At 53.2% G+C, this 57671-nt stretch carries 34 protein-coding genes, 1 tRNA gene and 4 pseudogenes (1 of these 39 running past the window's edge); 24 read left to right on the forward strand and 15 right to left on the reverse strand.

Features of this window, described 5'->3' with window-relative positions:
* Nucleotides 1-148 precede the first annotated feature (148 nt).
* Complete coding sequence (locus OGW13_RS10045) at nucleotides 149-1129, reverse strand: IS5-like element ISEc68 family transposase (protein ID WP_000082736.1); 981 nt, start codon at nucleotides 1127-1129, stop codon at nucleotides 149-151.
* A gap of 68 nt (nucleotides 1130-1197) precedes the next feature.
* Between OGW13_RS10045 and OGW13_RS10050 the strand changes: the two are divergent.
* The 3 genes and pseudogenes from OGW13_RS10050 to OGW13_RS10060 form a co-directional block, all read left to right on the forward strand.
* Nucleotides 1198-2484: pseudogene (locus tag OGW13_RS10050) on the forward strand (ShlB/FhaC/HecB family hemolysin secretion/activation protein); the annotation flags it as partial.
* Nucleotides 2485-2738: 254 nt separating this feature from the next.
* Nucleotides 2739-3992 (forward strand): O-antigen ligase family protein, encoded by a 1254-nt coding sequence (locus OGW13_RS10055; protein WP_287116030.1) that lies wholly within the window; start codon nucleotides 2739-2741, stop codon nucleotides 3990-3992.
* Between the two features lie 174 nt (nucleotides 3993-4166).
* Nucleotides 4167-4304: a hypothetical protein gene (locus OGW13_RS10060; RefSeq protein ID WP_287116031.1), complete on the forward strand. Its 138-nt coding sequence runs from the start codon at nucleotides 4167-4169 to the stop codon at nucleotides 4302-4304.
* A gap of 638 nt (nucleotides 4305-4942) precedes the next feature.
* Here OGW13_RS10060 and OGW13_RS10065 read toward each other — a convergent pair.
* Nucleotides 4943-5976: pseudogene (locus tag OGW13_RS10065) on the reverse strand (IS481 family transposase).
* Nucleotides 5977-6372: 396 nt separating this feature from the next.
* Here OGW13_RS10065 and OGW13_RS10070 point away from each other — a divergent pair.
* Nucleotides 6373-6981 (forward strand): helix-turn-helix domain-containing protein, encoded by a 609-nt coding sequence (locus OGW13_RS10070; protein WP_051642354.1) that lies wholly within the window; start codon nucleotides 6373-6375, stop codon nucleotides 6979-6981.
* Between the two features lie 66 nt (nucleotides 6982-7047).
* Nucleotides 7048-8295, forward strand: coding sequence for a mechanosensitive ion channel family protein (locus tag OGW13_RS10075; RefSeq protein ID WP_043001497.1), 1248 nt, complete (start codon nucleotides 7048-7050; stop codon nucleotides 8293-8295).
* Nucleotides 8296-8339: 44 nt separating this feature from the next.
* On the opposite strand, the gene pheP is transcribed toward OGW13_RS10075, so the two are convergent.
* From pheP to OGW13_RS10090, 3 genes are all read right to left on the reverse strand, one after another.
* Entirely contained in the window at nucleotides 8340-9731 is a 1392-nt protein-coding gene (gene pheP / locus OGW13_RS10080) for a phenylalanine transporter (RefSeq protein ID WP_043001498.1), read from the reverse strand.
* A 116-nt stretch (nucleotides 9732-9847) separates the two neighbouring features.
* Nucleotides 9848-12031, reverse strand: a complete 2184-nt coding sequence (locus tag OGW13_RS10085; RefSeq protein ID WP_287116034.1) for a TonB-dependent receptor — start codon at nucleotides 12029-12031, stop codon at nucleotides 9848-9850.
* A gap of 63 nt (nucleotides 12032-12094) precedes the next feature.
* A complete protein-coding gene (locus OGW13_RS10090) occupies nucleotides 12095-13180 on the reverse strand; it encodes a YncE family protein (RefSeq protein WP_287116035.1) in 1086 nt (361 codons plus the stop codon).
* 296 nt (nucleotides 13181-13476) lie between these two features.
* Here OGW13_RS10090 and OGW13_RS10095 point away from each other — a divergent pair, with 296 nt between their 5' ends.
* From OGW13_RS10095 to OGW13_RS10105, 3 genes are all read left to right on the forward strand, one after another.
* Nucleotides 13477-14652, forward strand: a complete 1176-nt coding sequence (locus tag OGW13_RS10095) for a J domain-containing protein (protein WP_287116036.1) — start codon at nucleotides 13477-13479, stop codon at nucleotides 14650-14652.
* Between the two features lie 552 nt (nucleotides 14653-15204).
* Nucleotides 15205-15777, forward strand: a complete 573-nt coding sequence (locus tag OGW13_RS10100; protein WP_287116037.1) for a LuxR C-terminal-related transcriptional regulator — start codon at nucleotides 15205-15207, stop codon at nucleotides 15775-15777.
* 195 nt (nucleotides 15778-15972) lie between these two features.
* On the forward strand, nucleotides 15973-25287 hold the full coding sequence (locus OGW13_RS10105) for an autotransporter outer membrane beta-barrel domain-containing protein (RefSeq protein ID WP_287116038.1): 9315 nt from the start codon (nucleotides 15973-15975) through the stop codon (nucleotides 25285-25287).
* A 108-nt stretch (nucleotides 25288-25395) separates the two neighbouring features.
* Here OGW13_RS10105 and OGW13_RS10110 read toward each other — a convergent pair whose 3' ends face one another.
* The 6 genes from OGW13_RS10110 to OGW13_RS10135 form a co-directional block, all read right to left on the reverse strand.
* Nucleotides 25396-25983, reverse strand: coding sequence for a helix-turn-helix transcriptional regulator (locus tag OGW13_RS10110; protein WP_044269019.1), 588 nt, complete (start codon nucleotides 25981-25983; stop codon nucleotides 25396-25398).
* A gap of 15 nt (nucleotides 25984-25998) precedes the next feature.
* Nucleotides 25999-26694, reverse strand: coding sequence for a flagellar brake protein (locus OGW13_RS10115; RefSeq protein WP_287116040.1), 696 nt, complete (start codon nucleotides 26692-26694; stop codon nucleotides 25999-26001).
* 535 nt (nucleotides 26695-27229) lie between these two features.
* On the reverse strand, nucleotides 27230-30376 hold the full coding sequence (locus tag OGW13_RS10120; RefSeq protein ID WP_287116041.1) for a CusA/CzcA family heavy metal efflux RND transporter: 3147 nt from the start codon (nucleotides 30374-30376) through the stop codon (nucleotides 27230-27232).
* Nucleotides 30377-30387: 11 nt separating this feature from the next.
* Nucleotides 30388-31650, reverse strand: coding sequence for an efflux RND transporter periplasmic adaptor subunit (locus tag OGW13_RS10125; protein ID WP_287116042.1), 1263 nt, complete (start codon nucleotides 31648-31650; stop codon nucleotides 30388-30390).
* Between the two features lie 32 nt (nucleotides 31651-31682).
* Nucleotides 31683-32027: a cation efflux system protein CusF gene (gene cusF, locus OGW13_RS10130; RefSeq protein ID WP_044256696.1), complete on the reverse strand. Its 345-nt coding sequence runs from the start codon at nucleotides 32025-32027 to the stop codon at nucleotides 31683-31685.
* A 26-nt stretch (nucleotides 32028-32053) separates the two neighbouring features.
* A complete protein-coding gene (locus tag OGW13_RS10135; protein ID WP_222167843.1) occupies nucleotides 32054-33436 on the reverse strand; it encodes an efflux transporter outer membrane subunit in 1383 nt (460 codons plus the stop codon).
* 170 nt (nucleotides 33437-33606) lie between these two features.
* On the opposite strand from OGW13_RS10135, the gene cusR reads away from it, so the two are divergent.
* Together cusR and OGW13_RS10145 are read left to right on the forward strand one after the other, a co-directional pair.
* Nucleotides 33607-34290: a copper response regulator transcription factor CusR gene (gene cusR, locus OGW13_RS10140; RefSeq protein WP_044256698.1), complete on the forward strand. Its 684-nt coding sequence runs from the start codon at nucleotides 33607-33609 to the stop codon at nucleotides 34288-34290.
* The gene (locus tag OGW13_RS10145) at nucleotides 34280-35719 is read left to right on the forward strand and encodes a Cu(+)/Ag(+) sensor histidine kinase (protein ID WP_181628225.1); all 1440 of its coding nucleotides are present in this window, start codon (nucleotides 34280-34282) and stop codon (nucleotides 35717-35719) included. The genes cusR and OGW13_RS10145 overlap by 11 nt, the downstream gene beginning before the upstream one ends.
* Nucleotides 35720-35954: 235 nt before the next feature.
* Here OGW13_RS10145 and OGW13_RS25855 read toward each other — a convergent pair.
* Nucleotides 35955-36110 (reverse strand): annotated as a pseudogene (locus OGW13_RS25855) (DUF4942 domain-containing protein); the annotation flags it as partial.
* Between the two features lie 16 nt (nucleotides 36111-36126).
* Here OGW13_RS25855 and OGW13_RS10150 point away from each other — a divergent pair.
* From OGW13_RS10150 to hha, 4 genes and pseudogenes are all read left to right on the forward strand, one after another.
* Entirely contained in the window at nucleotides 36127-36474 is a 348-nt protein-coding gene (locus tag OGW13_RS10150; RefSeq protein ID WP_261331041.1) for an HAD family hydrolase, read from the forward strand.
* Nucleotides 36475-37871: 1397 nt separating this feature from the next.
* Nucleotides 37872-38003: pseudogene (locus OGW13_RS25710) on the forward strand (ESPR domain-containing protein); the annotation flags it as partial.
* 1557 nt (nucleotides 38004-39560) lie between these two features.
* Nucleotides 39561-45794, forward strand: coding sequence for an autotransporter outer membrane beta-barrel domain-containing protein (locus tag OGW13_RS10155; RefSeq protein ID WP_287116044.1), 6234 nt, complete (start codon nucleotides 39561-39563; stop codon nucleotides 45792-45794).
* A gap of 101 nt (nucleotides 45795-45895) precedes the next feature.
* Nucleotides 45896-46105 (forward strand): hemolysin expression modulator Hha, encoded by a 210-nt coding sequence (gene hha / locus OGW13_RS10160; RefSeq protein ID WP_043001997.1) that lies wholly within the window; start codon nucleotides 45896-45898, stop codon nucleotides 46103-46105.
* A gap of 157 nt (nucleotides 46106-46262) precedes the next feature.
* On the opposite strand, the gene OGW13_RS10165 is transcribed toward hha, so the two are convergent.
* A tRNA-Arg gene (locus OGW13_RS10165) sits at nucleotides 46263-46339 on the reverse strand.
* Between the two features lie 242 nt (nucleotides 46340-46581).
* On the opposite strand from OGW13_RS10165, the gene folD reads away from it, so the two are divergent.
* From folD to OGW13_RS10190, 5 genes are all read left to right on the forward strand, one after another.
* Nucleotides 46582-47448, forward strand: a complete 867-nt coding sequence (folD, locus tag OGW13_RS10170; protein ID WP_043001513.1) for a bifunctional methylenetetrahydrofolate dehydrogenase/methenyltetrahydrofolate cyclohydrolase FolD — start codon at nucleotides 46582-46584, stop codon at nucleotides 47446-47448.
* 1 nt (nucleotide 47449) lies between these two features.
* A complete protein-coding gene (ybcJ, locus tag OGW13_RS10175) occupies nucleotides 47450-47662 on the forward strand; it encodes a ribosome-associated protein YbcJ (RefSeq protein WP_156594802.1) in 213 nt (70 codons plus the stop codon).
* Between the two features lie 250 nt (nucleotides 47663-47912).
* The gene (locus OGW13_RS10180) at nucleotides 47913-49412 is read left to right on the forward strand and encodes a PTS transporter subunit EIIC (protein WP_043001515.1); all 1500 of its coding nucleotides are present in this window, start codon (nucleotides 47913-47915) and stop codon (nucleotides 49410-49412) included.
* 84 nt (nucleotides 49413-49496) lie between these two features.
* Complete coding sequence (malI, locus tag OGW13_RS10185; RefSeq protein ID WP_043001516.1) at nucleotides 49497-50513, forward strand: Mal regulon transcriptional regulator MalI; 1017 nt, start codon at nucleotides 49497-49499, stop codon at nucleotides 50511-50513.
* A gap of 72 nt (nucleotides 50514-50585) precedes the next feature.
* The gene (locus OGW13_RS10190) at nucleotides 50586-51110 is read left to right on the forward strand and encodes a metal-dependent hydrolase (RefSeq protein WP_090048804.1); all 525 of its coding nucleotides are present in this window, start codon (nucleotides 50586-50588) and stop codon (nucleotides 51108-51110) included.
* A 90-nt stretch (nucleotides 51111-51200) separates the two neighbouring features.
* On the opposite strand, the gene cysS is transcribed toward OGW13_RS10190, so the two are convergent.
* Nucleotides 51201-52586, reverse strand: coding sequence for a cysteine--tRNA ligase (gene cysS / locus OGW13_RS10195; protein WP_043001518.1), 1386 nt, complete (start codon nucleotides 52584-52586; stop codon nucleotides 51201-51203).
* Nucleotides 52587-52760: 174 nt separating this feature from the next.
* On the opposite strand from cysS, the gene ppiB reads away from it, so the two are divergent.
* The 5 genes from ppiB (at nucleotide 52761) to mnmH (ending at nucleotide 57076) form a co-directional block, all read left to right on the forward strand.
* Nucleotides 52761-53255: a peptidylprolyl isomerase B gene (ppiB, locus tag OGW13_RS10200; RefSeq protein WP_042324369.1), complete on the forward strand. Its 495-nt coding sequence runs from the start codon at nucleotides 52761-52763 to the stop codon at nucleotides 53253-53255.
* 2 nt (nucleotides 53256-53257) lie between these two features.
* Nucleotides 53258-53980 (forward strand): UDP-2,3-diacylglucosamine diphosphatase, encoded by a 723-nt coding sequence (gene lpxH / locus OGW13_RS10205; RefSeq protein ID WP_200050242.1) that lies wholly within the window; start codon nucleotides 53258-53260, stop codon nucleotides 53978-53980.
* Nucleotides 53981-54335: 355 nt separating this feature from the next.
* Nucleotides 54336-54845, forward strand: coding sequence for a 5-(carboxyamino)imidazole ribonucleotide mutase (gene purE, locus OGW13_RS10210; RefSeq protein WP_043001520.1), 510 nt, complete (start codon nucleotides 54336-54338; stop codon nucleotides 54843-54845).
* Complete coding sequence (gene purK, locus OGW13_RS10215; RefSeq protein ID WP_044265287.1) at nucleotides 54842-55909, forward strand: 5-(carboxyamino)imidazole ribonucleotide synthase; 1068 nt, start codon at nucleotides 54842-54844, stop codon at nucleotides 55907-55909. Before purE ends, purK begins: the two co-directional genes overlap by 4 nt.
* Nucleotides 55910-56005: 96 nt before the next feature.
* Entirely contained in the window at nucleotides 56006-57076 is a 1071-nt protein-coding gene (mnmH, locus tag OGW13_RS10220) for a tRNA 2-selenouridine(34) synthase MnmH (RefSeq protein ID WP_044265285.1), read from the forward strand.
* Nucleotides 57077-57142: 66 nt separating this feature from the next.
* On the opposite strand, the gene OGW13_RS10225 is transcribed toward mnmH, so the two are convergent.
* Nucleotides 57143-57671: the 3' end of a porin gene (locus tag OGW13_RS10225; RefSeq protein ID WP_043001523.1), read on the reverse strand. It continues 605 nt past the right edge of the window; the window shows 529 of its 1134 coding nt (coding positions 606-1134); the start codon falls outside the window, past its right edge; it ends in the stop codon at nucleotides 57143-57145.

Consider the following 57671-nt stretch of genomic DNA (forward strand, 5'->3'; position numbering starts at 1 on the left):
GGAAGTTGCGATTAAGTGGTCCGCAGCTCCCGATATGACGCCCCAAACCGTCCTTTATCGACGTCCTGTGGCTCAATTTTCCAATTTTCAGCCCAAAATCGTCTCTTCGTGGCTGATTTTGGCCCTGTTTCAGGCTAATTTCCTCATTTCAGGTAGATCTCGCCTGTGCCCGTATCAATTGGTCAACTCGAACCAGGTTCGCCAGGGTGAATAACATCGCCAGTTGACTGTCATTTTTAGCCAGCCCCTTGTACCTGGCTTTGACGAAACCAAACTGACATTTTACTATCCGAAATGGATGCTCAACCTTCGCTCGGATACTCGCTTTCAGGTATTCGTAACGGATGGCCAGCTTGTTCTTGCGCGGGTGTTGCTTCAATGCATTCACTTTGCCGGGACGCTTGGCGATAAGCCAGTCTGCGCTGACATCGCTGAGCTCATCGCGCTTTTCGGCCCCCTGATAACCAGCATCGGCTGAGATAAATTCTTCATCGCCATGCAGTAACTTGCCAACCTGATTGAGGTCGTGCTCGTTAGCCGCCGTGGTCACCAGACTGTGGGTCAGGCCACTTTTGGCGTCCACGCCAATGTGCGCTTTCATGCCGAAGTACCACTGGTTACCTTTCTTGGTCTGGTGCATGTCTTCATCACGGCTGTTGTGTTTGTTTTTGGTAGAGCTGGGGGCTTGAATGATGGTGGCATCCACCAAGGTGCCCTGGGTCATTAGAACGCCACACTCTGCTAGCCAGTGATTAACGGTACTGAAGATTTTGCGGGCCAGTTCATGCTGCTCCAGCAAATGCCGGAAATTCATGATGGTAGTGCGGTCTGGAATGGCTTTATCCAGTGACAGGCGAGCAAATTGGCGCATGGAGGCGATTTCATAGAGGGCATCTTCCATGGCCTCATCGCTCAGGTTGTACCATTGCTGCATGCAGTGAATACGCAGCATGGTTTCCAGCGGATAGGGCCTGCGACCATTACCGGCCTTGGGATACACAGGCTCGATAACGCCAAGTAATTTGTCCCAGGGAAGCAAGTCATCCATTCTGCCAAGGAAAACTTCTTTGCGGGTCTGGCGGCGTTTACTGGAAAACTCACTGTCGGCAAAAGTCAGTTGCTGGCTCATCCGGTTACTCATTCTGGGTTCAGGTTACAACACGATGATCTCACATCTCGGACTTATTCGCACCTTCCTTAGTTCCAGACCAAAATTTAAAAGAGGGAACATTAACCCTGCGAATTTTGCCCGGTCGTATCAGTGAATGGCTGTTACAAAATCAGGAAGGCCGCACCGTTCATCGCTGGAATAACTTCCCGGAAGCTGAAGGCGACGTTCTTGATTTACGCGGTCTGGAACAGGGACTGGAAAATTTGCAGCGTATTCCCGGATCGCAGGCAAGTATTCATCTTGTTCCCGGTGAACATCCTGGCGATACTCGCGTAGAAGTCAGTCGCAGCCAGAATAAAGCATGGCGTCTGGGGACGTGGATGGATGACGCCGGAAGTAAAAAAACGGGGCGTTATGAAGGCGGTCTGGCCTTTTACCTTAATAACCCCACAACGCTGAATGACATTTTTTATGTTGCTTATGGCGGCGGTTTTAAAAATGAGTATGGACGTCGCAACGACAACACTTCCGCCTTCTACTCCGTCCCGTGGGGCTACTGGCTGCTTGAACTCTATGGCAGTAAATATCGCACGGTTCAGACAATCCATAGCGGTGATTACCACTATCAGTACAGCAGCAGTGAAAAATTACTGACTGCAGAAATCAAACGCGTTATCTACCGCAGCGCCAGCCAAAAAACAACGCTGGGTTTTAAAGGCATTAAACGTGATTCACACTATGACCTCAACGATGTTGAAGTGGAAGTACAGCGCCGGGACACCAGCAGCTGGCAACTCAACCTGGAACATTTAGCTTATCTGCCCTTTGGGCAACTCACCTCCCGACTGGGCTATCAACATGCCGCGCACTGGTTTGGCGAACAAGCCGATGCCGAAGAAATGGTAGGTAGTGCCGATCCCCTGGCACGCATTATTACCCTGAGCGTCGACGGCACATTTCCGTTTAAGGCAGGCGATCTGTCGATGAGCTATGAGCCGCATTTCATGCAGCAAACGTCACCGGATAAACTGACGCAGCCGGATAAATTTACTATCGGTAACCGCTGGACGGTACGTGGCTTCGACGGTGAATCCTCCATTTATGCTGATAAGGGTTGGTATCTGCGTAACGACATTAACCTGAATCTCCCCAGGTGGGGAATGCAGCCCTATCTTGGCTTTGATTACGGGGAAGTCAGCGGTTCGAAAAATGATTACTGGAGCGGCACACGCATCGCCGGTGCGGTTGCGGGTGTGCGAGGTGTTAAAGGCAACGTTGGCTATGATCTTTTCGCCGGCGTTCCGGTGATGAAACCTGATGATATGCAGACCAGTCCGTTTACACTTGGTTTTTCAGTGCAATGGCAATATTAAATCGATGCCTGAATGGATCAGTCTTAGAATGGACAGGACTTAAATAGCGCCATCTTGAGTGGGTAAATACAACATCGATTTACCCACTCAAGAATATTATGCCCGCCCGAATGCTCGCGTTTTGCAAATCTGGGGAAACCTTCACGTCTTCCCGCCTTGTGCCGCTTTTTTTATACTTCCTGCTCAGTTTTTACTGGTTAGTGCTGATACATATTCCCTGGCCAAACAGCGTCGATTACGGCATGAATTTACCGATGAACCTGCTATCGTGGGCTGCGATTTTGCTTCAGGCGCTGATCGTCCGGCTGTCGCTGCAAGCGGATAAAATACGTCTGACACCCACGTTTTTATGCCTGCTATTCAGTGCGATAGCATTTACGTTACCCGTCTTCTGGTCGCCTGATCAGGGACTCGCCATCGCTCTTCCTCGACTAACAGGGATCTGGGGAGGCGTGTTTACCTATCTCACCTTACTTCAGTACCCACCGCGGGAAAAAGAAATTGTTGCTCTGAGCTATATGATCGCTGCGGCAGCTTGCATTGAAACCGTTTATTCTCTGATGGGTTTCTGGTGCCCACAATGGCTTCCCTTCCCGCTTAACGCACTGGCTGAAAATTATTCCGGTGGCGCACCGGGTATTTTTCAACAGCGTAATGTCACCGCCACATTTCTGGCGACAGGTTTATCTCTTCTGCTGGTGTTGATGGCGGACAGGCAGCGAACGCTTAAATCGTTTCGTGCGGAAACTGCGCGGAGGTTCGCAATCTGTTTTGCAATTATCCTCATCTCTGCGACGCTAGTATTATGTCGTTCCCGAATTGGCTGGCTGGGCGGTCTGTGTGGAATTGCCTGCGCGTCGCTTCTTTTCTGTCAACAATGTTGGCGAGATAGAACCACGGCTTGCCAACGCCTTGCGATTATTTTCTTACCGTTCATCGGTGGTCTGTTGGGTTCGGTTTTGCTCCAGGGTTCCGTATTAAATTCGTTGGCTCATGAAGGGTCAAATCAACAACGACTCCTGACGCTGGAATACACCGTGCGCCTTATCATGACGCATCCCTGGAGAGGGATTGGTTTAGGCATGTTTGAATCGGTGTATCAAAATTTTATGGCCGATCTTCCTTTCGCGAATCCTGGCCGGGAAATGATGCAGCATCCACATAATGAGACGTTATTTATTCAGGCGGAAGGCGGAATTGTCGCCTTCCTGGGCGGGCTGATTCTTTTATGGGGTTGGATTATTTTATTTCTCCGCCCAAAAAGCTTGTGGCAGTGGGTGACACTGTTAACCACCCTACCGATTTTGTTACACACTCAGGTCGAGTTTCCTCTTTATTACTCCGTTGCGCACTTTTTTCTCATCCTGCTACTGATGAGTGCAACTGAAAGCCGTAAATCCACGTTCACCTTGCCGGTAAAATATCTGCGTCCAGCCCTGGCCGCGACCGCACTGTACGGTATTGTGCTGTCAATGCAGCTCTTTCGCGCCAGTGTGACACTGGGATAATTCGAAACGGGCCGACTTGAACCACAGGAAAGTATTCGTCAATTATCCGTTCCCTGGCTGATGCAAATACGCTGGTAGCGGGATCTCTCCCGCTTACATCTGATGCATTTTAATCAAAGCGGTAATATTAATGAGCTAGATTTATTTGCTCAGGAGAATGCCGAGTGGATCACAATGCATATGGAAGAAGATGCCTGGAGCGACCAGATTAATATTCTGATGTTTCTGCAAAAGCGGGAAGAGGCACTGGCGCTAAGGCTGCGGGCTCATCGCTTAATGCCATGGGATGAGCGCTTTAATCCGGGTGAGTAAAAATAAAAGAAGCTGGCATCATAGTCGGCTTCCTGCATCATTTCACTGATAAGTCAGGTTTAGCATTGCCGTGGCGTTGGCAGTAGCGGCTTTCACTTTATCTTTAGTCTGAATATCACTGACCGCAACTGTCGCCATCATCGTCGTTGATACAGTTGATTAAGAGTGACAATCTACGCTGGATTCATACACTGTCAGCGCCTGTCAGATAGGTTGATCGCGCTGTACAATTATCTGGGAGCGTTTATCTGTAACGAAGAATGGAATAAGTGCAGGTTATCGATATGGTCGCATAACAGTTTGTGGCACCCAAAAAGAGCATGTCCAACAGAAGGTTCATTCTTCGCCCCCAAACTGATTTTAAAATTGTGTACACACCGAACCTATCTACACACAGTTTTTATCAGGCATAGTTCACCACAAAGGTCACAGAAACATTTGCCCTTCCTGGCGTCACATCATCAACTACAGACTGATAACTCGCTGAAAATTTAAGTTCAACGGAGTCCTCACCTCCTTTTAAGGGGATGCCTTCAGAAGGTTTATCGGGGGGGAGTAATTTCCCCTTACTGTCATAAATTGTATTAGCTCAGACCTGATCTGACAGTTACCGGTTATTTATACAGGTATCTGTCAGATTACATCTGGTTTAAGTTTTTCTCAGCCCAGATGCGTTTTCCATCAAGTAATGTTTCCACTGGCGTCCGGCCACAGCACATTTTCCCTGATGAGTTCGCTCATTATTATAGTGAGCCAGCCATTCATCAAGATCCGATTGTAATGAAGCAAGATCACCATATAACTTTTTGCGGAACGTTACCTGATAAAACTCGTTCAGGATCGTTTTATGGAACCGCTCGCAGATACCATTGGTTTGCGGTGACATTGCCTTCGTTTTCGTATGCTCAATGTCATTTATCGCCAGATAAAGCTGGTAATCGTGCTGCTCCACTTTACCGCAGTATTCGGTGCCTCTGTCAGTATCCTCAGCATCGGCAGGCCATGAGACTCATAAAACGGCAGTACACGATCATTCAGTAAATCAGCCGCTGTAATCGGCGTTTTAGTGACATAGAGCTTGCAGTGGGCCACTTTCGAGTACGTATCAACGGACGTCTGCTGATAGATACGCCCGACGCCTTTCAGATTGCCCACATAGAACGTGTCCTGTGGCCCCAAATAACCCGGATGAGCGGTTTCAATCTCACCACAGGCCTCGTCATCGCTGGCTTTACGTTCCAGCGCGGCGATCTGGCTGTCGGTCAGTTCAATACCATGGCGGGCCATTTTCTCTTCCAGCGCATGCAGGCGTTTTTTGAAGTTCTCAAGGTTATGGCGTAACCAGACGGAACGGACACCACTGCCGGAGATAAAACGCCCTGTTTACGTAACTCGTTACTGGTCCGGTGCTGACCGTGAGCCAGGAATTCGACAGCATAATCAACAACGCTCGCTCAGTGGCATCATCGGTACGGTTCTTTAGGTTAGGAGCACGACGGCTACGATTTAGCAGTGCATCCACGCCACCTTCATCGGCCAGTTCGCGATAACGGTAAAATGTATCGCGCGAGACGCCCATGATTTTGCAGGCTTTCGACACGTTACTGAGTTCTTCAGCCAGATTGAGCAAACCGGCTTTGTGTTTGATGACGGGATTGGTAGTATGAAGCATGAGAGTTACCTCGTGTTTTGTATAAGGATTCGACACCCATATCAAAACCGGTAACTCTCAACCTTTCAAGGCCATGTGTCAGATCAAGTCGCGACTAATACAACTTACTTTTGTGAGAATTGATACTATTGAGTCAGCGCTGTCGGTTGCTTAACTCTGCAGCATGAATGCTGAGGTCAGTTATTTGCGACCTTTTAGACTCATAATCCGTACGTACAAATCCGTACGTACAGCACGTACTACGATCTGTGCAACTTTATCAATTTTAATTAGTTTCATGAATTATTCGCAGTCGTAACTTTAACGCCAAATAAGCTCTTACACTTTCCTCATATAATATTCACCTTATAATATAATATAATCTTCAGATACCTTAATTAGAATTGCTATGCCATTATGAAGCCAGACACTCATGTCATCAATATAATCAATGCCGTTTCCGACACTTCTCGCATTTTGCATGCCCGGGAGCGGCAAATCATATCTCTCGGACACCATGCCGAATCGATGACTTTTGTATTACATAAAGGCACGGTAAGTGTTTACCGTAGCCACGACCAACTACTACTTAAGCATCTTAAAGCACCTATGATTGTTGGCATGAACTCGTTAATGAATACGAATGCTGATTTCTTCTACAAAGCCAACGGGGAAATCCTTTTCGAAATCATTCCGACATTACACGTAATGAGTGTCATTGCGGAGAAAAACCTTTGGCAGGACGCATCCTATACCTATATGTATGCCATAGATAAACTTCTCGAAGCACATCGTACCTCTGCTGGCCTCTCAACCTACGAACTGATCCGCACCAATCTTATTGCATTGTTGGCAGAGAAAGAAGAACTGCGTCTTGCGGTTAACGCGAGTGACTACATCCAGGAAAAAACGCATCTTTCGCGTAGCCGCGTGATGAAGATTTTGAGCGACTTGCGGCTGGGTGGCCATATCGAGATGGCGCGCGGTATTCTTACTAAGATCAATCGTCTTCCCGAACAGTACTGACCTGGCTCATTTGCATAATTTCCTTACAGCAGTCATCATAGGTCACTGTTTAATAAAGGAGAGGTTATGCAGGAATTAATTACTCAGGTTGAGGATTTAGCGGGTATTGAAATGAATCACACCACCTCGCTGGTGATGATTTTCGGTATTATTTTTCTCACAGCCATCATTGTGCATATTATTTTGCACTGGGTGGTATTGCGCACCTTTGAAAGGCGCGCTGTTGCCAGCTCCCGTCTGTGGCTACAAATTATTACGCAGAATAAGTTATTTCACCGTCTGGCATTCACCCTGCAGGGTATTATCGTCAATATTCAGTCCGCACTGTGGTTGCAAAAAGGCAGCGAAGCCGCAGAGATTCTTACTGTCTGCGCACAATTGTGGATCATGATATATGCCCTGCTTTCATTATTTTCGTTACTCGATGTCATATTAAATCTGGCGCAAAAGTTCCCCTCTGCCTCTCAGCTTCCTCTCAAGGGGATATTTCAGGGTATAAAACTCATCGGCGCGATTATTGTCGGTATATTAATGATATCGCTATTAATCGGCCAATCGCCCGCGATTCTGATTAGCGGCCTGGGCGCAATGGCCGCCGTGCTGATGTTGGTATTTAAAGACCCGATTCTGGGGCTGGTTGCGGGCATTCAGCTTTCTGCTAACGACATGCTGAAACTGGGTGACTGGCTGGAGATGCCGAAATACGGTGCTGATGGCGCGGTCATTGATATTGGTCTGACGACGGTGAAAGTCCGCAACTGGGACAATACTATCACTACGATTCCGACCTGGTCGCTGGTCTCTGATTCGTTTAAAAACTGGAGCGGCATGTCGGCATCAGGTGGTCGGCGCATTAAACGCAGTATCAATATTGACGCCACCAGTATTCATTTTCTGGATGATGATGAAAAGCAGCAACTGTATAAAGCGCGCCTGCTGAAACCTTATCTGGAGACGCGCCATCAGGAGATAGATGAATGGAATCAACAACTGGATGCGCCGGAATCGGTATTGAACCATCGGCGGATGACCAATATTGGGACTTTTCGCGCCTACCTGAATGAATATCTGCGCAACCATCCACGCATTCGCAAAGATATGACCTTAATGGTACGTCAGCTGGCGCCAGACGATCACGGTCTCCCCCTCGAAATTTATGCTTTTACCAACACCGTCGTCTGGCTGGAATATGAAAGCATTCAGGCCGATATTTTCGACCATATTTTTGCTGTCGTAGACGAGTTTGGATTGCGCATTCACCAGTCACCTACGGGCAACGATATTCGCTCGCTGGCGGGAGTATTTCAACGATAACGCAAAAGCGCCGATCTCATTACGCGAATGAGATCGGCTTCCTCTCAGCGTACTTTGCGAGAAAGTTTAAACGCAACAAACAGGAAGATGACCCATACCGGCAGCAACATGGCTGACAAACGCATGTCGTCGATGGTGCACATCAGCACAAGGATCATCGCCAGGAAGGCGATGCAGATATAGTTTCCTGCCGGGTAGAGCAACGCTTTGAACTGGGTATCACGCCCTTTGCGACGCATCGCGGCACGAAAACGCAGATGCGCCAGACAAATCATGATCCAGTTCAACAGCAGCGTCGCCACCACCAATGCCATCAGCAGACCGAAGGCCTCTTTCGGCAGCAGGTAGTTGATGAGCACCACCAGCGAAGTGATCGCACCAGAGAGCAGTAATGAATTCACCGGCACGCCACGACGGCTGACACGGGTCAGAAACTTCGGTGCATTGCCCTGGACTGATAGACCAAACAGCATACGGCTGTTGGAGTAAACGCCGCTGTTATAAACCGACAAGGATGCCACCAGAATCACGAAGTTCAGCGCTGAAGCCACGACGTTACTGTTCAGATCGTGGAAAATCATCACGAACGGGCTGCTGTCGGATTTCACTTCCACCCACGGGTAGAGCGCCAGCAAAACCACCAGCGAACCGATGTAGAACAGCAGGATACGGTACACCACCTGATTAACCGCTTTCGGAATGCTTTTGTGCGGGTCACGCGCTTCCGCTGCGGTGATGCCGATAAGTTCCAGCCCACCGAAGGAGAACATGATCACCGCCAGCGACAGAATCAGCCCTTTCCAGCCCGTCGCCAGAAAACCACCATGCTGCCACAGGTTATCGATGGTCGCCCGCTCACCGCCGTTCCCCGAGAACAGCAGCCATAAACCAAAGCCGATCATGCCGATGATCGCCAGCACTTTGATGAGCGCAAACCAGAATTCGGTTTCACCGTACAGACGGACGTTCACCAGGTTGACTGCGTTAATGATGATAAAGAAGGACGCGGCCCAGACCCAAGTGGGAACCTCGGGTAACCAGTACTGCATGTAGATACCGGCGGCCGTCAGTTCAGCCATCCCGACCAGCACAAACATGACCCAGTAGTTCCAGCCTGACAGGAAGCCCGCAAACGGTCCCCAGTATTTATAGGCAAAGTGAGCGAAGGAACCCGATACCGGCTCTTCGACAACCATTTCGCCGAGCTGGCGCATGATCAGAAAGGCAATAACCCCGGCGATGCCGTAACCCAGCAGCACCGCTGGACCCGCCATCTGAATCGCGGGCCCGATGCCGAGAAACAGCCCGGTACCAATCGCGCCACCCAGGGCGATTAATTGAATATGTCGATTTTGCAAACCACGTTGCAGCGTCGGACTCTGTTCCGACGACGCTTCAAAACGGCCGTTGTCTGAAGCGGATGACGCATCTTTCACGCCCTACCCCTGTCTCTTTTTTAGAAGGGGCACGTTTTAACACTTCATGCTGGAGGTAGCAAGTTAAAGGCACTGGAATGGAGGGGGCATCCTTGCCCCTGATAACGAGGTGGAACTCAGAACTCGTAACCAACGGACACTTTAAAGGTGCGCGCTTCTCCCTGGGTGACGTACGTGCCGGAATCATCAACACTGGCCCAGTAGTTTTCGTTGGTAATGTTGTCGATGCCCGCGCGAACGGTCATCTGATTTTGGTTCTGGTTAAGCGCGAAGCGATAGCGCATACCCAGATCCAGAGTAGTGTAGCTGTCGAGCTTTTTGCTATTAGCCAGATCCGCATACTGAGAACCGGAATGGTTCACGCGCGCGGTAGCGGTCAGACCTTCAATCGGCTTGATGTCATACTCGGCACCCAGCACGGCGTAAAAATTCGGCACGCCGATCGCATCATTGCCCTGGTTCAAACCGTTGTTGGTTTTGGTCATCTCGGCTTGCAGCCAGGTGACGCTGGCGTTCAGACGCATGCCCAGCATCGGTTCGCCGAAGACGCTCAGCTCAACGCCACGGTTACGCTGCTCGGCATCCAGACCATAATGTTTGGTTTCACTGTCAAGAATTGCCGATGGCATCTTGATCTCAAACAGCGCCAGCGAGCCGCCAACACGCCCGAAGTCCGCCTTCACGCCCACTTCATTCTGCTTAGAATGGACGATACCGGTGCTCTGACCATAGTTGGTTGCCGTGTTGGGCGCTGCTTTACCCGGCTGTAACGCTTCAGTGTGGTTGGCGTAGAAAGATATCTCTTCCCAAGGCTTGTAGACGACGCCGTAAGTCGGCATCCAGCGGCTACCGTCAAAACCGTCGGCGGCGTTTTCCGCGCCGGTAATTTTGTCATAACCCCGAATCACCACTTTCTGATGGCGTGCCCCGACGGTAAATAGCAGTTTGTCATCCAGCACGCCCAACGTATCGCTTAGCAACCAGCCCTGAGTCCGGGTGCGCCCGCTGGTCAACGGATCGCTGTAGTTACCGCCTTTACCGTTCGAGTTAGTACTGGCCGGCGCGTCAACGCCGCGGTTGTGATAGATGTTGGTATACGGGTTATCCGCCGCTTTAGACATTTTCCACGCGATTTTTTCGTTTTTGCTTTGTGCCGAGTAGCCAACGTTCACCTTGTGCGAGACAAAGCCCGTAGCGAAATTGCCGCGAATTCCCGCCATGCCGCTGACCGTGTCGCTGATACGGTTGGTATCAAGACGACTGGCGGTGGCCGTCCCGCTCTTATCCAGCAGTTTCGGCGCGCTGTAGAGACCTTCCTCGTGCGCGTGCTGAGCGCCAAGTGCTGTGTAGGCAGTCCAGTTGTCAGTGATGTCGTATTCGCTACGCCACATGCCGAACTCGTTTTCAATGTCGCTATACGCCCATTTCTGCGAGAAGTTACGGTCATTTTTTGGCGGCGCGGGAACGAAATCGACCAGAGAAATGTTGACGCTGGTTGGGCTGCCGTGGAAGGTTTTTTTCTGATAACCCACGTCCAGTGAGGTGCGGAAGTTATCGCCTCTGTAGTCCAGACCGGTGGAGAGCAGCGTAGTACGACGGCGATCGTCCTGAATCCGGGTTTCGCCTTCACGGTGGACCAGATTCACCCGCGCACCAAACTGATCGTTGTCGCCAAAGCGACGACCGGCATCCAGCGTAGTGCCAATCTGTGAATCCGACGTGTAGTCCACGCCGACTTTAGCCTGCGGGATGTCGCCTGCATGTTTCGGTTCAAGGTTGATCATCCCGCCGACGGCAGAACTCGCGGCGCCGTTCATCAGGGCGTTTGCCCCTTTGAAGATTTCGATGCGATCCACCATCTGCGCATCCACCACCTGACGCGGCAGAACACCAGACAGCCCGCCAAAGGTCATATCATCGCCGTCAAATTTCAAACCACGAATGCGAAAGCTTTCCGCGCTGTTGCCGTAGCCCTGGACATACTGCACACCCGCATCGTTTGCCACGACGTCGGCGATGGTTTTCGCCTGTTGATCTTCAACCAGTTTAGAGGTGTAGCTGATGACATTGAACGGTACGTCCATCGCACTTTGTTGACCAAGCATGCCGAGTCTGCCGCCGTTGGCGACTTGTCCATCAAGAAACGCCGCCAGCGGCGTGTCGCCACCCGGTTTGAAATCATTTTGGGTTGTCGCCTGGACCACAATGGTGTCCTCCGCTTTTTTCGCGGTGTCTGCCGCCCAGGCCGAGCCAGAGATTGCGCCCATCGTCAGCGCCAGAATAGTTTTGGTGTTGTTCATGTGAATGCCATCAAAAAGAGTCAATGTGGCGGGGGACAACATCCGTCCCCCGACTGATTTTTATTATTTATTCAGCTCAATACGTACAACGCTGTCCGGCGCATTGGTTGAGTGGTCTTTATTAAATTTCTGTTTCACAGTGACATACAGCGTCTGGCCGTCAGCAGAGAGCAACAGGCTGTTTGGATTCGGCGGCAGGTCCCAGCTTTTTTTCACGCTGTAATCGCTCGCGTTGAGACTGAGCAGCTTCCCGGAATCACGCTGGGTGATGTAAATTTCGTTGCGTTTGGCGTTGAATGTCACCGCCAGAGAATCCCCAACGTCCAGTTGCTTCAGCACCTTGCCGGTGTGGATATCGAGCACCAGCGTGGTCTTCGCTTTGGCGTTATCGGTCACGAATAGACGTCCGGTTTGTGGGTCTTCCGCCATATTCAGCAACAGCGCCGGCTTGTCGCCCAGCGGCTTCCAGCGTTTCTCAACGTGCTGATTACGCGGGTTGATTACCAGGATTTCACCACCGCCATTCGCGGCGTAGATGCGCTGGGTCGTTTCGGAGTAGTGCAGACCGGTCATCCATTTGCCCGTATTTTTAATGCGCGTTTTCAGCTTCAGCGTTTCGGCATCAACCACCCAGATCACCGCAGGATCGGCGACCGCGCCGATATACAGCAGGCCGTTATGCAGCAACACCTGACGAGCGCCATACGGGAAACCTTCCGCGTTCCGCTCAGGAAACAGGACGCGATTTTTAACTTTGCCATCCGCAGTGTTCAACGCGCTCAGGCCTCCGTCCAGCGAGTTGGTGACGTACACCGTTTTGCCATCAGGCGAAATCGCCATACCAAAGTTTTTCAGATCCGTATGGCTGCGACCGATCGTCTTAAGGGTTTTGGCATCCAGTTTGTAGATCACTCCGCCCTGAACATCTTTAAAGCCTTCGGCACTGGCGACATACAACGCGTCCCCGGCAGGATTTAATGCCATCTCATACAGGCCATCCGCCAGATCGCGTTTTAACGTATCGGTCGCCACCGCGGGCGTCGCCGCTTTTTCAACGGTATTTGACGGTGTAGTAGTGGGCGTAGTGGTCGCGCAACCGCTTAATGCCGCCGCGATCAGCACGGCCAGCGCCGTAATATTTTTTTTCATCCTGGGTTCCTTACCAAAAAAGACACGCATTAAATAATAAAGAGAATGAGAACTATACTTATTCTCTTTTTCGAAGCAAGCGTCTTTCGCGCAAAAAATACCCTTAATGAAACAGAGGTTCGAATTGTGAGAGCTCAAACGAAAATGGCGAGTGAACGATAATTTCTGCGAATTATTCTGGACGAACAGGCCCCACAGGCCACAGAATGCGATTTGCACTTTTTTTATATTTTTCAAACGAATGACTTAACCTAAATATCGTCATTCATGTGTCGGTCACGCCAGGCAACGGTGTCATGAATAAAATCATCAAACGACTCGAAATCATTAAAAGCGCCATCGAACTTGAGGATGAGGAGATCATCCAGCAGCAGCTTGTGCATCTGCAGCGGGAATCTGGCGATCCTGTAATAACGGCAATTGCCCAGGCTATCGAGACGCGCCGCTTCAGTGATGCAATGCGTGAAATTGCTACCTGGCTACAAAATCAGCGCGCCATAACCAACTGGCAGGATCCGGCGATTGCCGCCAGCAAGCTGGAACTTAAGGCGCTGGAAAATCAGTTGCGTGAGCTGATTGACACCCGTAATACCCGCATTCAGATTCTGGATGAGTTTAACGACCAGTATCATCTGCGCCTCGGGCCATTAATGAGCCGTATTCTCGAGCTGCGTAAACAGCTCGCAGCCAGCGCCCTGCGTCGGCAGGAAGCAGAACGCAGACGTCGCGAGAAAGATTACCTCTCCTGTCAGCAGTACATCTCACTGGCGGTCGATCGGTTAGCCCAGCTTAAACAGCAATGGATGGGCATGGATTCAGCCTCTCGTGCCGCAGTCGACATCCGTCAGCGCATCCAACAGCAAACGGAGCTGATTACCGACCTGCTCGCCGAGATCCGTGAACTGGAAGCAGATTTTTCCCGCCAGGATGACAGCGACACGCGGCAGGCACAGGAAGAGGCTGCGCATGAATATGAGGAGTATCAGGAACAGCAGCAGGATGCTCAGCACCGTTTCGCACGCGGTCAGCGCCTTTCACCGGATGAGCGTAATGAGCTTAAGCGCCTGTGGCGTCAGGCCAGCCGTTTGTGTCACCCGGACGTTGTCGCTGATGAACTGAAAGAGAAAGCGCACCAGATGATGGTGCAGCTCAATCTGGCGCGGCAAAACGCCGATCTGGCGGCCATTCGCGCCCTGCTCACTCAGTTGCAAAGCGGTCTGGAGCCAATGATGGCCAGCGACCGGTTGAACAATCTCGACCATCTGCAGCAGAAAATCCAGCAGTTGCGGATCCAGATTGATGCGCTGATAAAAGAGATCGCCGGGCTGGAAGCAGAAAATGCCTGGCGTCTGGCGACCTCGGTTCGCGATAAAGAAGCGTACTTTTCAGAACAAGAACGCGCGCTGGCTGAGCTTCGCGATACGCTGGAGACCCAGGTTAAACATGTTGAACAGGATCTGCTGGCAGGTTAAGTTTTTTTGTAACAAAAGGGTGGCGAAGGAGTGCTGGCCAGTTGCCCGCCCATAAACAGCACAAAAATCAAAAATAACATTTAATAACGACAATTGAAAAACCAATAGAGTTTAATTCTACATAAGCATCAATAACCCAGACTTATTCACTTAAAATACGTTAACCTCAAGAGCATTACGCAGAGGGAGTGTTTTTACGGTGACATTACCCAGGAATATTCTTAACTCACGATTCCGCACATCATCACGTTTATCCCCTACCTCCACACCGCATGCCTTTACCTCCGATGGTCTCCGCTATTTTTAAGACTTTCCCGCAAACGCTCCATTATTTTCCCAGCCGTTTTCATCAATCCATAAGTGAAATCTATCAATCATTCTTCAGGAGGTGAAATAAACGATTTATCTTAAATTTTAACAAAGCGTAATATTTCAATTGAGAATAATCCCAATACAGGTTGTGGATTTAAACAGATTCCCAGGCTGGGAAAGAACCCTTTTTTACAATGTTAAAGAGGGGCAGGATGCTATTGCCGACTCAAGGAGAATTTAATGTCAAAAGCTATTTTTATGGGTGATGATTATTACACCTGGCTTGGCATGAAAAATATTCTGCGCGGCACATCACTCTATTATGGCATGCAATATTATGCAGCCAGTTCACCGCCCTCTTCTCTCCCGGTTGTTCAGAATAATGATTACCTCATTATTCATCCCGAAGAGACGGATATTCTGAAATACGCCAGCATCATTCGCCGTCTCTCCTCGCGTGCGTCATTGATGCTTTTTGTGCTGACGAATGTCGAAACCTTTGCGGTATTCCAGACCATTTGCGGCATGCAGATGCACTTTCTCGACCGCACATTGAGCCTTGACGCACTGCACGGCCAGGTGATTCAACTCATCAACTGCAAGAACACAAGTGTGAACCGACCGCTGGATAATGCCATGAGCGTTAATGAATTTAACGTCATGATGATGTATTCCCGTGGCTGGTCACTGTCCAGAATTGCCACTATTGCGCATAAAAGCGAAAAAACTATCGGTACCTATAAAAGCAATATTGCCAAAAAGCTAGGGCACAACAACACCCATCTGAAATATATATTCTCCCACTATCGCTAACAGCCTACTAAGGAAATACAACACGGACGACTGAACATTAATTAAGACGTTATCAATCACTAAAAATTATTCCGCCCTGCGGAAGGGACTCCTGTTTTCGAAATTTGACAACCCAGGCCAACTCATCGTGAGCCACCCCTAACCACAAACGCAACGTGTCAACCAACTAAAAACAGAAATGCAGACGAGGTTATTATGAATAAGGTTTACAACATAATATGGAATGCGACACTCGGGCTTTGGGTTGTCGCCTCCGAATTATCAAAAGGGAAGAAAAAAAGCAGCTCGCGTAAAACAGGACTGCGTGTTGTTTCCGGTTTATTTGCTGGCGTTTCTTTCACGGCCGCCGCCATACCGATCGTGACCGATGGCACACGCGATATCACCGTGGATTACCCGAATGTCATCTCCGCCGGTGTCCATCAGAACGTATTCAACTACGGTTTTTTATATGAAAACAAAAACAACGCCAGCGAACTGAATATCACCGGCGCAATCCCCAACATCGCCTACGGACAGACCGGCATTGTGGAATCGTCTACCATCCGGGATCTGTTGGAAAGCGGCAAAATTATTATTACCGCGACCAACCTCGCCCACGAGCAAAAATCTGTCACCACCATTGAAGAACTGGCGGAATACCTAAGTCATACACAGTCGTCTACGCCGCAGCAAAGCGTGGAATTTCAGGTGATTGACCCGGCCGATCCCGAAACAACCTCCACACTGAAGGTGTTTGATACCACAAGCCTGGCAAACTTTATTAGCGTTTCGCAGATTGGCGATGCAGTGCTCAACACGTTTGATGCCAATGTGTCGCAAATCTATAAGCAGTTTGGCTTTGCCCTTGCCAAAGATGGCGCAACCGCCAATCTCAATATTGGCGATAATTCACTGAACGTAAGAGAAAATGCTATCCGTCTGCTGGCAAAAGACTCTTCTCTGCTCAAAGCGCAAGACCCGAACAGCAAGGTCAACTGGCAATCCGATAACTATATCCAGTTTGGTGCTGCGCCAGTCGTTCCGAGCAAAATCTTTGCGGGTTCGAAACAGACCACCGTATTTGGCAAAGACATTACCTTAATGACCTACGGCTACGACGAAGAGGGGAATGTCGTTGAAACGGGTAACCGCACCTTTTCCATCAAAAACACGGCGGATCTGGCGAATTTCAACAACTGGCTGATTGGCGCCGGCAGTGAGAGCGCCAAAACACCCGACGGGCAAGATATCAGCCAGATCCAGCTATGGCTGGATTCTGGCGCTATCAGTAAAGTTTCTGACGCACAGACCTACTACGCGAGCCTGATCAACCAACTGCTGACCTCCAGCACCAATGCCGACCTGCTGACCTGGGATTACGATGTCTGGACTGACGGACAGGCGCACACCAATAACACCACAGCGGCCACTGGGGAACTGCATGCCATCTATGCTAACGGACAAGGTACCACCGGTACATTGGTTGCGGGCGCGACTCTGGCTGTCGATGGCAGTATCAATGGGGCAATGAAGGCCGATGGCGGTGGTTCTGTCGTCAATGAAGGCGCCCTGAACGTGCTGCGAACGTCTACCGGACAGGGGCTGGCGATTGGCATGTTGGCCAGTGATGCCAGCGCCATTAACCACGGCACGATCAACTCCGGTTTGTTTATCGATAAGGATGGGAATCGGAAGGTCAACAGTTACGGTGCCTACGGTATGCAGGGGCTGGGAAACAGCACCGTCGTGAACGAAGGGACCATTAACCAGGCCATCACGACCAACAACTACGGTACGGCGGCGGCGGCCGATCCGTGGTCAACGGATAAACCGGACAGTTCTCTGACGCTCGCTATCGGTATGCAGTTGTCCGATCAAACCAGCGGGATCAACAGGGGTGAGATTAACGTCGTGGACGGACGCAGTAACGACGACTCATTTGGTAAGGGAACGGCTTACGGCGTTGAAGTGTCCGGTGAGGCCACCTTCACAAACACCCTTGATGCCGCCATCTATCTTGGGCGTAACGCTAACGATCTCACACAGGATGTCGATATGGCAGGTGGCGCCAGCCCCAGCGCCGGGATCCTGACCCGCAGTTCAGGCGATGTCACCAATGACGGGACAATCACCCTTGGAACAGGCGTACGTAACGCGGCGGGGATCCTGGTTGGCAACGCCACCGGGAATGTGACCAACACCGGTAAAATCACCCTCAATGGCGACTCGTCGTCCGGCACCAGCCATAACTTCGGTATTTCCGTGCGCGACAGCGGCAGCGAAAACGGCCAGCAGATCCGTAACGACGGTGAGATTAACGTCAACGGCCACAACAACATCGGGATCCATCTGACCGCCAGTTCGAAGAACGCGCATGTGACATCCAGCAATACAGGGGCAATCACGGTCGCGGGCGACGGTGGCACGTCGAACCGTAACTATGCAATCTGGGCAGAAGGGAGTAACACTGCTCAGGCCACCGTTGACGTGTCTTCTTCGATCACACTCAAAGAAGTCGGCAATATTGGCGTTCATGTCCGCGATAATGCGGTGGCTAACGTTAACAGTACCAGCAGTCCGCTATTCAAAAATAGCGATCAAATTGGCTACTATCTGTACGGCAAAGGTGCGACCGCCAATATCGGCGAAGCCGTGATGAACGATAACGGTCAGGCGCGCACCACGTTGTTCCGCATTGCTAATGGCGCAAACTTTGCCGGCAATACGTTCGACCCGCTGACGCTCCAGCCATCTAAACTCGAGATGACCTTAACGGGCGAAAAATCGATTGGCGTCTTTGCGACCGGTAAAGGCAGCACCGTGGATACGGGTGAAGCGACATTTACGGTAAGCGGCGACGGCGCGGCGGCGCTGCTGCTCGAAGGGGGTGCAGAAGGCACCATCAGCGATAAGACTCTTATTGAACTGACCGGATCAAATACCACCGCCGGGATTGTCGATGGTCAGGCGCACCAGTTGAACGGTAATAAACAGAACGCCCCTGTTGAAACCATTCTTAACTCCAGCGCCATTATTAAATCCCTGGATACCGGGCTGAACGTCATCGCCTATGTGGCGAAGAATCTTGGCAACATTGTTCTGCAACAGGACGCGGTTATCGATCTCGCCAGTAAAGACAGTATCGGTGTCGACGTGCAGGAAGGAGGACGGTTAACCAACAACGCATCCCAGGCATTGCATGTCAGCAATGGGATTGGCGTTCGCGCCTCTGGCAAAGATGCGCAGATCAAAAAGCTGGGCGCCATTGTGGTCGATGACGGTACCGCAGGCGTGCTCCTGACCAATGGCGCAACGCTGAATATCACGACGGGAACCGGTGGAGTAGCCGATACCATTACGACCAACGGCACGGCGGATGGAATTCGCCTTGCCGCCGGTGCGGGGTCGCTGACCGCCAAAGGCGTCACTATTAGCGCATTAGGTAGCGGCGCAGGGATTCAAAACCATGCCGAAAGTTCGGATATCACGCTGAACAACGTCATGATTAACGCCAACGACGGTCCGGGGATCCGCACCAGCGTGGCGCTGAATGTGAAAAACGGCGCCAATAATCTACTCAACGTCACCGGTGCGGGTTCAGGTTTTGCCTTCATGAAAGAGAACGGCGACAACGCGACCGGCGATTTGGTTATCGGCACGGGTTACACCGTGCTGGTACACAACAATACCGGAAACGCCACGGGGAACGGGATTGATGCCCGCACTAACGGCAGACTGACCACCCGCGCCGATATTACCATTCAGGACGCGACGGGCGGCTCAGCGATCCTGGCAAAAGACGTTTCCGTCATCACCAACAGTGGCAAAGTCACCTCCAATAGCGTGAACGGTCCGGTGGTGGATGCTAGTGGCGACAGTAGCAAAACCATCACCAATACCGGGACGATCCTCGCCGCTACCGACAAGGATGTCGCGATTCAGTCTGGTAAAGGCAATGACACTATCAACATCAGCGGCGGCAATATGCGGGGCGTCATCAATACTGGCGCCGGTAGCGATCGTTTTATCTGGAACAGCGGAACGTTCGCCGGGGAGGTGAACTTCGCCGGGACAACCAACAACAAGGCCAACATCGGCAACGTATCGCTGGCGAACACGCGTCACATCACCACGCTCGCCGGTACGGGTAATGCCCTCACCTTCACCAATACCCGGGGTAATATCGGTACGCTGCTGGCGGATGACCTCAGTCTGGGAACCCACATCGGCAGTGGCTGGAATACCTTAACGCTGACGGGCGCACAGGCGGATATGCGCATTGTGGATAGCCTGACGCTGGCTGACGGCACCCTGGCTGTTAACAACGGCGCGACGCTGCGCACAGGTGACCATCGCGATGCCAGTAATACCAGCGCGACTATTGGCAATTACAGCATTACCACCAACGGTATAGCCAGCAACATCATCTTTGATACGCAGGGCAATGACGCTGACAGTCAGATTTATCAGGGCACCATCAGCGGTAGCGGCAACTTTGTCCGCGCAACGGGTGGCACGACGGTGTTCACTACCGACAATAGCTACAGCGGTTCTACGACGATCAAACAGGGCGGGATTTTACATCTTGGTCAGGGCGGTACAACGGGCGGTATCAACCCGGTTTCGCAGATCATTGATGACGGTATTCTGACCGTGAATCGCAGCAATAACGTCCTGCTTAACGGGGTGATTTCCGGTATCGGCGCGCTGGAGCAAATCGGTAAAGGTATTACCCGTTTAACCGGCGCCAACAGTTATAAAGGAGTGACTACCGTCGACAACGGCACACTGCTGGTCAATGGCGATCAGTCTGCCGCGACGGGCATGACAACCGTGAACGGCATTGCAACCCTGGGCGGCACCGGCACCCTCGGCGGTGACGTTGTGATGAATGACGCCACCACCCTTAGCGCAGGCGACGGCGGCGCGGGGACGCTGAAGATCAACGGGAGTCTGCAACTGGGCAGCAAAACCACCTCCGCGTTTGAACTGGGAGAAGCCTTCGTGCCCGGTGGCGCACAAAACGATCTGGTCGATGTCACCGGCAATCTACTGCTCGATGGCACGCTGAACGTCAGCCAAAGCACAGGCGGCACGTTTGGCCCAGGCGTCTATCGTCTCTATAACTACGGCGGCACCCTCGACAACCAGACGCTGGAATTAGGCGACGTTCCGGCGGGTCAGGATAAGCGCAATATTTTCGTCCAGACGGTGCTGGATAAGCAGGTCAACCTGGTTAACGCCAACGGCGTCACGCTGCAGTTCTGGGACGGCGCGCAGACGGGTGAAAACCACGGTAAAACCGGGATTGAAGGCAACGGTAAAATCGATGGTGGCGATGGCAAATGGATGGCTATCGGCAGCCTGGGCGATAACAACTGGACGCAGCAGGACGGTATCGGCAACGCGCCGTGGGCGCAAAAAGCCTTTGCGGTCTTTACCGGCAACGCCGGTACGGTCGAGGTCGATCAGAGCGCGGGCAACGTTCAGTTTTCCGGCGCGCAGTTTGACGCGGACGGCTATGTCATCAAAGGCGATGCGCTGAACGCATGGGAGACCACCGCAGGCAGCAATGAGCTGATGCTCCGCGTCGGTGCTGGTGGCGCAGGCGAAAACTTCACCGCAACGATCGAATCGACGATCCGCGAAGGCGACAGTACGGATAGCCTGACGCTGGTCAAGACTGACCAGGGGCGTCTGATCCTGAGCGGTGATAATACCTATCATGGCGGCACGCGCATAGACGGCGGTACGCTGCAAATCTCGGCGGATAACAACCTGGGCCAGTCCGGAACCGGCGTCACTATCAACAACGGCTCAACGTTCCAGCTGGGCGCGGATTTCACCACTCAGCGCACCCTCACCCTGGGGACGTCTGGCGCGGATGCGGTGTTCGATCTGAATTCGCACCACTTCTCCCCTGTCGGCGATATCACGGGCGCGGGTAACCTGAAAGTCACCAGCAGTACCCATGATGCGGCCAGCACGCTGTCGCTCGATCGGGCAAACCGCTATCAGGGTACGACGCTGATTGAAGGTACCGGACAAGCTCACAACGTTACGGTCAATGCCAGCCAGACGGGAACATTTGGTAGCAATGCCAGCAGCACGGTGAGCGTAACGAAAGGCGCGGCGCTGAACGTCAGCGGCGCGGCAACCAGTCTGCAATCCCTGACGATGGAGATTACCGACAGCCTGTTAACGCTAAAAGACACGGTCACTGCCGCCGACGCGACGCTGAATCTGAACGGCACCGCAAAGGCGCTGATTGCAGGCAATGCAACAGCCGGACAATCCACGATTAACGTTTCAGAAACGAGCACACTGGCGCTGGAAGAGGATGCCAGCGGCGGCAGCGCAACGGTCACCAACAGCGGGCTGATGTCCTTTGCCGATCGCGCACTGGCGGAAATGACCACGGTGAAAAACCTCTCCACCGGTAGAGTGGATATCAGCCATGTCGACAGAGCGACATCCGTCGGTTCGCTGTCCGGCGCGGGTAACGTTGAGCTGGGCGATAAAACCCTCTCCCTCGGTAATCTGGGTCTCAACGACACCATCAGCGGCATCATCAGCGGTGACAGCGGTAATCTGGTGAAAATCGGCGACGGCATACTGACCTTAACCGGCGACAACACCTGGACCGGCACCACATCGGTCGATGAGGGCGTACTGCTGGTCAACGGCAATCAGGCGGCGGCGACCGGTGACGTAACAGTCAAGGCAGGCGCGACGCTGGGCGGCAACGGCATTATTGGCGGCGCGGTAAATGTTGCGGATAACGGCCATATTACCGCCGGTTCCACACTGAACAGCGTCGGCAAACTGACCACCGGCGCTCTGACGCTGAATGACCTGTCGCAACTGGATTATCAGTTTGGCCAGGCATATACCCCGGGCGGTGCCTTCAACGACCTGATTAACGTCAACGGCGATCTGGTACTCGACGGCAAGCTCAACATTGAAACCTCACCCGGCGGCAGCTTTGATGTTGGCGTCTATCGCGTCATTAACTACTCCGGCACGCTGACCAACAACGTGATGGACATTGCCAACGCCCCAGCGGCGGCAGACAGTCTGTACGTTCAGACATCGGTTAACAATCAGGTCAATCTGGTGAACCACGGCGGTCTGACCCTGCGCTTCTGGGACGGCACCGGCGGTGAAAATGGCGAACTGAAAAACAACGGCGTGATCAACGGCGGCGATGGTATCTGGCAATCCAGCCACGGCAACGATAACTGGACCACCGATGAATCCACGCCAGAAGGCGCGCTGAACGCCCCGTTCACCGATGCCGCGTTCGCCGTTTTCCAGGGGGTGGCAGGCAATGTCACCGTGGATAACAGTCTGGGCGATGTGATCATCAGCGGCGCGCAGTTTGCCACCGATGGCTACCGCGTAGTGGGCGATGCCATCACCACCAACACTGCCAATACGCTGATTCGCGTCGGCGACGGCACCATCGATGGCGCAGGGTATATCGCCACCATCGACAGTGAGATCCGCGGCGCCGGTGGCGTCAATAAGAGCGACCTCGGCACGCTGATCCTGACCGGCGAGAACAGCTACAGCGGCGGTACAACGATTACGGCAGGGACACTACAGGTTTCCGGCGATAAAAACCTCGGCGCAGCCAATACCGGGATCACCTTTAACGGCGGCACGCTGAAGTATGGCGATGCGTTTAATACCGCCCGCCAGGTGACGCTGGAATCCGGCGGCGGGACCTTCGACACCAACGGCTTCAACGTCGAACTATTGACCGACGTTGAAGGCAGCGGCCAGTTAACGAAAACCGGTCAGGGTACGCTCATGCTCACGCTCGACACCTCCTACACTGGCGGCACCCACGTCGTGCAGGGCACGTTGCAGTTGGGTAATGGCGGTGAGATCGGCAGCGTACAGGGCGATATCATCGCTGACGGCATACTGGATGTGAAACGCTGCAACAGCTACACCCTGAGCGGCAATATCAGCGGCGAAGGACAGCTCCACCACACCGGTAGCGGCATCACCACGCTGGAAGGCGCGAACAGCTACAAAGGCGCAACGCTTGTCGCCAACGGGGTTCTGCAGGCCGGTGGCGCCAATACGTTGAGCGCAGCGTCCCATCACATTGTGGCGAGCGAAACCACGCTGAAAACGCAAGGCTACGACCAGACGGTCGCCGGATTAACCAACGGCGGCAATGTGTCGCTGACGGGGGCGGCGATCGGTTCCGCGTTGACGGTGAAAGGCGATTACAGCGGCAAAAACGGGACGCTTGAATTAGCCGCAGCGCAGAACAGCGGCGGTCAGGGCATTGCGGACCGGCTGGTGATCGATGGCGGTAAGGTCAGCGGCAGCACGCTGCTGAAAGTAGACGGTTCAGGGCTGGGTGCGCCGACGGTGGGAGACGGGATCGAAGTGGTGACGGCGAAAAACGGCGCCACCACCACGGCACAATCCACGCGTGACGGCTTCTATCTGGCGAATAACCGGATGTCTGCCGGGGCGTTTGAATACCAGTTGTATGCCGGCAACGCGAAAGGCCTGGGCGAAAACTGGTACCTGCGCAGTGAATACCGCCCGGAAACCATGCTCTACTCCGGTCTCGCCAGCGTAGTGCGTCAGGGCGACCTGAGCCTGTTAGGCAATATGCACCAGCGAATGGGGGACGACGTACGACCGGGTCTCGATGAAGACCACCGTGCATGGGCGAGAATGATTGGCTACTCCGCTAAAACCAAACTGGACGACATCACCGGCACGCAGACCACCAGCCACACGATGGGGATTCAGGCAGGGGTTGACCTTTACGCGGATACCAGCTGGAAAGCCGGTGTCTACACCAGCATTCTGGATATCGACAGCAGCGTCAAAGGCAGCCATGCGGGTAGCGCGGGTAAAGGCGGTAACATCGATGACAACGCGTTTTACCTGGGCGGTTATGCTACCTGGTTCTCCACCGATGGCATGTATGTGGATAACGTCCTGCAATACGGTAACCATGACGCTCGCCTGTCGGCATCCGGAAACAAAGGTTCCCATACCGTGAAAGGCCATACGCTGACCGCCTCGACGGAGATCGGCAAAGCGTTCCGCTTAGGAGCAAGCGCATGGAGTCTGGAACCCCAGGCACAGCTGATCTATCAGTACAGCGATTTTGATGACAGCACGCTGGGCGGCGCGACGAAGACGAAGGTCAGACTCGATACTGCCGATGCCTTTACCGCCCGTGTCGGGCTGCGACTGAAAGCTGACTATGACACCCGTCACGGTAAGATTCAGCCATATGGACGCGTCAACCTGTGGCAGGGACTGGGGTCAAAAGACAAAACCCACTTCAGCAATGCGGTTGCCACCACAACGCTGGAATCTTCGCAGCAGTACTCCAGCACCGAAGTGGCCGCAGGTCTGAGCTGGAGCATCGACCGCGATCTGCAGGTGTACGGCGAACTGGGAACGCAGTTCAACAACGGCGGGCATAAATCGCAGGTGGAAGCGCCAGTCAATGCCTCCATTGGCTTTAAAAAGTCGTTCTGACAACCGCTGAGGGAATCAGGCCGGGTGAAGGCAATGCCTCACCTGGCCTACGTTGTTCAGGATAGCTGTAGGCCTGATAAGCGAAGCGCCATCAGGCTGATGACAAACTCAGGATAAAAAAGAGAACGGATGGTTGAATCTGACGATCAGTTTATTCAGTTCAGTCGAATGGGCCAGACCCAGCTTCGTGATGATTCGCATTTTATGCGTCTGTATCGTTTTATAGCTCACACTGATCAGATCCGAGATTTCATTTGGTGAATATCCACTCACCAGCAAACTGAGGATTTGCTGTTCACGATCGCTCAGCCGTTTTTGTGAACGGAATAAGCGGGGATTCCAGCACTCCCCCGTCAGGGTCGTCAGTCGGCCAAAATCACGCAGCGGTGATTTATCGGTCAGCACAATCACTTTTTCGACATACAGTAACTCAATGCACAATTTCGCCAGACGGTCATCGGCAATCACCACCACGGCATTATCGTAAACTTTAAAGCGATTCTTATTTAAATAGCTGACAAAATCAGCGTAGGACTGTTCGTGGCTGATGATATTAAAAATCATCATCCGATGGCGATAGCGTGCAGAGTAATCTACCATCACCTGCCAGGGGACATCCGTCACCTCAGCATTTTTACTTTTTAAATACGTTGAGACACTGCTACCGACAAAATCTTCATTTCCACACATCAACATAAAGTTCACCTTCCTTTATAAACTTTTTAATTTATTACTCATCAAAAAATGAATAATGACCTTTTCGACATCCAACGCGTCGCGTGGATGTTTGAATTCGAACTTGCAGGAGATCTGCTGACAGGAATAAAGCTGATTGTTTTCATCAAATTCGTTGATAGCAACAACGTTGACGACCCGGAGATCGCAATGCAAACGACCAAACTGTTCAAAATCCAGAGATGCCCCTTTAATCAGCGCATTTTTATAAAGAAAGCGGGTGTTTATTTTCTGTGAGATCAGCGCGCAACCGCCGCGAGAGATATTCTTAATCTGCAGCAAGTAATTCTCACCATTTTTATAGCGTCCAGAACAGTAGAAATGATACCCCTTTAAAAAGGAGAAACGCTGATGCTGGCGGCGCTGAACCAATAAGATCACTTCAGGTATGCGATACGCCAGTCCGCACTCCAGTTTATCGGTCAGCGACTGACTGAACCGGGCATTGAACCGGATAATGCCGCTGTCGCTGTGCAAGATAAAAGACTGGATTGAAGAGAGTGGGATGCCGCTGTTGTTGGTAATCACGAAGTAGTCGAAGTCAACCTTTACTAATTGAGTGACCACGCTGGCGTCTTTAAATTTCAGTTCCACCTTCGTTTTTCTGAGAAGCTCTTCGCGAATAATGGCCACGATCTCAAATTTATTGTCCTTTGCCATCCCAAATCCCATAGTAAAATCCTTATTTTATATTTCAGATACTTCTCATTCGTGTTTAATGATAAAAGGCTAAAACTGGCTCCCGCAGATAGTTTTTTGATTACCATAAGGGATTACCTTTCAGATATTTCGCATGATATTAAGTTTTTGACTATTTTTACTGATTAATTGATATGTAAAAACATTCAGTGAAGTGTAAAAGTGGCCCGCATTATGCGTAAAAGAGAATGAACTTAACGAAAACTTGATAACAAAAATGAATAAAATGCGATTAACTGCACGATTCTGAAATATAAAACTGATGTTTACACTATTTGCAACACAAGGATGCGGGTTGTGCTTTTTATGCACAACCCGCTGAGAGGTAACGGCAAAATTAAATATCAGAGGGAACGAATAGCAATAACGGGAGATTCAGAAAGGGATAACGCTTATCATCAGAAAAAGCATTTTACAGTATTGCAGAATATGTCAGAAAGAATGAAAAATCACCGTTAAAATGATTTTTCCGGCCCGCTTCATTTCAGCAGGCCGGATGATGAAGATGTTAACGGGATATTTTACGGTGACGATGTATCCACATCAACTTATAAGCCGCAGGGATAATAAACAGTGACAGTAGCGGCGCCGTAATCATACCGCCGATCATGGGCGCAGCAATCCGGCTCATCACTTCCGAACCGGCTCCTGTCCCCCACAAAATCGGCAGAAGACCGGCAATGATCACCGCTACGGTCATCGCTTTGGGTCGTACCCGTAGCACCGCCCCGTGATACAACGCGTCATCCAGTTTCTCTGCGCTGAACGTCTGCGGGTTGTCCAGTGAAGGATCGGCCTCAATGGCATGGCGCAGGTACATCAGCATGACCACGCCAAATTCCGCAGCGACCCCCGCCAGAGCGATAAACCCGGTTCCCGTCGCCACCGACAGATGAAATCCCATCCAGTACAGGAACCAAATCCCGCCCACCAGCGCAAACGGCACGCTGGTGATGATCAGCAGCGCTTCTCCGACCCGGCGGAACGCCAGATACAACAGGATGAAGATGATCATCAGCGTCATGGGCACCATCAGCTTCAGCTTATGGTTCGCCCGCTCCAGCAATTCAAACTGACCAGAAAACGCGACGCTGGTACCGGGCTTCAACTGAACGTTATCGGCAATCGCCTGTTTCAGATCGTTAACCACAGAGACCATATCCCTGTCGCGCGCATCAATGTAGATCCAACTGGTGGGCCGTGCGTTCTCCGTTTTTAGCATCGAGGGCCCCGGCGTGATGTTGATTGTGGCGACATCCCCCAGCGTAATTTGTTGCTTCATCGGCGTCAGGATTGGTAACTGGCGCAGCGCCTGCGGGCTGTCCCGGAAGCTCTGCGGATAACGCAGATTGATCGGATAACGGGCAATCCCCTCAACGGTCTCCCCAACCATCGCCCCACCGACGGCAGAGGTAATAAACAACTGTACGTCCCCCACCGTCATGCCGTAGCGGGCTGCTTTCTCACGGTTGATATCGATGTTGAGATAGCGACCACCTTGCAGACGCTCAGCGAGCGCTGATGTTACGCCAGGGACGGTGCGGGCAACCTCTTCAATCTGCTCGGCCATCGCGTCGATATCGGCCAGTACGTTACCAGAGACTTTAATCCCAATCGGACTCTTAATCCCGGTAGAGAGCATATCAATACGGTTACGAATCGGCGGCACCCACAGGTTTGCCAGCCCTGGCAGACGAACGGTGTTGTCCAGTTCCTCGATGATTTTTTCCATCGTCATTCCCGGACGCCACTGATCCTGCGGTTTGAGCTGAATCGTGGTTTCCACCATCTCCAGCGGTGCCGAATCCGTGGCGGTTTCCGCTTTCCCGGTTTTGCCAAAGACCCTGGCGACTTCCGGTACGGTCATGATCAGCTTATCGGTTTTCTGTAACATGCTTGCCGCTTCTGCCGCCGAAATCCCCGGCAGCGTGGACGGCATGTACAACAGATCGCCTTCGTTAATCTGCGGTAAGAACTCGCCCCCCACTTTACTCAGCGGCCAGGCCACCGTCAGGATCGAGAGCCCCGCCACCAGCAGCGTGACTTTCGGCCAGTGCAATACTTTCAGCAGTAGCGGATGGTAAATACGGATCAAAAAGCGGTTAAGCGGGTTGCTGCTTTCCGCCGGAATTTTCCCGCGGATCCACAACCCCATCAGGATCGGGATCACCACGATCGCCAGAAACGCCGCCCCCGCCATCGCATACGTTTTGGTGAACGCCAGCGGCCCGAACAGGCGTCCTTCCTGCCCTTCCAGAGTAAAGATGGGAATAAAAGAGAGCGTGATGATCAGCAAACTGATGAACAGCGCCGGACCAACCTCTACAGAGGCGTTGGTGATCACCATCCAGCGCGTTTCGTTATCCGGCACTTCGCCAGGATGCTGGTGTTCCCACTCTTCCAGCCGTTTATGCGCATTTTCGATCATCACAATGGCGGCATCCACCATCGCCCCCACGGCGATAGCGATCCCGCCAAGCGACATAATGTTGGCGTTCAGCCCCTGAAAATGCATCACGATAAAGGCGATACACAATCCCAGCGGCAGCGAGATGATCGCCACCAGTGCGGAACGCACGTGCCAGAGAAACAGTGCGCAGACCAGCGCCACGACGATAAACTCTTCCAGTAGCTTATAGCTGAGGTTATCGATGGCGCGGTCAATCAACTGACTGCGATCGTAGGTGGTCACCACTTCCACGCCTTCCGGCAGACTACTTTTCAGCGTCTCGAGTTTATTTTTAACCGCCGAGATAACCTCACGCGCGTTTTTACCGGAGCGCAAGATAACCACCCCGCCGGCCACTTCTCCCTCGCCGTTGAGTTCGGCAATCCCCCGGCGCATTTCCGGGCCTGTCTGCACTCTCGCCACATCCCGCAGGTACACGGGTACCCCGTTTTCCCCTGACTTCAGAACGATATGATTGAAGTCATCCAGCGTTTGCAGATACCCGCTGGCGCGGACCATGTATTCTGCTTCCGACAGTTCCACCGATGAGCCGCCCGCCTCCTGGTTTGAGGCATCCAGCGCACCTTTCACCTCCGACAGGTTGATGCCGTACTGAGCGAGTTTCATTGGGTCGATCACCACCTGATACTCTTTCACCACGCCGCCCACGGAGGCCACTTCCGACACATTCGGGATAGTTTTTAACTCATATTTCAGAAACCAGTCCTGCAACGAACGCAGTTCCGCCAGGTCGTGCTTACCGCTGCGATCGACTAACGCATACTCGAAGATCCAGCCCACGCCGGTGGCGTCTGGCCCCATTTCCGCGCTGACGCCCGCCGGGAGCTTACCCTGTACCTGGTTGAGATATTCCAGCACGCGAGAACGCGCCCAGTACGGATCGGTGCCATCTTCAAAAATGACATAGACATACGAGTCGCCAAACTGCGAGAAACCGCGCACAGTCTTTGCGCCGGGTACGGACAGCATGGTGGTGGTCAGCGGATAGGTCACCTGATTCTCGACAATCTGCGGCGCCTGCCCCGGGTAGCTGGTTTTGACGATCACCTGCACGTCGGACAGGTCGGGCAGCGCATCCACCGGCGTGTTAACGATGGTCCAGGTCCCCCAGACGCTGAGAAAGAGCGCGCCAATGATCACCAGAAAACGGTTGGCAACCGAGCGGCGAATAATCCATTCAATCATCTGCGTTCTCCTCAGTGCGCATGGGCCGCAGGATCGGGCATCGCCGACGGTTGCTGCGTGCGCATCCGGTCTAACGCCCCCGAGATGTTGGCTTCTGAATCAATCAGGAACAGGCCGCTGGCAACCACCTTCTCGCCTTCAGACAGCCCGGAACGGATCGCCGTTACCCCCTGCGAGGCCTGGAAGACAGAGACGGGTTTAGGGACAAAACGCCCTTCACCGTCCACCGTGATCACCCGCTGCTCGCTGCCGGTATCGATCAGCGCTTTAGACGGGATCAGCAACATCGGCTCACTTTCTGTTTTCAGATTAAGATAAGCGTTCATCCCCGGTTTCAGCGCTTCGTCGGGGTTATCAACTTCCAGGCGCAGTTGCAGCGTTCGGGTGGTGGCGTCGGCGCTGGGCAACAGCGTCCACTTGCGAACGGTGAAGGACTTGTCCGGACGCGCCGGAACGGTCAGCGAAAACGGCGACGCATCTTTAATCAGCCACGCGATGGATTCAGGCACCGCAGCGGTTACCCACACTGGATCCATCCCCTGAATTTTCGCGACCACGTTATCTTTGGCGATGTTCATGCCAGCACGTAAATCAAAGGCGGTAATTACTCCGTCAATGGGTGCAGTAAGGATAAAGCGGGTCTGAATTTTGCGCGTTGCGGTCAAACGTCGAATATCCGTTTCCGGCATTCCGGCCAGGCGCAGCCGCTCCAGAATCCCCTCAACCTGGGTTGCCGTGCCGCCAGTTTCTTTCAGCAGCAGATATTCACTCTGCGCTTCCACCCAGTCAGGGATCGTGAGTTCAAGCAGCGGTGCGCCTTTTTTCACCTTATCACCCACGGTGAGCGGCCAGACTTTCTCGACAAATCCGGCGGCACGCGCCTGCATAATGACAAACTGATACTCGTTATAGCTGACATTGGCCGGGAACATCTGGGCAAAAGCGAGGGGTCCGCGACGCACAGCCTCAGTTTTCACACCGAGGTTTTGCGTTTGCGTCGGATCGATACGGACGCCCGGCGCAGTAGCGCTGGCAGACTCTTCATCGGCATATTTCGGCACCAGATCCATATCCATAAAGGGCGATTTGCCGGGTTTATCGAAGCGGGTATTCGGGTACATCGGGTCGTACCAGAACAGCACCTTGCGGGCTTCTTTTTCCGTGACTGGCGGTGTATTCGCCGACGGGTGCGCCGCGGCGAAATACGCGTAGCCGCCCACGGCGATAATGCCGCCCGCCATCATGCTGCCGATAATCAGCGCGATATTTTTCATGAGGTCATGCTCAACGTTAAAATAAGAGAGAATTACTGGCTTTTAATATCCTGCAATAAAGAGAGATTGCCCTGCTGGATAAATGTAAACGCCACGTTGTCACCGGGTTTAATATCGTTGAGCTGCGTTTGCGGTGTGATGGTAAAACGCATGGTCATTGCCGGCCAGTTCAGCGCGGGGATCGGCCCATGTTCAATGGTGACTTTTTTGCTTTGCGTATCAACGCTTTTTACTACGCCAGTGGCGCTGATCGCCGGGCTTTGTTCGGCGGCAGGCATGGCGCTCATCATATCGCCGTGATGGTGTTCATTGGCCTGAGCGTTAATTGCCAGCGTAGAGAAAATGGCGAATACCACCGCTTTACATACTGTGTTCATGTCAATCTCCTGTGATGTGTTTCGGTTTATTCCAGCCAACCACCGCCAAGCGCGGTATAGAGCGTAATTTCGTTAACCTGTCGGGCGTAATTAAGGTCAAGCAGGGTTTGTTGCGTCGCAAATAGCGAACGTTCAGCGTCCAGCACGTTGATATAGCTCACCGCTCCGTTGCGATAGAGCGCTCTCGCACGCTGAAGCGTGATTTGTAGCGAAGTCAGGTATCGCTGCTGACCGCGAATCTGATCGGTAAGGCTCTGGCGTAGCGCCAGCGCGTCGGCAACCTCTTTGAACGCGTTCTGGATCTTCTGCTCATAATTGACCACCGACTGCTGCTGGCGGATCTCAGCCAGATCGAGGTTGGCCTGATTACGTCCGGCATTGAAGATCGGTAACTCCACTTTCGGAATGAAATTCCACATCCCGCTTGCTGTCGAAAACAGACTCGAGAGATCGCTGCTACTGCCGGAGATCCCGCTGGTCAGCGTGATGGAGGGGAAAAACGCCGCCCGTGCCGCGCCGATATTGGCGTTTGCCGCCATCAGCGCATGTTCGGCTTCCATGATGTCCGGACGCTGCAACAGGATTTGCGATGACAGCGATGGCGGTAACGTCACGCCGTTGATATCGCCGACATTCTGTCGCGCATCGTCCGGCAGCTTAGCGTAGCTCCCCAGTAACAGCTGCAACGCGTTATTCGCCTGCGCCAGTTCCCCCTGACGTTTCGCAATATCACTGCGGGTACTTTCAATCACGCCACGCGCCTGTTCCAGCGCCAGCACGTTAGTACTGCCGGTAACCAGTTGTTTTTCCACCAGCGCATATGCACGCTCATAATTGCTCAGCGTTTCTTGTGCCACCTGAAGCTGCGCGAAGGCCAGACGCTGATTGAACCAGCTCTGTGCAACGTTGGACACCAACAGGATATGCACCGCCCGGCGCGCCTCTTCGCTGGCGAAAAAGGTCTGTCGATCGGCTTCGCTCATATTTTTCAGCCGACCAAAGAAATCCAGATCAACGCTCAGGTTCAGCCCGGCCTCATATTCACGCGTACTGCGGGTGTCGCCTTTCAGTTTCCCGCTCCAGTTTCCGCTGCTTTCCGCATTCAACTGCGGATAGCGATCGGCATCAGTCACCCGATATTGCGCCCTCGCCTCCTGTACTTTCAGCGTCGCCATACGTAAATCGCGATTGTTACGCAGCGCCTCGTCAATCAGCACTTTCACCTGCGGATCGACAAAAAAATGCCGCCAGCCGCTGTCCTGATAGCCTGTCGGTGATGTCACCAGTTGGTTCTGACTGAGAGAAAACTGCTGCGGTACCGGAAGCGCCGGGCGCTGATAGTCCGGGGCGAGTGAACATCCTGCCAGCAGTAACGCCATTGAGAGCGTGAGACGCTTAAAATTACGCATAAGCCTGATTTACATGTGGGTTGATATCAGCCACTTTACCTGGCGCTCTCTGTTCAACCCGTGACAGCAAAATGACAAAGCTGTCATTTTCCCAGAATGCGATTGCTATCCGATCTGGCTTCTCTAGAATTGAGAGGCCCCATGACCGTCGCGTGGCGAAGGAGAATGTGTTGAAAATTTTGATCGTCGAAGATGAGAAAAAAACCGGTGAATACCTGACCAAAGGACTGACGGAAGCGGGCTTTGTTGTCGATCTTGCTGACAACGGTCTGAACGGCTATCACCTGGCGATGACCGGTGATTACGACCTGCTCGTTCTTGATATCATGCTGCCCGACGTCAACGGCTGGGATATCGTCCGGATGCTACGTGCCGCGAATAAAGGCATGCCGATTCTGCTGCTTACCGCGTTGGGAACGATTGAACATCGGGTAAAAGGGCTGGAATTAGGGGCGGATGATTATCTGGTTAAGCCGTTTGCCTTTGCCGAACTGCTGGCGCGCGTCAGAACCCTGCTACGCCGGGGGGCGGCGGTAATCGTCGAAAGCCAGTTTCAGGTGGCCGATCTGATCGTTGACCTGGTGAGCCGCAAAGTGAGTCGTAGCGGTACCCGCATCACGCTCACCAGCAAAGAATTTACCCTGCTGGAGTTTTTCCTGCGCCACCAGGGAGAAGTATTACCCCGCTCGCTGATTGCCTCTCAGGTGTGGGACATGAATTTTGACAGCGATACCAACGCCATTGACGTGGCCGTGAAGCGCCTGCGCGGCAAAATTGATAACGACTTTGAGCCTAAGCTGATTCAGACCGTGCGTGGCGTGGGATATGTGCTTGAGGTGCCAGATGGTCAGTAAGCGGTTATCCCGCCCTTTTTCGCTGGCGACGCGCCTGACCTTTTTTATCAGCCTCGCGACCATTGCCTCCTTTTTTGCCTTTGCCTGGATCATGATTCAGTCGGTAAAAGTGCATTTTGCCGAACAGGACATCAACGACTTAAGCGAAATCAGCGCCACCCTCGAACGTATCCTTAGCCCCTCCGACGAGCCGGAATCCCGCCGTCTGGAGATTCTGAAAAACGTGGTAGCCGGTTACTCAAACGTCATTATTTCGCTGGAAGATGCCAACCAGCAGGCGCTCTTTCATTCCCCTCATATGCCGGATATCCGCCAGTTTCTTGCCCGCGCCACGGTGGATAAAACCGTTCCGGGCGGCAACGTCTATTTGATTAATGGTCCGTCGATGCAGATGGCAAGCCACGGCACCCATTCCAGCTGGCGCATGATCCGCCTGCCGGTCGGACCGCTGATCGACGGAAAACCGGCCTATACCCTGTATCTGGCGCTGTCGATCGATTTTCACCTGCATTACATTAACGATTTGAAAAACAAGCTCATCATGACCGCCTCGATCATCAGCATGTTGATCATTTTTATCGTGCTGTTTGCCGTGTATAAAGGCCACGAACCGATCCGTAGCGTCAGCCGACAGATTCAGAACATCACCTCGAAAGATCTCGACGTCCGACTGGATCCCCGGTCGGTGCCTATTGAACTGGAACGGCTGGTGCTCTCGTTTAATCACATGATCGAGCGTATCGAAGACGTTTTTACCCGCCAGTCCAATTTTTCAGCTGATATTGCCCATGAGATCCGTACCCCTATCACCAACCTGGTGACGCAAACAGAAATTGTCCTCAGCCAGCCCCGTAGCCAGAAGGAGCTGGAAGAGGTGCTCTATTCCAACCTCGAAGAATTTAGCCATATGGCGAAAATGGTCAGCGACATGCTGTTTCTGGCGCAGGCCGATAACAACCAGCTGATCCCGGAGAAAAAAACGATCAATCTGGCGGATGAAGTCAGTAAAGTATTCGACTTTTTTGAGGCGCTGGCGGAAGAACGGGAAGTCGGGTTGCATTTTGAAGGGCGTCCATGCCTGGTATCCGGCGATTCAGGTATGCTGCGCCGGGCGATCAGCAATCTCCTCTCCAACGCGATGCGCTACACGCCATTGGGCCAGAGCATTACCGTCCGGCTGACAGAGGCGGACGAACAGGTGCACATCATCATTGAAAACCCGGGAACACCTATCCCTGCCGAACATTTACCACGGTTGTTTGATCGCTTTTATCGCGTGGATCCATCCCGCCAGCGCAAAGGCGAAGGCAGCGGTATCGGACTGGCGATCGTGAAATCGATTGTGACCGCACACCACGGAAAAGTGTCGGTGACTTCGGATGTAAACGTGACCCGGTTTACGTTGAGTTTACCGAAAGAGTGGGTCTGAGATCCTACCGGATTCGAATACAGGCCATATAACCATTGTTATTACAGCATTTTTAGCAGTTCGAAAAACGCCGAAGCCCACAATCGTATTTCGCTAAAAACACCCGTGATTTCGAGCCCGGTTATGGTAACGATGAACTATCGTGCTACCAGTATCCCCGGATAATGCTTAGTGAAAATGTCATTCAGTTTTTCAACAAGTTCTGACCGCTTAAAGGTAATGTGCGCAGTCGTCATTCATTCGCGTTGCCCCCGCCAATGCTGTCGGTGAGTGCAAAAATATCACTGAGCTGATGAATAAGGATTTCTGTCAGGCTCAGCGCAACATTACGTCCGGTGATGATGCGTTCAATGCTGGTGGAGCAAATCACGTCAGTGTAATCGGTTAACAGGGTCTATTCTGAGCTGATGGGATTAAGTGTGGTCACTAACTGTTCGGCGCGCCTCAGGCGCATTGCTGCGGATCTTATCGGCGTTCCCTTCGATGTCGTCGTGACTTCCGAACAGGCTGATTTTTACAAGCCGCATCCTGAGCCGTATCGTCTGGCGTTGTGTAATACAGGCTTTGTTCCTGCCGAGGCTATATTTGTCGCAGGCTCTGCTTATGACATGCTTGGGACGCAAAAAGTGGGAGTGCCCACGTACTGGCATAACAGGGTTGGGCTGACAGCACCTGAAGGTGCGCCAGAACCTTTCACAGAGCGCGCCACGATCGACACGCTGTTGCAGGATATCGAATCCCTTGGCCGTTCTTAGGCTTCACCCTTTCTGGTTGCAATAGGGATTATCTCCCTCTCGCGCGGATCCGGACGTGTGCTGCTGGCCTGCAAAGAACGGGATCCGGTGAACCGCACCAGCTTTTTTGTCCGAGGTTTCTGACTTGATGATCCATCCATTTATCTAACGGGATGGAAATGTTCTGGGTTGCAGCGACACGAAACAATGAGAAACGCTTAAGACACAAAAAATGGGCATGGCATAAGGCTAATTTACTGATACCGTCCCCCTTTATCAGGTTATTGTTCAGAAAGAAAAATCTGAATTTTATAAAATTTACCCGGTCAGATTACGAATTACGGCTGCCACCCTCTCGTAACACTGTTTTTTTAACAAATTTTCATATCTAACGAAAAAACAAAAAAAGAATAATACAATCATAACGTTGTGTTTTTTACATGATATAAAAATGGAGATTATTAATTCATAACAACAACTTAGAAAAATATCATTATATACAATCACTTAAATTAAAATTACAAACCACGCCCATTACTTTTTAGCAAATTGTGCTCTCGAGTGACTACTTCCAGCCTCATCTAATGTTTGTAATATTCTTATTGTCAGATGCAAATATCTCAACCTCAAAAGAGCAAGTGAGTGATATTTCCAGAAAAGACGCCCCTCATTTAAAACGACCACCAGGAATTATATAACTGGTTTGTCCAGCTGCGTTAATATTACTTTTTTAACATTTTAGCGCTGCTTGACTCTCTTTTAACACAGTGCAAAACTGCTATTGGGGAATAGCAAAAGGACAGATCCATAAAACCATTTCAACTGATAGTGTGTCGATATCATAAACAGAAAAAGAAAATGTCTTTATGATACTTTCTTATTTGTTCCCTTGTTGTTTTATTTTACAGAGGTCGTAGAAATGTAGACCATTCTCCGAGAATGCAGTTTGTCAGCAGACTGCAATACGTAATGAGTAGTTATATTTGCCGACCAGGCACCGTTCAGGTGCCTGTAAGGGCAGTAATGTCATTTCATTACCCCTTATATAAAACCTTAATGTAGGTAATAGGAAATATAACTACCCTCTCTAAGATTATTTTTTTTCGTGCTTCAGATATTGAGAGGCACCGGAAGTCTTTTATCGCTCTTACGGAAAAGAAAGCATTCGCTTGAACAACAAAAAAAACATAAAAAATCACCAACGAGTATATAGCATGGAACAACTAAAAATTCGCAATATCAATAATTCTTGGGGGCTGATTTCAGTACCGGAGAATTACTCTGGAAGAGGCAATAATCTCATCCGGACAAATAAAAAGACTGCGCCAATGATGCGTAGTGGTACAGGGAAGGCTCAGTACAGTGACAGAGCCGACACCTGTGTAGTCAGTATTGGCACGGTATAAGAGGTGTCCATTATGAACAAAATTTATCGCGTTATATGGAACAGCACGCTGATGCAGTGGGTTGTCACCTCTGAGTTTGGACGCGCCAGAATCAAAAGAGCAGTCAGTAAGTCAGTGAAAGCGGCTGGCCTGATGGCTGCAATGTCAGTGGGGGCTGTTGCTGCCACCTGTGATGTTGCCACCTTTAATTGTCAGCTTGGTGCTGCATGGACCCCAACTACAGATAATAACCAGAACGGGGCTGCTGTCATTTCTGACGGGAATACGTGGTCTGTTGCCGGTGTAAACACATGGACAGCAGGAGGCGCCACATTTCAGATAATTTCCACCCTTCAAGAAATTATTGACGCTGGTTATAACGTAACGCTCGGCGGTTCTGCGGTAACGTCATTACCTTATGTCGGAAACAAACTTATTTATCCCGGTTTGACCACCGCAGTGACAGTGTATGATCCTATTACCGCAAGTAACAAAACTGTCATGGTTTACAGTTCTGAGGCATTTAACGAACGGGATGCCTATACCTTTAGTCCAGGTATGAGGTTTGTTTTGCCGAATGCAACCCCCTATATTGATACCCGACTGGCAACGGTCACCAATGGCGTTGCAAATATTGCATTGAATCAGAATGAGTATAACATTGGCGAAGTAAGGGACAGTTCCCTCGTATTTGTTGACGGTACTACAGCAAATAAATCTACTGCTAACTGGGTTTCACAACAGAAAATCCAGGCCAGATTTGTAGATGATTTATCTGGGTATTCGACACCGAGCATAGTAGACATTCAGAGCGACAGTTATTCAGGTACTTTTACCGCGTTTGATGGTACATCACATACTGTCAGTTCCCTGTCGGACTTTAAAGTATGGAATGACTGGCTTGTCAGTAAATTGTCATCAGGAGAATTAGCCTACGCCAGTTATCAGAGTGAACTGCAAAAAGCATACATATCCACCACGCAGTCTTACCAGGTCTCCCAGTCTCCGGATGGATTTGATGTTTCTGTTTATGGAAACCCTGATACAGCGTTCTTCCGTGCAGATGGTCAGAATGCTCTAATTACTATTGCTGAAGGAGGCTCGATCGATGTGAGTGTTAGTAGCACTCCTGCGTTTAAACTTATTCAACTGGATCATAACGCCACATTTATCAATAACGGCACGGCGATGAGCACCAGTAAAATCGCCCAAGTCAATAGTGGTTCATCCTTTATTAACAATGGTTTCTTGAGTCTGGGTGGTAATGTCTTAACTGGTGAATATCAAAATGTTAGTATCCAGGTTGATGGCACTAATAGTCAGTTTAAAAATAGTGCGCAAGGGATATACACTGTATCTCCACGTTATAACTATACGAATAAAGCCCAGAACTCTTATGTATCAGGAATAACGACAACAAACGGTGCCTCCGCTGAAAACGAGGGAATCATTAATACTGGTTACTGGGCGAATTCAATCGACAAGCTCCAGTCCGGTAATGTTTATGTTGCCAGAACGTTCAACGGAACTACATTCGTTAATACCTCGACGGGCCATATCAATTTAGGTTATACCCAGGACGGAAGTAGCAAAGCCTATCTAAATACTGAAAGTGCCGGTATTCGTACCGAATCTGGAGGCAGTGGCGAAAACCAGGGGACGATAACACTTAGTACTACCGCCAATGGTGTTTATGGCCTGTATGCGGTCAATGGAACGACATTGCTGCAAAATAGCGGCGTGATTGACGTTAACAGCAACGGCGGTGACGGTGAATTTGTTCCTTCTGAAAGTATTGGTATTTATTCCCTCAGTAAAACTGCAGGTACCGTAGCCAGCTCAGGTACTATCAACCTAAACGGCGTTAATAATACCGGTATTAAAGCGCTTACCGGCGGTAAAGCTTCTTTATCAGGCGATATTAATATTGCTGGCGGAGCAGATACCTCAACCGGCCTGCGCAACTATGGCGTCTGGTCAGAAGGTAACGGTTCTCAGGTCGATATTTCTGGCCAGATCAATATGAGCGGTGATGGTGCAATAGGTGTTCATGCCCGTGATGGTGGCTCTGTTACGTTATCCGGCAGCGGAGATATTAACTTTGCCGGTGGCACCAACCAACTCGGCTATTATGTCTACGGCCCCACTGCCTCTATCATCAACAACGGCACTGGTGCCCAGAATGTCAGCACCCAGGAATCCGTGCTGTTCCGCGTGGACGGCGGGGCTGACTTCACCGGTGGTGCGGGTGCAGCCTCGGAACTGACTGCCTCTGGTCAGGGGTCAACCACGATTGTTGCCAATGGTAAAGACGCGACCAGCGGCAATGTGTCTGCCTTTAATTCCGGCGGCATGACCCTCAACCTGTCCGGTGAAGACTCCACCGGCGTGCTGGTCCAGGGCGGTGCGCAGGGCAAAATCACTTCGAACGCCATCATCAACATGACTGCCGAAGGCGCAGTGGCGGGGATTGTTGACGGCCAGGGCTATGATATCAACGGTAACGCGCTGGGCACGCCTGTTTCCGGCGTACTGGCCAATGCGGCGCTGGCAGCAGGGGCCGCGGGCTTCGGGACCGGCACCCTGCTGGTCACGGAAGCCGCACTCAACTCCGCGCTGGATGCGGTGACCGGGTTTATTGCCCGTAATGGCGCTGAAATCAGCAACGCCGGCAACATCACCTTCACCGGTGAAGACACCACCGGCCTGCTGGTTGAAGCGGGTGCCCGTGGGGGGAATACCGGCAGCATCACCATCGGTGCAGGCGGCACCGGTATCGTGGCGAAGGATGCAACCGGCACCCACACCACCGTGGTCAACAACTCGGGCAATATTGTGCTTAACGGCGGCGATGTAGCAAACCGTACCACCGGCATCCGTGCCAGCGGCGCACAAACCACCGTGAATATGACCGGCGGCACCGTGACCCTCAACGGCGATGGCGCCATCGGGGTCCGCGCCTCTGACGGGGCGACGGTGAACCTGTCCGGCACCGCCACGCCGGACTTCTCTGAGTCGGCCACCGACCAGATCCTGTTTGCCATTTCCGGTGCTGGCTCCATCATTAATACTGATGTACCGGCCAGTACCATCCTGGATGCATCCGGAACGCGTTCCACCCTGTTCCGTCTCGAAGACGGGGCGACAATGGACGGCGATATCCAGGTGGCGGCCAGCGGCCAGGAAGCGACGGCGCTCTATGCCACCGGCCCCGGAACCCACGCCACGATCGGCAGCGGCAGTGCGCTGGATATCAGCGGCGCAGGCGCCACGGGGGTGATTGCCTCCGGCGAGGCCACCATTGACATCGAAAGCGGTGCCTCGCTTGCCCTGACCGGCACCGGCGCACGCGCCGGGATTGTGGACGGCAACACCTACGGTTCTGACGGTTCGCTGATTTCCACCAACAGTGGGGCAGTACTGAACAACGCGGCCACCATCACCTCTTCGGTCAACGGTGCCACTGCCTTTACCGCGCAGAACAGCGGTACCCTTGATAACAGCGGCGACATTGTCCTCACTGGTACCGGATCAACGGCGGTGAAGGTGCTGGGCGGTGAAGTCGGTAACAGCGGCAATATCACCGCTAACGGTACCGCACTGTATGTCGGTGCCGGTGACCAGGGGCAGGCCTCTTCGGTGACCAACAGCGGAACCGTGCTGGCAACGGACGGGACTGCAGCCATCAACCTGGCCGCCGGGGCGCTGAACCTGGTCGGCAGCGGCGTGGGCACGGTTGAAGCCCGCGGCACGGCTGATGGTGTGCTGGTAAGCACCGGTGCCACCGGGCTTGATGTGAACGGGGCACACATTATCGTTAACGCGGCAGGCGCCACGGGGAACGGTATTGAGAACGCCGCGAACCTGACCGACCTGCAACTGACGAACACCACCATTGACGTGGCGAACGGTGCCGGGGTACGTACCGCGGTCACCATCGACAAAACCAACAGCGGTCTCATCACCGTCAGCGGTAACGGTGAGGGGATTGCGTTCGAAAATGCCGACGGCAGCGCCACCACCGGTAACCTCGACCTGTCCGGCTCCTCCGGCCTGACCATTAACGTCACCGGCGCGGGCGGTACCGGCATTTATGCCAACACCACCGGCACTGTGGACACGGCGGCGTACGTCACCGTGGGCAACGCGGCGGGCGGCCCTGCCCTGAAACTGGGCAGCGGCGTCACGTCTGCCACCAACCGCGGCATACTGGAATCGGCCAGTGCCACGGCCTCCACGGTTGATACGGCGAATGCCACCACCTTCACCAACGCGGACACCGGGGTGATTACCGCCTCCGCCGCCGGCACACCGACGCTGGCGATGAGCGCGGCAAATGCCACGATGAACAACGCCGGGCTGATTAACGGTGACGTGGTGATGAACGGGGCGAATGCCACGGTGAACAACACCGGCACCGTCAGTAACAACATCACCACGAGCACCGGCAATAACGCGGTGACGGTGGACGACGGTATCGTGGGCGGCAACATTGCGCTCAACGGCAACGGCACCAACACTGTCCTGCTGACAAACGGCGCGGATGTGAACACCGTCAGCGGCTCTGCGGGTGTGGATATGGTCACCGTACTGGGCAACGGCAACACCTTTAACGCCCTGAACGGCGGTAGCGGTAACGCCACTGTGTTCTTTAAGGGGGTGACTGAAGGCTTCACCATGGACGGCACCGGTACGCAAATCAACAACTACAACCTGGTGAACCTGCGTGAGGCGTCCCTGTTCACGCTGAATAGTGGTTATGCGCTGGGCGGTAAACCCACCGGTGGCGCAGCGTTTGATATCGATGCCACCTCGGTTCTGGCGGTGAACAGTCCCGTTGACCGCACCTTCACCAACAGACTGACCGGCACCGGAACCATGGCGGTGAATGCCAGCGGGGCGGCGTTTAACTTTGCCACCACCACCGGCAGCACCTTCGCCGGGACCGTGGACCTGAGCAACGCGACCCTGTCCCTTGACAGTGTGAATACCACGGCCATGACGAATGCCACCCTGAACGTGAACACCGGCAGCTTCACCACCGTGGGTAACGGTGAACAGGCGATTGGCGGGCTCAGCTTTGAGGGCGGCTATATGGCCTTTAACGCCACCGCGCCGCATGACATCGTGGCCGCCAGCCATGTGACGGTGAACACGCTGGATGCCTCAGGCAGCGGCACGGTACAGGTGAACATTCCCGACCCGTATGTACCGGAAATAGCGACGGACACCACCTCGTCCCTGATGACCCAGGATGACGCCAACGTTGGTGTACAACTGGTCAGCGCAGCGAACGTCACCGGCAGCGGGGGTAACCTGACACTTGTGGACCAGTACGGCCTCGACATCCCGGCTGCGATGCAGGTCGATATTGCCCAGGGCGGGAACACCGTGGCGAAAGGTACCTACGATTACCGCCTGACCACCGCACCAGGTGACGGCCTGTACGTGAACTACGGCCTGACAGAGCTTGAGTTGCTGCAGGACCAGACCCTGACCCTTGACGGAACCCCGGGGGCCACCGGCGCGGCGGCGGACCAGTCCGCCCGCATCACCGGCAGCGGTAATCTGGCTGTCAGCACCACCGGCAGCGACGTGCTGTCGCTGTCAAACAGCAGCAACGATTACACCGGTAATACCACCGTGGTGAGCGGGACCCTGCGTACTGACGTGGACGGCGCGCTGGGCGATACGGCGATGCTGGCGATTCACAGTGACGCGAAAGCAGACCTTAACGGCACTGTGCAGATGGCAGGTCAGCTGGCAAGCGATGTTAATTCCGTCCTCGACGTGAACGGCGGCTCGCTGAGCCTGGCAAACGGTGGTTACAGTAACGGCAGCCTGACCGGCAGCGGTAAGCTGAACGTAGACGGCGGCGTGCTGTCCATCGACGGTGCCAACAGCGGCCTGAGCGCCACCACCACCATCAGCAGCGGTGCCGAAGTGGTCATTAACAACGCGAAAGGCGCAGGTACCGGTGATATTGCCGATGAAGGTATCCTGACGCTGGACGGTGCGACCGGCACACTGGCAAATAATATCAGCGGTACTGGTCATGTTGACGCGACTAACACCACAAACGCCGCCGTCACCGGTGACAACAGCGGCTTCAGCGGCCTGTTTAACATTGATGACGGCAGCAACCTGACCGTCAACAAACAGAACCACCTCGGTACCGCATCCGTCAACGATAACGGTCTGCTGACCGTGAACACCGGCAGCGACTGGACACTCAGTAACAGTGTCAGCGGCAGCGGTGACCTGACCAAAGCCGGTACCGGCACCCTGACCCTAACACAGGACGCTGCGGCGTACACTGGCACCACCGGCATTAACGCCGGTGAACTGGCGCTGGGCAGTGACGCGGACTCCGCCGTGGATATGGCGAGTGGTCTGGTGAACGTGCACAACGGAGGCACCTTCACCGGTTACGGCAGCACCGCCGGGGATGTGAACGTCATGCAGGGCGGTACCATGCAGATGACCGATTTTCTGGTCGGCGGCAGCCTGACCAACAGCGGCTCAGTCCTGCTGACCCGTGAAGACGGAACGCCGGGTAACACCCTGACGGTGAACGGCAACTACACCGGGAACAACGGTCTGCTGGCGCTCAACACCGTACTTGGCGATGACAGCTCAGTGACGGACAAACTGACGGTAGAGGGCGACACGGCTGGCAATACCCGTGTCAGCGTGACCAATACCGGCGGGACCGGTGCACAGACGGTGAACGGTATCGAGGTCATCCAGGTCGACGGCAACTCAGCGGGGAGCTTCGCCCTGACCACCGGGACCGTGGAAGCCGGGGCCTACGTCTATACCCTGGCGAAAGGGGCCGGAGCAGCGGCGAAGAACTGGTACCTGACCAGTAAATGGAAAGACAGCACACCGCCGCAGGATGAGCCAGATCCGATTGACGTTGACCCGTCGGAACCGACACCACCGGTAGTCGATCCGACCGCCCCGGACGCGCTGCGCCCGGAAGCCGGCAGCTATATCAGCAATATCGCGGCAGCCAACACGCTGTTTCACCACCGCCTGCACGACCGTCTCGGTGAACCGCAGTACACCGATGCGCTGTATAACGGTGAGGAGAACGTCAGCAGCATGTGGATGCGCCACGTCGGCGGTCACGAACGTTCATCTTCCGGTGACGGCCAGCTGCAAACACAGAGCAACCGCTATGTGCTGCAGATTGGTGGCGACATCGCGCAGTGGAGTTCTGACGGACTGGACCGCTGGCACCTGGGCGTGATGGGCGGCTATGCGAACGAGCACAGCAACACCCGCAGCGACCGTGTTGGCTACGGCTCTGACGGACGCGTCAGCGGCTACAGCGCCGGTCTGTACGGCACCTGGTACCAGAACGATGCGGACAAAACCGGCATGTATGTGGACAGTTGGATGCTGTACAACTGGTTTGACAGCAGCGTGGAATCAGACCACCGGGACAGCGACAGCTACAAATCGAAAGGTCTGACCGCATCCGTCGAAGCGGGTTATACCCTGAAAGCCGGAGAGTTTTACGGCAGCGAGGGCACACTGAACACCTGGTATGTGCAGCCGCAGGCGCAGGTCACCTGGATGGGCGTGAAAGATGATGCGCATCGCCGTAAAGACGGAACCCGCATCGAAACACAGGGCGACGGCAATATTCAGACTCGCCTCGGGGTGAGAACGTATCTGAGCAGTCACCACAAAATGGATGACGGTAAACAGCGTACCTTCCAGCCATTCGTGGAAGTGAACTGGATCCACAATACGGAAACCTGGGGCGTGAAGATGGACGGGACAAAAGTCAGCCGCGATGGCGCGCATAATCTGGGCGAAGTCCGCACCGGGGTGGAAGGCAAGCTGAACGACCATCTGAGCGTGTGGGGCAACGTGGGTGTGCAGATGGGCGATAAAGGCTACAGTGATACCCAGGGCATGGTGGGGGTAAAATACAGCTGGTAAGTCATGTGTCTGAAATAGGCGGAGCCGGGAAACCCGGCTCCGTTTTTCGTGAAATCACCGGAGCCGTAATCAGGAATATGCATTTATCAGGAAGAGAGATGATGTCAAAAACAAAGCAGGAATGGCTTTTCCAGTTAAGGAAATGTACCTGTCAGGCAACGCTGGATAAAGTCATCGAAAAAAATAACGATGAACTGACAGAAGATGAACTGGCGAATTTTTACGCAGCAGCCGACCACCGACTGGCGGAGATAATAACGAACACCCTGTATGACAAAGTGCCGGCAGCCGTATGGTCGCTGGTTCGTTAAAAAGAGGTGGTTTTTTTATATCTTCCGGGCATCCTCTCGCTTCAAGCGAGCCTCATCCAGAGATATATCAGGATTAACACCGACAGGGAATTTTTTCTCATTTCAGGGAATATAACGGATAAAAAGCGAATTCAGTAGAGGTGTATTGACTTCGAAATGGCGCCCCCTACAGGATTCGAACCTGTGACCGACGGCTTAGAAGGCCGTTGCTCTATCCAGCTGAGCTAAGGGAGCATTGAACAGCAATGCGGGTGATACAAAACTGGTCGGTATTATACGTTCACAACCTTAGCGGTCAATGGCTTTCCTCTCAACTGCTTGAGTTATGAGCATCCCGTCTGTTTGCAGGGCAAATCCCCTTCAGATAACCCTCTAAAACAACGCCAATAGTAAGCGGTAACTGACAACCGCCTTCACTTCTGACAAAATAGCGCCATCCCCTTTGACGTGAAGTAACAGATGGAATCCTCTCTCTGATGGCAGCAAAGATTATTGACGGTAAAACGATTGCGCAGCAGGTGCGCTCTGAGGTTGCTCAAAAAGTTCAGGCGCGTATTGAGGCCGGGCGTCGAGCTCCTGGCCTGGCGGTAGTGCTGGTAGGCAGCAACCCGGCTTCGCAAATTTATGTGGCAAGCAAGCGTAAAGCCTGTGACGAAGTGGGATTCGTCTCCCGCTCGTATGACCTGCCGGAAACCACCAGCGAGGCGGAACTGCTTGAGCTGATTGATACGCTCAACGCCGACAACACTATCGACGGTATTCTGGTGCAGTTGCCACTTCCGGCAGGCATCGATAATGTCAAAGTGCTGGAACGAATTGATCCGGATAAAGACGTGGACGGTTTCCATCCTTACAACGTCGGTCGCCTGTGCCAGCGCGCCCCGCGTTTGCGCCCCTGCACGCCGCGCGGGATTGTCACCCTGCTCGAACGTTACAACATCGATCTCTATGGTCTGAATGCGGTCGTGATCGGTGCCTCTAACATCGTGGGTCGTCCCATGAGTATGGAACTGCTACTGGCCGGTTGTACCACTACGGTGACCCACCGTTTCACCAAAAATCTGCGTCATCACGTTGAGCATGCCGATCTGCTGATCGTTGCCGTCGGGAAACCGGGCTTTATTCCAGGTGAGTGGATCAAAGAAGGCGCGATCGTGGTTGATGTCGGCATCAACCGTCTGGAAAATGGCAAAGTCGTCGGCGACGTGGTATTTGAAGACGCTGCCGCACGTGCCTCGTACATTACGCCCGTACCGGGCGGCGTGGGGCCAATGACGGTGGCCACACTTATCGAAAACACGCTACAGGCGTGCGTTGAATATCACGATCCTCAGGACAATTAATATGGCAACCTTTTCTTTAGGCAATCATCCTCACGTTGAACTGTGCGATTTGCTGAAACTGGAAGGCTGGAGTGAAAGCGGCGCCCAGGCGAAAATGGCGATTGCCGAAGGTCAGGTAAAAGTTGACGGCGCGGTAGAAACCCGCAAGCGCTGTAAAATCGTGGCCGGCCAAACCGTGAGTTTTGCCGGACAGACCATCACCGTAACAGCCTGAGCGGTCTGACACCTCAACCCGATCTCTCCTTCGGAGATGTCGGGTTGAGGCTCCCCTTCTCCTCCCCTGTCACCCTACGACCATAGCGGTTAATTATCGATCAACTTCAAAGAATCGCGATTTCATTTGATGAAGCGTGAAATTTCAGTTGCGCAAAATCCACGCCTTCATCACGATAAGTAGAACGTTCTACTATAACGTTCTACTTACAATAACAGCGTCAATAAAAACGCTACTCGGGGGAATCAGCATGAGTCTGATATCAGGGTTTGTTAAATCGTTGTCTAAATTATCAATGATTGGTCGCGCTTTAATGCTGCCAATTTCACTACTTCCTGCTGCGGGCCTGCTGCTGGCCTTCGGGGATAAATTCCATCTGCCGCTGATGATGAACGCAGGCGGCGTTATCTTTGATAACCTGCCGATGTTGTTTGCTATCGGCTCTGCCGTCGGTCTCGCTTCAGAATCGGGTATTGCCGCGCTGTCGGCGGCGGTCTCCGTGTTTGTCACCAATATCACCATCAGTACGGTGCTGAGCATCACGCCGGAGATGGCCTCCCAGGGCGGCAAATACGCGATGGTGGTCGGAATCCCGACCCTGCAGATGGGCGTCTTTGGCGGTCTGATCTGCGGTATTCTCGCCGCCTGGTGTTACAACCGCTTTCACACCATGCAGTTGCCGGAATTCCTCGGTTTCTTCTCTGGTAAACGTTTTGTGGCCATCGCCACCGCGTTTCTCTCCTTCGTACTCGGTCTGCTGCTGCCCTACGTCTGGCAACATATTCAGTCCGGTATCGATGCGCTCTCGGTGGTGGTTAACGGCGATAATCAGGCGGTCTCAACCTTTATCTTTGGCCTGGTTGAACGCGCGCTGATCCCGCTCGGTTTACATCACATCTGGTATCCCTCTTTCTGGTATTCCTTTGGAGATTACACCACTCAGGCCGGCCAGGTGATCCACGGCGATCAGACCATCTGGTTCAAAATGCTGGAGGAAGGGGTCAAATCCTTCAGTAGCGATACCTATCAAAACGCCGGTAAGTTTATGCAGGGCGAGTTCCCGCTGATGCTGTTCGCGCTGCCTGCGGCATGTCTGGCGATGTATCACGAAGCACACACGAAGAATAAGAAAATTGCCGCCGGTATTCTGTTCTCGGCGGCGCTCACCTGCTTCCTGACAGGGATCACCGAGCCGGTTGAGTTCACCTTTATCTTCGTGGCACCGATTCTGTACGTCTTCAACGCCGTGATGGCGGGTCTGGCCTATATGACCATGTACCTGCTGCATGCGCATATTGCCAAATCGTTCTCCGCCGGTTTCATCGACTACCTGTCGTTTGGCATTCTGCCGTCCTTCAATGGTTATCAGACCAACTTCCTGAACGCCATTATCATAGGTGTGCCGATGGCGCTGATTTACTACTTTACCTTCCGCTTTGTCATTCGCCGTTTCGATATCAAAACGCCAGGTCGAACCGAAGTGACCGCCAATGCCAACGACAAGACGGATACGGAAATTGCCACTGAAATCATCGGCCTGCTGGGCGGTGCGCAAAATATCGACTCCGTCGGCTCCTGCATCACCCGTCTGCGTCTGGAAGTGGCGAAAAGCGACGTGGTCGATAAAGACGGTCTCAACGGCCTCGGCGCGCGCGGCGTGGTCTTTGTCGGCGACAACGGTATCCAGGTGATTTTCGGTGCCAGAGCACAGTTTATCGCCCAGACCATGTCCACGATGATCGGCAAATAATAAGATGTCTGAGTGACACGTCTCCTGTACGCTGGGAGACGTTGTTGTATCAGGCTGATAACCGGTAATTTTCAGGGAGCGATTTTGAAGAAAGTCAGCATTATTGATGTGGCAAAGCTGGCGGGCGTTTCGGTCTCAACCGTTTCGCTGGTGCTACGCCAGAAAGGGAAAATCTCAGAGGCAACCATTGAGAAGGTTCATGCCGCCATCAATACGCTTGGCTATGTCCATAACATCGCCGCGGCGAATCTTCGCGCTAACACCTCTAATTTGATCGGCCTGATCCTGCGCGATTTTAGCGACAGCTTTTCCATCAAGGTAATGGCAAGCATTGTTCAGGAACTGGAAAAAAACGGTTTTATGGTTTTTCTCGGCCAACCGCTTAACGATGGCGATCACCTGGAGCGCTGTCTGCTGTCGTTTAAGCAGCAGGGCGTCGCCGGGGTGATTTACCTCGCCTCTGATAATCGCGCCTCAACATTGCCAGAGAAAATCCGCCACTGCCCGCTACCGCTGGTGGTGGTGTCTCAGTCGCTACTGGAAGACAAATGCGATCTGGTGATGCGCGATAATCGCCAGGCCGCGAATCTGGCGACCCGCTACCTCATCGAGCGCGGGCACCGTAATATCGCCTATATCGGCGGTCAGGAAGGCTGCCACATTCGTGAGCAACGACTGCTGGGTTTTCGCAGCGCGATGACGCAGAACGGCCTGGTGTATCGCGAAGAGTCCGCACCAGCCTGTAGTGACGACACTCAGGCGGCGGGGCTCGCCACACGCCAGTTACTGGAAAAAAACAACACCTTCACCGCCCTGCTTTGCCATTCTCCCGCCGCGATGATTGGCTCGTTCTCCGGCATTCATCAGGTTGGGCGCACGGTCGGGAAAGATGTTTTCCTCACGCAACAGGTTGCCCTGATTGGGTTCGAAGACATGCTCCACGTGAATCTGACCTCGCCGTCATTGACCTATGTTTCATCCGCCAGTGAAGAGACCGGACGCCAGGCGGCAGTCCTTATGATGCGCAAACTGAAAGAGCCGGCGCTACAAATCCAGCGCATTACCCTTTCCGGTCAACTGGTCGTGCGCGAATCGGCATAAATTCGGAATTCACCCGCCTCCTCTCCCCGCTTGCCACTGCTATATTGCTATGATTTGCCAGGGATAATGACAATGCCTACCGTTATCACGCACGCCGCCGTCCCGATTTGCCTTGGGCTGGGTCTGGGACTGAAAGTCATTCCTCCACGTTTACTGTTTGCCGGGATCGCGCTGGCAATGCTACCGGATGCCGACGTCCTTTCATTCAAACTCGGCGTGTCCTACGGGAACGTGTTCGGACACCGAGGGTTTACCCATTCGCTACTGTTTGCGTTGGTGGTTCCGCTGCTCTGCGTGTGGATGGGGCGGCGATGGTTTAAAGCCGGGTTAATGCGCTGCTGGTTGTTTTTGACGGTTTCGCTGCTGTCGCACAGTCTGCTGGACGCAATCACTACCGGCGGCAAAGGAGTTGGCTGGCTGTGGCCGTGGTCGGACGAGCGCTTTTTCGCACCATGGCAGGTGATAAAAGTCGCGCCGTTTGCCCTGTCGCGCTACACCACGCCGTATGGGCATCAGGTGATTATGTCCGAGTTACTGTGGGTGTGGTTGCCGGGTGTACTGCTGATGGGGATGCTGTGGTGGTACCGGAAGCATTGAATTGCCGGATACGACGCAAAACGTTTTATCCGGCACGGCTCAGGTATGTTGTCGACCGGATAAGGCGTTAGCCGCCATCCGGCAAGAACGTTACTTACGACGCCAGGTCGTCCCCTGCGGGCCATCTTCAAGCACGATGCCCATTTCGTTCAGACGGTCACGCGCCGCATCCGCCGCCGCCCAGTCTTTGGCTTTACGGGCATCCAGGCGCTGTTGAATCAGCGCTTCAATTTCCGCGACTTCACCGTCATCCGCCTGCGCACCGCTTTGCAGAAACGCTTCCGGATCCTGCTCCAGCAGTCCCAGCACGCCAGAAATCTTACGCAGATGAGAGGCCATCGCGTTCGCGGCGGCCATGTCTTCGCCTTTCAGACGATTCACTTCGCGCGCCATGTCGAACAGTACGGAGTAGGCTTCCGGGGTGTTGAAATCGTCATTCATCGCCTCAACAAAGCGCGCTTCAAACGCCTCGCCACCGGCTGGCGCGACCGACGTATCCGTCCCGCGCAGCGCGGTGTACAAGCGCTCCAGCGCAGAACGCGCCTGCTTCAGGTTCTCTTCACTGTAGTTCAACTGGCTGCGATAGTGGCCGGACATCAGGAAGTAGCGCACGGTTTCCGCGTCGTAATACTTCAGCACGTCGCGTACGGTAAAGAAGTTACCCAGCGATTTGGACATCTTTTCGCGGTCAACCATCACCATCCCGGAGTGCATCCAGTAATTCACGTACTCACCGTCATGCGCACAGGTGGACTGGGCAATTTCGTTTTCGTGGTGCGGGAACATCAGATCAGAACCGCCGCCGTGGATATCAAAGTGATTACCCAGCTGTTTGCAGTTCATCGCGGAACATTCAATATGCCAGCCAGGACGGCCTGCGCCCCACGGTGACGGCCAGCTCGGCTCGCCCTCTTTGGACATCTTCCACAGCACGAAGTCCATCGGGTTACGTTTCACATCGACCACATCCACGCGCGCGCCGGCCTGCAGTTGGTCCAGATCCTGGCGCGACAATTGACCGTAGTTTGGGTCGGTCGGGACATCGAACATCACGTCGCCATTGTCCGCCACATAGGCGTGACCTTTGGCAATCAGCTGTTCAGTGATTTCAATGATTTCAGCGATATGGTGAGTCGCGCGCGGCTCCAGATCCGGACGCAGAATATTTAGCGCATCAAAGTCGTTGTGCATTTCGGCGATCATACGATCCACCAGCGCGACAAAGCTTTCGCCGTTTTCATTTGCGCGTTTAATGATTTTATCGTCAATATCGGTGATGTTACGCACGTACTTCAGCTTGTAGCCCAGAAAGCGCAGATAGCGCGCCACCACGTCAAACGCCACAAACGTACGGCCATGACCAATATGACAGAGATCGTAAACGGTAATACCACACACGTACATGCCGACTTCCCCGGCATGAATGGGTTTGAATTCCTCTTTTTGGCGCGTCAGTGTATTAAAGATTTTTAACATCGAAGATTCCGTGTAAGACGTGTGTGGATAACAAAGTCTGTATAATACCCATAATTCGGACGGGAAGCAGCACACTTTGCGAGGTGATCGCAGCGTGCGGTTATGCTATAACACCTCCCTAACTCTGACCCTTAGTTGGGTTAAAGCACTACTATATCGGAACAGGATGCAAAAATGGTTACTTTCCACACTAATCACGGCGATATCGTAATCAAAACGTTTGATGATAAAGCGCCTGAAACAGTTAAAAACTTCCTGGACTACTGCCGCGAAGGTTTTTACAACAACACCATTTTCCACCGTGTGATCAATGGTTTTATGATTCAGGGCGGCGGTTTTGAGCCTGGCATGAAACAGAAAGCCACCAAAGACGCTATCAAAAACGAAGCCAACAACGGTCTGAAAAACACCCGTGGTACGCTGGCAATGGCGCGTACTCAGGCTCCGCACTCCGCAACGGCGCAGTTCTTCATCAACGTTGCCGACAACGACTTCCTGAACTTCTCCGCCGAAAGCATGCAGGGCTGGGGCTACTGCGTCTTTGCGGAAGTGGTTGAAGGGATGGACGTGGTTGACAAAATCAAGGGCGTTTCTACCGGTCGCAGCGGCATGCACCAGGACGTACCGAAAGAAGACGTCATTATCGAAAACGTGACCGTCAGCGAGTAATCGTGACGACACTGTTTATTGCAGATCTTCATCTCTGCACGGAAGAACCGGCGATCACCGCCGGTTTTCTGCGTTTTTTAGCGGGTGAAGTCCGTCAGGCTGACGCCCTGTATATCCTGGGCGACCTGTTCGAAGCGTGGATTGGCGATGACGATCCCAACCCGTTACATCGTGAAATCGCTGCCGCTATTAAAGCGGTTGTTGATTCCGGCGTCCCCTGTTTCTTTATTCACGGTAATCGTGACTTCCTGATTGGCAAACGCTTCGCCTGCGAAAGCGGCATGACGTTGCTCCCCCAGGAAAAAGTGCTCAATCTGTACGGTCGCCGGGTGCTTATCCTGCACGGCGATACGCTGTGCACCGATGACGCGGGTTATCAGGCATTTCGCGCAAAAGTCCATCAACGCTGGCTGCAAACGCTGTTCCTCGCCCTGCCGCTGTGTATTCGCAAACGCGTGGCCGCCCGAATGCGTGCCGACAGTAAAGCTGCTAACCGCAGCAAATCGCTGGAAATCATGGACGTCAACCCACATGCGGTGATCGCAGAGATGGAAAAACATCATGCCCAGTGGCTGATTCACGGCCATACTCACCGTCCTGATGTCCACCCGCTCACGGCTAATGGCGAACCCGCCTTTCGCGTCGTGTTAGGTGCCTGGCATACGGAAGGATCGATGGTTAAAGTCACGCCGGACGATGTGGAACTGATCGCTTTCCCGTTTTGAGAAAAAGCCCCCTCATTATTGACTGGAATACTCGCGATGATCATTAGTGCCAGCCGTCGCACCGATATACCCGCTTTCAACAGTGAGTGGATGTCAATATTGCTACGCGACTTACAATCAACATCAAGCCAACAGCAATTTCAAAAAGCATGATCCACAGAGTCCCTTTTTGTCAGGGGGCACAGAGGGGGTTGATCCGCTTCTGTTAGAACCGGTACGTTTCCAGCGAAATCTGTTTTGACATCGCAGGAAGCCTTAAAATCCAGCTACGCAACCGTTTTCCTTGGCGTTGTATCGTGCTATTCTCTGTGGCCTCAAAAGCAGCGTGTCCCGCACCACAGGAGTTTTCAGACGCATGTCTTCCCGCAATAATCCGGCGCGTGTCGCCATCGTGATGGGGTCCAAAAGCGACTGGGCTACCATGCAGTTCGCCGCCGAAATCTTTGAAATCCTGGATGTCCCACATCACGTAGAAGTGGTTTCTGCCCACCGCACCCCCGATAAACTGTTTAGCTTTGCCGAAAGCGCCGAAGAGAACGGCTATCAGGTAATTATTGCTGGCGCAGGTGGCGCTGCCCATCTTCCAGGTATGATTGCGGCGAAAACGCTGGTGCCGGTATTGGGCGTTCCGGTACAAAGTGCGGCGCTGAGCGGCGTCGATAGCCTGTACTCGATCGTGCAGATGCCGCGCGGTATTCCGGTCGGTACACTGGCAATTGGTAAAGCGGGCGCGGCTAACGCGGCGCTGCTGGCGGCGCAGATTCTGGCGACGCATGATAAGGCATTGCATCAGCGCCTGAACGACTGGCGCAAGGCGCAAACGGATGAGGTGCTGGAGAATCCGGATCCGCGAGGTGCGGCATGAAACAGGTTTGCGTACTGGGCAACGGGCAGTTAGGCCGGATGCTCCGTCAGGCCGGTGAACCGCTGGGTATCGCCGTCTGGCCGGTGGGGCTGGATGCGGAACCGGCTGCCGTGCCTTTTCAGCAAAGCGTGATTACCGCAGAAATCGAGCGCTGGCCGGAAACCGCGTTAACACGTGAACTGGCGCGTCATCCGGCTTTCGTTAACCGTGATGTATTCCCAATTATTGCTGATCGCCTGACGCAAAAACAGCTTTTCGATAAGCTCGGCCTGGCGACCGCGCCATGGCAATTGCTGGCCGACAAAAGCGAATGGCCTGCTGTCTTTCAGCGTTTAGGCGAACTGGCGATCGTGAAACGTCGTGTCGGTGGTTATGACGGTCGTGGTCAGTGGCGTTTACGCGCCAGTGAAACCGATCAACTGCCTGACGATAACTACGGCGAATGCATTGTTGAGCAAGGCATTAATTTCTCGGGTGAAGTGTCGCTCGTTGGCGCACGCGCGCATGACGGCAGCACGGTGTTCTACCCGCTGACGCGTAACCTGCATCAGGACGGTATTCTGCGCACCAGCGTCGCCTTCCCTCGAGCCGACGCGAAGCAACAAGCGCAGGCCGAATCCATGCTTTCGGCCATCATGCAGGAGCTGGGTTACGTTGGCGTGATGGCGATGGAGTGCTTTGTTACGCCGGAAGGTCTGCTGATCAACGAACTGGCCCCGCGCGTGCACAACAGCGGTCACTGGACGCAAAACGGCGCCAGCATCAGCCAGTTTGAGCTGCATCTGCGGGCGATTACCGGCCTGCCGCTGCCGTCACCGGTGGTGGACAGTCCGTCGGTAATGGTGAATCTGATTGGCAGCGATCTGAACTACGACTGGCTGAAACTGCCGTTAGTGCATCTGCACTGGTACGACAAAGAGGTGCGTCCGGGGCGTAAAGTGGGTCATCTGAATCTGACCGACAGCGATACCGCGCGCCTGAGCGCCACGCTGGAAGCCCTCGCGCCGTTGCTGCCGCCGGAATACGCCAGCGGTATCTTCTGGGCGCAAACTCAGTTCAAGTAAGCCTAAAATGCGGGGAAGTTTAACTTATACTTCCCCGCCCTCTCCTTCCGCGCGTAAAATCCCGTCCATTGCTGTTTGTCTTCTTCAGGATTTCTCATGAACGATGGAACGGACTATCGCGCGATCCTTACTGCCGATACGCCCTTAATCGATGTCCGCGCGCCGGTTGAATTTCAGCAGGGTGCCATACCGGGCGCGATAAATTTACCCTTAATGAATGATGACGAGCGTGCCGCCGTGGGTACCTGCTATAAACGCCAGGGGCCAGAAGCTGCACTTGAGCTCGGTCATCAACTGGTCTGCGGCGAGATTCGCCAGCAGCGTCTGGCTGCCTGGCGCAAAGCCTGCCGGCAACACCCGCAAGGCTATCTCTGCTGCGCCCGGGGCGGTCAGCGTTCGCACATTGTCCAGCAGTGGCTACGTGAATCCGGCGTGGATTACCCGTTGATCAACGGTGGCTACAAAGCGCTACGCCAGGCCGCGATTGCCGCCACGGAAGAACAGGTCCAAAAACCGATCGTGCTAATTGGCGGCTGTACCGGCAATGGAAAAACACAACTGGTGCAAAAGCAGGAAAACGGCGTAGATCTTGAGGGATTAGCCCATCATCGCGGCTCCTCTTTTGGACGCACGCTGGAACCCCAGCTCAGTCAGGCCAGTTTTGAAAATCTGCTGGCGGTGACGCTGCTCAAAAAGCAGGCCACGCGCTGGGTGCTGGAAGATGAAGGCCGGATGATCGGCGCTAACCATCTGCCGGAATGCCTGCGCGAACGCATGACGCAGGCCGCTATCGCCGTGATTGACGATCCGTTCGGGCGCCGTCTTGAGCGTCTGCGGGAAGAGTATTTCGTGCGGATGCATCATGATTTCACCCATGCGTATGGCGAAGAGCCGGGATGGCAGGAATACAGCAACTATCTGCATCATGGGCTTTTTGCAATTCAACGGCGTCTGGGTTTGCAGCGGTTTAACGAGTTAACCGCCAGGCTGGACGTGGCGCTGGAGGCACAGCGTCAGACCGGCAGCACCGAAGTGCATTTCAGTTGGTTAGTGCCGCTGCTGGAAGAATATTACGATCCGATGTATCGCTATCAACTGGAAAAGAAAGCCGGACAGATTGCCTTTCGTGGAACATTTGAAGAGGTTGAGGCGTGGTTGCGCGGTTGAAAAACGCCGGAGGGTGATGATTTGTAGGCCCGGTAAGCGTTAGCGTCACCGGGCACAGCATCAGACTCAGAAGTCGTAACGCAGACGCACCAGGTTCATATCACCCAGGTTATCGGTGCTGGAGGTAAAGACGTGTTCGTAATCAACACGGAAACCATAATCCAGCTGGAAACTGATACCCACGCCGTTGTCGGTACGCAGGTAGTTGCGACCATTCACGTATTCAATACGGTCACCCATGAAGTACGGCTGAACGGATTTCAACGCATACTGGTTGATTGGGAATGTATAGCCCGCAAAGTATTCCAGACCCCACGCATCACCGGCAAAGTAGTCGTTAACAGACACTTTTTTGGTGGTCATAAAGTTCTGGTACCAGCCGCCGCCCAGTGAGAAGGTCCAGCTATCCGGGGTCCAGCTCAGGGCAGTACCCACGATGTTCTGATCGTACGTTTTGCTGCCGTTACCGCGCATTTCCGCACGGGTGTAGTTCCACGCCGTACCCCAGCTCAGATCGTCAGTAATGTGATAATCCGCACCCAGTGAACCACCGCCTTTACGCTTGTAGTTCAGGCCATTATTCGGGTTGTAGTCG

This window comes from Citrobacter sp. Ca225 (assembly GCF_030337175.1).
Lineage (GTDB): Bacteria > Pseudomonadota > Gammaproteobacteria > Enterobacterales > Enterobacteriaceae > Citrobacter_A > Citrobacter_A amalonaticus.

Bases quoted from the DNA above. Each gene is read 5' to 3' on its own strand.
- OGW13_RS10090 (WP_287116035.1), bottom strand. From the start codon at position 13,180: ATGAAAAAAAATATTACGGCGCTGGCCGTGCTGATCGCGGCGGCATTA.
- purK (WP_044265287.1), top strand. From the start codon at position 54,842: ATGAAACAGGTTTGCGTACTGGGCAACGGGCAGTTAGGCCGGATGCTC.
- OGW13_RS10055 (WP_287116030.1), top strand. From the start codon at position 2,739: ATGAACCTGCTATCGTGGGCTGCGATTTTGCTTCAGGCGCTGATCGTC.
- OGW13_RS10045 (WP_000082736.1), bottom strand. From the start codon at position 1,129: ATGAGCCAGCAACTGACTTTTGCCGACAGTGAGTTTTCCAGTAAACGC.
- OGW13_RS10110 (WP_044269019.1), bottom strand. From the start codon at position 25,983: ATGTTGATGTGTGGAAATGAAGATTTTGTCGGTAGCAGTGTCTCAACG.
- OGW13_RS10135 (WP_222167843.1), bottom strand. From the start codon at position 33,436: ATGCGTAATTTTAAGCGTCTCACGCTCTCAATGGCGTTACTGCTGGCA.
- OGW13_RS10095 (WP_287116036.1), top strand. From the start codon at position 13,477: ATGAATAAAATCATCAAACGACTCGAAATCATTAAAAGCGCCATCGAA.
- ppiB (WP_042324369.1), top strand. From the start codon at position 52,761: ATGGTTACTTTCCACACTAATCACGGCGATATCGTAATCAAAACGTTT.
- folD (WP_043001513.1), top strand. From the start codon at position 46,582: ATGGCAGCAAAGATTATTGACGGTAAAACGATTGCGCAGCAGGTGCGC.
- OGW13_RS10100 (WP_287116037.1), top strand. From the start codon at position 15,205: ATGTCAAAAGCTATTTTTATGGGTGATGATTATTACACCTGGCTTGGC.
- OGW13_RS10060 (WP_287116031.1), top strand. From the start codon at position 4,167: ATGCATATGGAAGAAGATGCCTGGAGCGACCAGATTAATATTCTGATG.
- OGW13_RS10070 (WP_051642354.1), top strand. From the start codon at position 6,373: ATGAAGCCAGACACTCATGTCATCAATATAATCAATGCCGTTTCCGAC.
- ybcJ (WP_156594802.1), top strand. From the start codon at position 47,450: ATGGCAACCTTTTCTTTAGGCAATCATCCTCACGTTGAACTGTGCGAT.
- OGW13_RS10075 (WP_043001497.1), top strand. From the start codon at position 7,048: ATGCAGGAATTAATTACTCAGGTTGAGGATTTAGCGGGTATTGAAATG.
- OGW13_RS10105 (WP_287116038.1), top strand. From the start codon at position 15,973: ATGAATAAGGTTTACAACATAATATGGAATGCGACACTCGGGCTTTGG.
- OGW13_RS10180 (WP_043001515.1), top strand. From the start codon at position 47,913: ATGAGTCTGATATCAGGGTTTGTTAAATCGTTGTCTAAATTATCAATG.
- OGW13_RS10150 (WP_261331041.1), top strand. From the start codon at position 36,127: ATGGGATTAAGTGTGGTCACTAACTGTTCGGCGCGCCTCAGGCGCATT.
- OGW13_RS10120 (WP_287116041.1), bottom strand. From the start codon at position 30,376: ATGATTGAATGGATTATTCGCCGCTCGGTTGCCAACCGTTTTCTGGTG.
- OGW13_RS10085 (WP_287116034.1), bottom strand. From the start codon at position 12,031: ATGAACAACACCAAAACTATTCTGGCGCTGACGATGGGCGCAATCTCT.
- mnmH (WP_044265285.1), top strand. From the start codon at position 56,006: ATGAACGATGGAACGGACTATCGCGCGATCCTTACTGCCGATACGCCC.
- purE (WP_043001520.1), top strand. From the start codon at position 54,336: ATGTCTTCCCGCAATAATCCGGCGCGTGTCGCCATCGTGATGGGGTCC.
- OGW13_RS10190 (WP_090048804.1), top strand. From the start codon at position 50,586: ATGCCTACCGTTATCACGCACGCCGCCGTCCCGATTTGCCTTGGGCTG.
- hha (WP_043001997.1), top strand. From the start codon at position 45,896: ATGTCAAAAACAAAGCAGGAATGGCTTTTCCAGTTAAGGAAATGTACC.
- OGW13_RS10145 (WP_181628225.1), top strand. From the start codon at position 34,280: ATGGTCAGTAAGCGGTTATCCCGCCCTTTTTCGCTGGCGACGCGCCTG.
- OGW13_RS10115 (WP_287116040.1), bottom strand. From the start codon at position 26,694: ATGGGATTTGGGATGGCAAAGGACAATAAATTTGAGATCGTGGCCATT.
- cusF (WP_044256696.1), bottom strand. From the start codon at position 32,027: ATGAACACAGTATGTAAAGCGGTGGTATTCGCCATTTTCTCTACGCTG.
- OGW13_RS10125 (WP_287116042.1), bottom strand. From the start codon at position 31,650: ATGAAAAATATCGCGCTGATTATCGGCAGCATGATGGCGGGCGGCATT.
- cysS (WP_043001518.1), bottom strand. From the start codon at position 52,586: ATGTTAAAAATCTTTAATACACTGACGCGCCAAAAAGAGGAATTCAAA.